The 57,671-nt window shown below is 35.4% G+C and carries 44 protein-coding genes and 1 pseudogene (1 of these 45 running past the window's edge); 12 read left to right on the forward strand and 33 right to left on the reverse strand.

What is annotated here, in order from left to right; all coding sequences use genetic code 11:
* Nucleotides 1-52 precede the first annotated feature (52 nt).
* Together ACHRWY_RS13340 and ACHRWY_RS13345 are read left to right on the forward strand one after the other, a co-directional pair.
* On the forward strand, nucleotides 53-1,297 hold the full coding sequence (locus ACHRWY_RS13340) for a glycoside hydrolase family 71/99-like protein (protein ID WP_395355245.1): 1,245 nt from the start codon (nucleotides 53-55) through the stop codon (nucleotides 1,295-1,297).
* 26 nt (nucleotides 1,298-1,323) lie between these two features.
* A complete protein-coding gene (locus tag ACHRWY_RS13345; protein WP_395355247.1) occupies nucleotides 1,324-3,342 on the forward strand; it encodes a glycoside hydrolase family 97 protein in 2,019 nt (672 codons plus the stop codon).
* Nucleotides 3,343-3,549: 207 nt separating this feature from the next.
* Here ACHRWY_RS13345 and ACHRWY_RS13350 read toward each other — a convergent pair whose 3' ends face one another.
* Entirely contained in the window at nucleotides 3,550-4,467 is a 918-nt protein-coding gene (locus ACHRWY_RS13350) for a hypothetical protein (protein WP_395355248.1), read from the reverse strand.
* Between the two features lie 159 nt (nucleotides 4,468-4,626).
* Here ACHRWY_RS13350 and ACHRWY_RS13355 point away from each other — a divergent pair, with 159 nt between their 5' ends.
* From ACHRWY_RS13355 to ACHRWY_RS13365, 3 genes are all read left to right on the forward strand, one after another.
* A complete protein-coding gene (locus tag ACHRWY_RS13355; protein WP_395355250.1) occupies nucleotides 4,627-5,091 on the forward strand; it encodes a MarR family winged helix-turn-helix transcriptional regulator in 465 nt (154 codons plus the stop codon).
* A 112-nt stretch (nucleotides 5,092-5,203) separates the two neighbouring features.
* On the forward strand, nucleotides 5,204-6,622 hold the full coding sequence (locus ACHRWY_RS13360) for an MATE family efflux transporter (protein WP_395355251.1): 1,419 nt from the start codon (nucleotides 5,204-5,206) through the stop codon (nucleotides 6,620-6,622).
* 457 nt (nucleotides 6,623-7,079) lie between these two features.
* Nucleotides 7,080-8,252, forward strand: a complete 1,173-nt coding sequence (locus ACHRWY_RS13365; protein WP_395355253.1) for a hypothetical protein — start codon at nucleotides 7,080-7,082, stop codon at nucleotides 8,250-8,252.
* A 20-nt stretch (nucleotides 8,253-8,272) separates the two neighbouring features.
* Here the strand turns inward: ACHRWY_RS13365 and ACHRWY_RS13370 are convergent, their stop codons facing one another.
* Nucleotides 8,273-8,707: a DUF6526 family protein gene (locus tag ACHRWY_RS13370; protein ID WP_395355254.1), complete on the reverse strand. Its 435-nt coding sequence runs from the start codon at nucleotides 8,705-8,707 to the stop codon at nucleotides 8,273-8,275.
* Between the two features lie 327 nt (nucleotides 8,708-9,034).
* Nucleotides 9,035-9,520, reverse strand: a complete 486-nt coding sequence (locus tag ACHRWY_RS13375; protein WP_395355255.1) for a DNA-deoxyinosine glycosylase — start codon at nucleotides 9,518-9,520, stop codon at nucleotides 9,035-9,037.
* Between the two features lie 218 nt (nucleotides 9,521-9,738).
* Between ACHRWY_RS13375 and ACHRWY_RS13380 the strand changes: the two genes are divergently transcribed.
* From ACHRWY_RS13380 to ACHRWY_RS13390, 3 genes are all read left to right on the forward strand, one after another.
* Nucleotides 9,739-10,758, forward strand: a complete 1,020-nt coding sequence (locus ACHRWY_RS13380; protein WP_395355256.1) for a helix-turn-helix domain-containing protein — start codon at nucleotides 9,739-9,741, stop codon at nucleotides 10,756-10,758.
* Nucleotides 10,759-11,047: 289 nt separating this feature from the next.
* The gene (locus ACHRWY_RS13385) at nucleotides 11,048-11,998 is read left to right on the forward strand and encodes a GNAT family N-acetyltransferase (protein WP_395355258.1); all 951 of its coding nucleotides are present in this window, start codon (nucleotides 11,048-11,050) and stop codon (nucleotides 11,996-11,998) included.
* Nucleotides 11,999-12,083: 85 nt separating this feature from the next.
* Nucleotides 12,084-12,407: a cupin domain-containing protein gene (locus ACHRWY_RS13390; protein ID WP_395355260.1), complete on the forward strand. Its 324-nt coding sequence runs from the start codon at nucleotides 12,084-12,086 to the stop codon at nucleotides 12,405-12,407.
* An 81-nt stretch (nucleotides 12,408-12,488) separates the two neighbouring features.
* Here ACHRWY_RS13390 and ACHRWY_RS13395 read toward each other — a convergent pair whose 3' ends face one another.
* The 7 genes from ACHRWY_RS13395 to ACHRWY_RS13425 all read right to left on the reverse strand — a co-directional run bounded on the left by ACHRWY_RS13395 (nucleotide 12,489) and on the right by ACHRWY_RS13425 (nucleotide 22,129).
* Nucleotides 12,489-13,688 (reverse strand): NAD(P)/FAD-dependent oxidoreductase, encoded by a 1,200-nt coding sequence (locus ACHRWY_RS13395; protein WP_395355261.1) that lies wholly within the window; start codon nucleotides 13,686-13,688, stop codon nucleotides 12,489-12,491.
* Complete coding sequence (locus ACHRWY_RS13400) at nucleotides 13,685-14,173, reverse strand: low affinity iron permease family protein (protein ID WP_395355263.1); 489 nt, start codon at nucleotides 14,171-14,173, stop codon at nucleotides 13,685-13,687. Before ACHRWY_RS13400 ends, ACHRWY_RS13395 begins: the two co-directional genes overlap by 4 nt.
* A 14-nt stretch (nucleotides 14,174-14,187) precedes the next feature.
* Complete coding sequence (locus ACHRWY_RS13405) at nucleotides 14,188-16,998, reverse strand: AsmA family protein (RefSeq protein ID WP_395355266.1); 2,811 nt, start codon at nucleotides 16,996-16,998, stop codon at nucleotides 14,188-14,190.
* A 167-nt stretch (nucleotides 16,999-17,165) separates the two neighbouring features.
* The gene (locus ACHRWY_RS13410) at nucleotides 17,166-18,017 is read right to left on the reverse strand and encodes an MlaD family protein (protein WP_395355268.1); all 852 of its coding nucleotides are present in this window, start codon (nucleotides 18,015-18,017) and stop codon (nucleotides 17,166-17,168) included.
* A 26-nt stretch (nucleotides 18,018-18,043) separates the two neighbouring features.
* Nucleotides 18,044-18,823 (reverse strand): ABC transporter ATP-binding protein, encoded by a 780-nt coding sequence (locus ACHRWY_RS13415; RefSeq protein ID WP_395355270.1) that lies wholly within the window; start codon nucleotides 18,821-18,823, stop codon nucleotides 18,044-18,046.
* A 1-nt stretch (nucleotide 18,824) separates the two neighbouring features.
* Complete coding sequence (locus ACHRWY_RS13420; RefSeq protein ID WP_395355271.1) at nucleotides 18,825-19,583, reverse strand: MlaE family ABC transporter permease; 759 nt, start codon at nucleotides 19,581-19,583, stop codon at nucleotides 18,825-18,827.
* A gap of 272 nt (nucleotides 19,584-19,855) precedes the next feature.
* Nucleotides 19,856-22,129, reverse strand: coding sequence for a glycosyltransferase (locus tag ACHRWY_RS13425; RefSeq protein WP_395355272.1), 2,274 nt, complete (start codon nucleotides 22,127-22,129; stop codon nucleotides 19,856-19,858).
* 352 nt (nucleotides 22,130-22,481) lie between these two features.
* On the opposite strand from ACHRWY_RS13425, the gene ACHRWY_RS13430 reads away from it, so the two are divergent.
* Nucleotides 22,482-22,643, forward strand: a complete 162-nt coding sequence (locus ACHRWY_RS13430; RefSeq protein WP_395355274.1) for a DUF1328 family protein — start codon at nucleotides 22,482-22,484, stop codon at nucleotides 22,641-22,643.
* Nucleotides 22,644-22,885: 242 nt separating this feature from the next.
* On the opposite strand, the gene ACHRWY_RS13435 is transcribed toward ACHRWY_RS13430, so the two are convergent.
* The 12 genes from ACHRWY_RS13435 to ACHRWY_RS13490 all read right to left on the reverse strand — a co-directional run bounded on the left by ACHRWY_RS13435 (nucleotide 22,886) and on the right by ACHRWY_RS13490 (nucleotide 35,838).
* Nucleotides 22,886-23,350: a DUF1440 domain-containing protein gene (locus tag ACHRWY_RS13435; RefSeq protein ID WP_395355276.1), complete on the reverse strand. Its 465-nt coding sequence runs from the start codon at nucleotides 23,348-23,350 to the stop codon at nucleotides 22,886-22,888.
* Nucleotides 23,351-23,354: 4 nt separating this feature from the next.
* Complete coding sequence (locus ACHRWY_RS13440) at nucleotides 23,355-23,861, reverse strand: DinB family protein (RefSeq protein ID WP_395355278.1); 507 nt, start codon at nucleotides 23,859-23,861, stop codon at nucleotides 23,355-23,357.
* Between the two features lie 23 nt (nucleotides 23,862-23,884).
* Complete coding sequence (locus tag ACHRWY_RS13445) at nucleotides 23,885-24,262, reverse strand: VOC family protein (RefSeq protein WP_395355279.1); 378 nt, start codon at nucleotides 24,260-24,262, stop codon at nucleotides 23,885-23,887.
* A 313-nt stretch (nucleotides 24,263-24,575) separates the two neighbouring features.
* Nucleotides 24,576-24,956 (reverse strand): DoxX family protein, encoded by a 381-nt coding sequence (locus tag ACHRWY_RS13450; protein WP_395355281.1) that lies wholly within the window; start codon nucleotides 24,954-24,956, stop codon nucleotides 24,576-24,578.
* A gap of 321 nt (nucleotides 24,957-25,277) precedes the next feature.
* Nucleotides 25,278-26,012 (reverse strand): GNAT family N-acetyltransferase, encoded by a 735-nt coding sequence (locus ACHRWY_RS13455; protein ID WP_395355282.1) that lies wholly within the window; start codon nucleotides 26,010-26,012, stop codon nucleotides 25,278-25,280.
* 71 nt (nucleotides 26,013-26,083) lie between these two features.
* Nucleotides 26,084-26,689, reverse strand: coding sequence for a Crp/Fnr family transcriptional regulator (locus tag ACHRWY_RS13460; RefSeq protein ID WP_395355284.1), 606 nt, complete (start codon nucleotides 26,687-26,689; stop codon nucleotides 26,084-26,086).
* A gap of 122 nt (nucleotides 26,690-26,811) precedes the next feature.
* Nucleotides 26,812-27,261: a hypothetical protein gene (locus ACHRWY_RS13465; RefSeq protein ID WP_395355285.1), complete on the reverse strand. Its 450-nt coding sequence runs from the start codon at nucleotides 27,259-27,261 to the stop codon at nucleotides 26,812-26,814.
* Nucleotides 27,262-27,431: 170 nt separating this feature from the next.
* Nucleotides 27,432-28,850 (reverse strand): TolC family protein, encoded by a 1,419-nt coding sequence (locus ACHRWY_RS13470; protein ID WP_395355287.1) that lies wholly within the window; start codon nucleotides 28,848-28,850, stop codon nucleotides 27,432-27,434.
* A gap of 130 nt (nucleotides 28,851-28,980) precedes the next feature.
* On the reverse strand, nucleotides 28,981-32,142 hold the full coding sequence (locus tag ACHRWY_RS13475; RefSeq protein WP_395355288.1) for an efflux RND transporter permease subunit: 3,162 nt from the start codon (nucleotides 32,140-32,142) through the stop codon (nucleotides 28,981-28,983).
* Nucleotides 32,143-32,153: 11 nt separating this feature from the next.
* Nucleotides 32,154-33,377, reverse strand: coding sequence for an efflux RND transporter periplasmic adaptor subunit (locus tag ACHRWY_RS13480; protein ID WP_395355290.1), 1,224 nt, complete (start codon nucleotides 33,375-33,377; stop codon nucleotides 32,154-32,156).
* Between the two features lie 241 nt (nucleotides 33,378-33,618).
* On the reverse strand, nucleotides 33,619-34,212 hold the full coding sequence (locus ACHRWY_RS13485) for a TetR/AcrR family transcriptional regulator (RefSeq protein ID WP_140508864.1): 594 nt from the start codon (nucleotides 34,210-34,212) through the stop codon (nucleotides 33,619-33,621).
* A gap of 696 nt (nucleotides 34,213-34,908) precedes the next feature.
* Nucleotides 34,909-35,838: a ketopantoate reductase family protein gene (locus ACHRWY_RS13490; RefSeq protein WP_395355293.1), complete on the reverse strand. Its 930-nt coding sequence runs from the start codon at nucleotides 35,836-35,838 to the stop codon at nucleotides 34,909-34,911.
* Nucleotides 35,839-35,938: 100 nt separating this feature from the next.
* On the opposite strand from ACHRWY_RS13490, the gene ACHRWY_RS13495 reads away from it, so the two are divergent.
* Nucleotides 35,939-36,781: a helix-turn-helix domain-containing protein gene (locus ACHRWY_RS13495; RefSeq protein ID WP_395355295.1), complete on the forward strand. Its 843-nt coding sequence runs from the start codon at nucleotides 35,939-35,941 to the stop codon at nucleotides 36,779-36,781.
* 233 nt (nucleotides 36,782-37,014) lie between these two features.
* On the opposite strand, the gene ACHRWY_RS13500 is transcribed toward ACHRWY_RS13495, so the two are convergent.
* The 6 genes from ACHRWY_RS13500 to ACHRWY_RS13525 form a co-directional block, all read right to left on the reverse strand.
* Nucleotides 37,015-37,443, reverse strand: coding sequence for a GNAT family N-acetyltransferase (locus ACHRWY_RS13500; protein ID WP_395355297.1), 429 nt, complete (start codon nucleotides 37,441-37,443; stop codon nucleotides 37,015-37,017).
* A gap of 392 nt (nucleotides 37,444-37,835) precedes the next feature.
* Nucleotides 37,836-40,934, reverse strand: coding sequence for an efflux RND transporter permease subunit (locus tag ACHRWY_RS13505; RefSeq protein ID WP_395355298.1), 3,099 nt, complete (start codon nucleotides 40,932-40,934; stop codon nucleotides 37,836-37,838).
* Between the two features lie 33 nt (nucleotides 40,935-40,967).
* Nucleotides 40,968-42,056 (reverse strand): efflux RND transporter periplasmic adaptor subunit, encoded by a 1,089-nt coding sequence (locus ACHRWY_RS13510; RefSeq protein WP_395355299.1) that lies wholly within the window; start codon nucleotides 42,054-42,056, stop codon nucleotides 40,968-40,970.
* 32 nt (nucleotides 42,057-42,088) lie between these two features.
* Nucleotides 42,089-43,375, reverse strand: coding sequence for a TolC family protein (locus ACHRWY_RS13515; RefSeq protein WP_395355302.1), 1,287 nt, complete (start codon nucleotides 43,373-43,375; stop codon nucleotides 42,089-42,091).
* Between the two features lie 97 nt (nucleotides 43,376-43,472).
* A complete protein-coding gene (locus ACHRWY_RS13520; RefSeq protein WP_395355304.1) occupies nucleotides 43,473-44,831 on the reverse strand; it encodes a sensor histidine kinase in 1,359 nt (452 codons plus the stop codon).
* Entirely contained in the window at nucleotides 44,828-45,505 is a 678-nt protein-coding gene (locus tag ACHRWY_RS13525; RefSeq protein WP_395355306.1) for a response regulator transcription factor, read from the reverse strand. Before ACHRWY_RS13525 ends, ACHRWY_RS13520 begins: the two co-directional genes overlap by 4 nt.
* A 761-nt stretch (nucleotides 45,506-46,266) precedes the next feature.
* On the opposite strand from ACHRWY_RS13525, the gene ACHRWY_RS13530 reads away from it, so the two are divergent.
* A complete protein-coding gene (locus tag ACHRWY_RS13530; RefSeq protein WP_395355307.1) occupies nucleotides 46,267-46,815 on the forward strand; it encodes a type 1 glutamine amidotransferase domain-containing protein in 549 nt (182 codons plus the stop codon).
* Nucleotides 46,816-47,079: 264 nt separating this feature from the next.
* Here ACHRWY_RS13530 and ACHRWY_RS13535 read toward each other — a convergent pair whose 3' ends face one another.
* A complete protein-coding gene (locus tag ACHRWY_RS13535) occupies nucleotides 47,080-47,712 on the reverse strand; it encodes a hypothetical protein (protein ID WP_395355308.1) in 633 nt (210 codons plus the stop codon).
* A 564-nt stretch (nucleotides 47,713-48,276) separates the two neighbouring features.
* Between ACHRWY_RS13535 and ACHRWY_RS13540 the strand changes: the two are divergent.
* Nucleotides 48,277-48,510 (forward strand): annotated as a pseudogene (locus ACHRWY_RS13540) (hypothetical protein).
* A 148-nt stretch (nucleotides 48,511-48,658) separates the two neighbouring features.
* On the opposite strand, the gene ACHRWY_RS13545 reads toward ACHRWY_RS13540, so the two are convergent.
* The 4 genes from ACHRWY_RS13545 to ACHRWY_RS13560 form a co-directional block, all read right to left on the reverse strand.
* Complete coding sequence (locus ACHRWY_RS13545; RefSeq protein WP_395355310.1) at nucleotides 48,659-51,652, reverse strand: ELWxxDGT repeat protein; 2,994 nt, start codon at nucleotides 51,650-51,652, stop codon at nucleotides 48,659-48,661.
* A gap of 639 nt (nucleotides 51,653-52,291) precedes the next feature.
* A complete protein-coding gene (locus ACHRWY_RS13550) occupies nucleotides 52,292-53,476 on the reverse strand; it encodes an efflux RND transporter periplasmic adaptor subunit (protein WP_395355311.1) in 1,185 nt (394 codons plus the stop codon).
* Complete coding sequence (locus ACHRWY_RS13555; RefSeq protein ID WP_395355312.1) at nucleotides 53,454-56,750, reverse strand: efflux RND transporter permease subunit; 3,297 nt, start codon at nucleotides 56,748-56,750, stop codon at nucleotides 53,454-53,456. Before ACHRWY_RS13555 ends, ACHRWY_RS13550 begins: the two co-directional genes overlap by 23 nt.
* Before the next feature lie 12 nt (nucleotides 56,751-56,762).
* Nucleotides 56,763-57,671, reverse strand: partial view of a TolC family protein gene (locus ACHRWY_RS13560; protein ID WP_395355313.1) — the 3' portion only. 477 nt of this gene lie beyond the right edge of the window; 909 of the gene's 1,386 nt are visible here — the last part of the coding sequence; the start codon falls outside the window, past its right edge; the stop codon is at nucleotides 56,763-56,765.

Genomic DNA, 57,671 nt, shown 5'->3' on the forward strand with positions numbered 1-57,671 from the left:
GTGTTAAAATGTTTAAAAGCAATTTTTATTATAAAAGCAAATATCAATTAATATGAAAAGATATATCACATCGCTGGTTTTCGGCTTAATGAATATTGTGTTGGTTGCTGGATGCAGTAGCGATGACAAAGGTTCAGATAAACCGGTAGAACCCGAAATAATTGCGCCTGTTGCGATTGAAAAAACAAACAGCACCAAAATTTATGTTCATTATATGCCCTGGTTTGAAACCAATGAAAGTAGTGCCGATAAAAAATGGGGATATCACTGGACCATGGCCAACAAAAATCCAAATACTATTGGCGTTAACAATCGCAGAGAAATTGCGTCGTATTATTATCCGCTAATTGGGCCGTATCATTCAGGCGATAAAAATGTGATCGAAAATCATTTATTATTGATGAAATATTCCGGAATCGATGGTGTCTTAATCGACTGGTATGGCACTTTTGATGTAAATGATTACCGAATGGTGAAAGAAAACACAGAACAGCTTATTGCCATGCTGGAGAAAGTGGGATTAGAATATGCGATTGTATATGAAGACAGAGTAACAAAAAATGCGGTTGATGCCGGAAAAGCCATTTCAGTAACCAGTGCTGCAAAAACCGATTTAGCGTACATGCAAACCAATTATTTTGGCGATAAAAATTACATCAAAATAAATGGAAAACCATTGTTGCTTAATTTTGGGCCAATTGTATTGCAAACCCCTGCCGAATGGACTAATGTTTTTAATACCCTGACCACAAAACCTACTTTTCTAACGCTTTGGGACCAATCTGCAGAAGCAGGCGATAATGCTGCCGGCGAATATGCGTGGGTATACAAAAACAGCACTTATCTGACTAATTTTTATACCAATACAAAGCCAAAACTGGCAGTTACAATGGGAAGCGCTTATCCCGGTTTTAAAGATTTTTATGCTGAGGGCGGTGGAGGAGCAGCAATTGGCTGGACCATAGACCATAATAACGGAGCGACTCTTGACGAAACACTTGCCCTGGCTAAAAATGCCAATGTAAATTACCTTCAACTGATTACCTGGAATGACTTTGGAGAAGGAACAATGTTTGAACCAACAGTAGAATTTGGTTACACCTATATCGAAAAAGTAAAAGCATTTGCCGGCGTAAAAAGTACCGAAGCTGTTTTTCCTGATATCAGTAAAATGTACAACCTGCGAATAGAAAAGAAAGGCAGTGCCGATGCCCAGAAAAAATTAGATCAGGCTTTTAATTATTTTGTTTCAATGCAACCTGCAAAAGCAAAACAATTACTAAACGAAATTAAATAAAGAGTTGTAATTAATACAATTAAATAATGAAAAACATAAAATATAGATACTGTCTAATGGCGCTTGCTTCGATAGTAGTATTTGCCTGCAGTACTAAAAAAACATACCAAATAAGTTCACCTGGAAAAAACACCAAATTGGTTTTTGAATTAACTCCGTCAGGTCAGCCACAATACAGTTTTACCGCCAACGGAAAATCAGTCATAGAACCTTCTTTATTAGGATTTGAATTTCAGGGAATCCAAAAAATGACCGATGGTTTTGAAGTGGTTTCCACCGAAGAAAAATCGGCTGATGACACCTGGGAACAGCCTTGGGGAGAATTCAAAAAAGTAAGAGATCATCACAATGAATTAATTGTTCATCTGAAAGAGTCAAAGGGAGAAGAACGCCTGGTAGATATTATTTTCAGGGTTTTTGATGATGGCGTTGGTTTTCGATATGAATTCCCCAAACAGCCCCATTTAGGTAAAGTCAAAATTTCGAATGAGATTACCCAATTTACTTTTAAGTCAGATAATGACGTGTGGTGGATTCCGGTGCATCGTGAAAACAGTTATTACGAAAGTACCTATCGCAAAACACCGGTTAGTAAAACGGATACCATCAATACGCCGGCAACTTTAGAAACCAAAGAAAAATTATTTGTGGCTATTCACGAAGCCAGCCTAACTGATTTTGCCTCAATGACGTTATTAAAAACAAATGATAAACAATACAAAAGCGAATTAGTGCCGTGGGCCGATGGCGTAAAAGTGTATGCCGAAACTCCATTTAAAACACCATGGAGAACTATCGTAGTGGGAAAAACTCCCGGCGATGTGGCAACTTCGACTATTATGCTGAATCTAAATGAGCCTTCAAAAATTGAAGACCTTTCCTGGATCAGACCTTCAAAATATATTGGAATCTGGTGGGGCATGCATTTAGAAAAGTACACCTGGGGGCAAGGACCAAAGCATGGTGCGACAACTAAGAATACGAAAGAATATATTGATTTTGCTGCGAAAAACAATTTTGACGGCGTTCTGGTAGAAGGCTGGAACGAGGGCTGGGATGGCGACTGGACTGCCGATGGATCTTCCTTTAGTTTTGTAAAAGCCTATACTGATTTTAATCTCGAAGAAATTACAAAATATGCGGCTATTAAAAATGTTCGTTTAATTGGCCATCACGAAACCGCAGGTGCAACCAAACATTACGAAAGCCAGTTAGAAGATGCTTTTAAATTGTATCAGAAAATGGGGGTAAATACGGTAAAAACAGGTTACGTAAATAAATATCTGGATAAAAAAGAATGGCACGATAGCCAATACGGAGCACGTCATTACAGAAAAGTAATGGAAACTGCCGCTAAATACCATATCATGATCGACAATCATGAACCTATAAAAGGAACCGGATTGCAGCGTACCTACCCAAACTTTATGTCACAGGAAGGCGGAAGAGGACAGGAATACAACGCCTGGTCTGTTGATGGCGGAAATACGCCGGAACATTTAACCACTTTACCTTTTACCAGAATGCTTTCAGGACCTTTTGATTACACCCCTGGAAATTTCAATTTTGATTATAAAACGCCTTCGGGAGCCAGAGTTCAAACGACTTTGGCAAATCAATTAGCGTTATATGTGATTATTTTCAGTCCGTTGCAAATGGCTTCAGATTTACCGGAGAATTATGTAGGTAAACCGGAATTTCAATTTATAAAGGATGTGCCTTGCAATTGGTCAGAGACTAAAGTTTTAGATTCTAAAATTGGAGCATACACTACAATTGTCCGCAAAGACTGGGAGGAAAAAAACTGGTATTTGGGCGCGATCACAAACAGCAAAGGGAGAGATCTTAAAGTAGAATTATCATTTTTAGATGCCGGAAAAGAATACGAAGCCGAAATTTATAGTGATGGAGCAGGAGCCAATTATAAAACAAATCCGTATCCGGTAACCATTTCAAAACAAAAAGTAAATAGTAAAACCATACTGGATCTAAAATTAGCAGCTGGAGGAGGAACAGCTATAAAATTCACTCTAATAGAAAAATAAGTTAGTTTAGTTTGAGTTAAGTTGAGTTTGAGCAATGAACCCGATGTCTTTTAAGATATCGGGTTTATTATTTTTTGTTTCAGGTTTCAGGGTTGAAGTTTCAGGTTTCAAGTTTCAGGTTTCAAGTTTCAGGTTTTACGTTTTACGTTTTAAAATTAAAAACTTAGAGCCTTAGCGTCTCAGTATCTTAGCACCTTAAAAAAAAAATCAATGTTTGTAAAGCTTTACATGATGACCAAAAGCATAAGCAGCTGTAATAGTTGGTCCGTTGTAGCCCCATTTCAGATCCCCGTTTAATCTTTCTTTTATAGCATCTACTTTAAAATTCAGGCCGGTATATCCTGCTGTAAGACTAAAGTTCTGATGCACATTATAGGAAATAGCTAAATTATAACTAACAATTCGTCCGTCGATATTGTCTATTTTTATGGCAAAATAATTTGCATTTGCGTACAATCCCCAGCGTTTTGCCAGAACAAATTCTCCCCAAACTCCCACATCTGGTAACGGAGCAGTAAAATTAAAACTATCTCTATATTCTAAACTGGCCTGATTTGCATCAACACGTAAGGCCAGATCAGCAAAAAGCACGTGGGTACCAATCAATAAACCGACTTCATATTTTGGTTTGGATAAAAAAGCATAACCATAAGCAATTCTTGCAATCTGAACATCAAACAAAGCGGTTACTCTGGTATTTATATTATAAGTATGCTCACCAAAATCAATTTCTTTTTCTAAGGTCTTAGTGGAACTTCTGTCAAGGGCAAAAAATTCAAAACCCAATCTTGATCTTCTGGAAATACGCCAGTCAAAAGTTCCCATAAAAGATGTGCTTGATTTTGAAAACCCTAAATCGTCTTCGAGATCTATTTCGGTACCGTGATTCCCGTTATTGCTGCCCACCTGGATCTGCGTGTTGTTAACAGGAAAAAATACTCCTGCCGTAACTTTAAAACGTCGTGCATGCCAAGGCAAATCATCATCATCCTGAGGGGAAGCTGGGGCATTTAAATCATTTTGTAAAACTGTTGCAGCATTTTCCAGAGGAATTTCGGCAGTGTTTTGAGCATGCATTGAAAAAGAAGAAAGCAGAACTATCAAAAAACAAAATAACTTTTTCATCTGATTTATTTTTAAATTTATTGATATATTTTAACATTTAAAGTTAACAAAAAAAATCATTCATTTTTGGTTTTTATGTATTTATTATTTTGGTTTTCAGTGCATTATGTGTTTTGTTAAAATTAGTTGACATGTCACTCTTTTTCGTAATTTTGTCTCATGGAAAAAAATAAAACAGATTTTGCTGCTTTTAAGGAAGAGATTTCAAATAGTTTTTTCTTTCAGATCCACAGAATGAAACGGACTATTTTTCGTCATACCAATGCTTTAATGACGGAATCGGGAATTAATTTACAGTTAGAACAGCTGCCTTTAATTATGATTTTGCAGCGTAAGAGTTTATCGCAACGGGAACTGTCGGATATGACCATGCGTGATAAATCTTCTATTTTAAGAAGTATAAATGCTTTAGAAAAAAAGGCTTTGGTAGAAGTTCAGAAAGATAAAAGTGATAAACGTAAAAACATTGTAAGCCTGACAGAAGAAGGAAGTAATCTGGCTAAAAGAATCCGTATTTTAATGAATCAGGCAGAAGATGAGGTTCTGGCCGTTTTTTCAGCAGATGAACGAAAAGAAGCACTTGAAACCATTAGAGGCTACGCTGATAAACTGGATACACTTTAGAATAACCCACAGGTTTTACAGATTGAACGGATCAACGCAGATGTTATTTTTAGAAGAATCTTTTTTAATCGCTGGCCAGAAAAGTAAACAACATTAAATTATAAAAAATAAAATGAATAAAAATGAATTGTTAGAAGGTCCTATACTTTCTTCTTTATTAAAACTGGCAGTGCCTATTATGATTGCCAATTTACTACAAGCCGCTTATCAGTTAGTTGATGCTTTTTGGGTTGGGCGTTTAGGTGGAGATGCCGTCGCAGCAGTTTCTGTAAGTACTCCCGTAATTTTCCTTACGATTGCATTGGGAACCGGACTTGCCATTGCCGGTTCGATTCTTATTGCACAATACTTTGGTGCAGGACAGCAGGAAATGGTCAATCATGTAGCGGCTCAAACGTTGTTAATGGTTATTTCGGCTTCGATTGTTTTATCAATTATTGGCTATTTTTTAAGCCCTTATTTTCTGCAAATTTTAAAAGTAACTCCCGAAGTGTATAAGGATGCCTTAGGTTTTATGCAAATTGCTTTTATCGGGCTGGTTTTTAGCTTCAGTTTTATGATTTTCCAATCGGTAATGCGTGGTGTTGGCCGTGTTACTTTGCCCGTTTATATTGTATTGGGAACGGTAATCCTGAATTTTGCCTTAGACCCTTTGTTTATTTTTGGATGGAACTTTATTCCGGCAATGGGTGTAAAAGGTGCCGCTTTGGCGACATTATCTACCCAGAGTTTAGCCATTATTATAGGGTTTGCTATTTTGTTCCGGGGCAAGCACGGAATTCATCTGCAACTTAAAGATTTTAAACCTGATTTCAAACATATTAAAAAAGCATTTAAAATTGGTTTTCCATCGTCAATAGAACAGTCAATGCGTGCGATTGGTTTAACGGCTATTACTTTTTTAATTGTACATTTTGGTACCACAACAGTAGCTTCTTACGGGGCAGGTTCAAACCTGATTCAGCTGATCATGATTCCGGCTTTGGGACTTTCAATGGCAATTGCCACTTTGGTAGGACAAAATATTGGTGCCGGAAACATGCTTCGTGCCGGAAAAATTGCCAAATTAGGCGCTTATTTAGGTTTTGGTTTATTAACCGGAATCGGATTGATTGCTTTTGCTTTAGCACCTCATTTAATTGCTTTTTTCGTGCCAAACGAACCATCTGTTATTGAGGGGGGAACTGTTTTTTTGAGGATAACTTGTCTTTCATGGGGGTTTTTAGGACTTCAGATGTGTTTGTTGGGCGTTTTTAGGGCGGTTGGAAATACTACGCTTCCAATGATTTTAACGCTGGTTTCACAATGGGTTTTACAATTTCCGCTAGCTTATATTTTATCACACAATACCTCTCTGGGGGCCATTGGAATTTGGTGGGCTTTCCCCGTTTCGACTGTGGTTACAGCTATAGTGACCATGCTCATTTATGCTAAAGGAGATTGGAAAAAAGAACGATTAACCGGAAAAACAAATAAACTGATTGATAAAGTCGAAAAAGAAATTGTCAATGAAGGTTTTGAGGTGAAGTAGGGGGGTATAGTGGTAAAGGTTCAAAGGTTCAGAGTGGCAGAGGTTCAAAGGTTCAAAGGTTCAAAGGGGCGAAGGTTCAAAGGGGCGAAGGTTTAAAGGTTCAGAGTGGCAGAGGTTCGGAGTGGCAGAGGTTCGGAGTGAAAAGGGGGTTAATGTAGAGACGTACCGTATTGTTTCTAAAAAACAGTCTTTTTGAATGTGAGTGCCGCGTGAGGGATAGGAGCAGGCTACCGAAGTAGCGCGGATAGCCCGACAGCATTACAAAAAGGGGCGAATAAACGATGCTGTTTTTGCCCCTTTTTATAATGGTGGCACGCCCAAAATCAGCTTATAATTACCATATCAAATTTTTTGCTTTAGCGTATATCTTACTTTGTAATTGCTATGTATATTGATTTTTGTTATGGATATTTAAATTTGATTGTCTATATTTGAGAGTAAATTCTCAAAATAAATTATGGACAAGAAATTAAAACAATTCTTTGTAAAGTCATTTGTTGTATTGCTGATAATTCATTTAGGCTATTTTTTATATGGCTATTTTAAGTTTGAAGGAATTGGAAAGGTAAATATCTATACCGAATTTTACAGGTTTAAGTTTTATGATGATGTTTCTATTTCACACTTTTTTATAAGTGGCTTGTTTTTACTTTTCTTCCTGATTTTTTTGATAAAAAACCATTCGAAAAAACAATATGCTTTTCCTAATTTGCTTAAAATAGGCGGTTTATTGCTGTTGGTTTCCTTTTTTACTTTTTCGTTTTTTGTAAGCTATAGTTTTGGTCTTAATGCCGGGTTAAGATCTGAACTGTCTGAAAAAGATTTTAATAAGGACAAAACGGTGCTGAATGTTCTGCGTCCGTTTTTGTATGGTTATACCTCTTACAGTTCAGAGAAATTATTTAATCCCGTTAATATTTTATATCCAAAACCTTATCCGGTTATTGAAGTTGTAGACAGTACTTTGATTTCGGGTCAATATTATAGTGTAGAATATAACTATTACAGTATTGATACCCTAAAGATGCTAACAACAGATTTAAATAAAGTTTCGGCTGCAACGAGCACGGTTCTGGATAGTATAGGTTTTGGTAAAAAAGAGCTTCTGGAAAGAATAATTAAAAAAAATAGTATAAAAGATAGTACCGAAATTATTTATAAAGGCCAAAGAGTTAATCCGGATTACGATCCGAATATTTGTATTTTTATTAAAAATAAAGCTTTATATAAACCTGTAAAGGGTATTCCGGTTGAAAAACAACAATACGATGCTGCGGTAAAACGCTATAAATTGCTTTATAAATCTAAAGAAGATTCTTTATTGTACAGTTTTCATCAATTGGATACATTACTGAAAAAGTACAAGATTGAAACCTATATTGTTCCTAAGGATCTGGTAAAAGATGTGGTTTATTTTAAGAATCACAATACCGAACTTTTGAATACCATTAGAAATGATTTTGACAGAAAGGCTTTAACCGATAAATTAGATACTTTAGAGCGATTGTTTTACCAGCCAAACTATCTTCATCCGTCAATTATGGCGATCTTTTTTGGTGTTATTGGATTGGTTTGGTTAATACTGTTTTTAATTTACATTTTGTTTAATTATAAAAGAAAACAAGTCTGACAGTATTTTTTAATTGCATTTTAAACCCTGTTATAATCGGCTCTCCAGTGAACGATTGCTTTTTTTATGGAATCGCCTGTGAGATTGTTTTTAAGGGCATCCTGAATTAGGGGCAATAATTCATCATCTGGTGCAAAACGTAAGGCAAATATCTGATCGTCGGTAAATTTGTATTCGAATTCCTCAAAACGTTTTCCAGTTAACGTAAAGTAGCGATAGCGAAGTTCCAATCGCACAATTCGGTTTTGAAGAATTAAAGCATAATGTTGTCTGAGCATATAAGCCAGCCAAAATAAAAAGATAAAACCGACACTTATAAAGGACCATATCTTAGTGTCGTTCGTTGTAAAGGCAAAGTAAACACTGAAACCTAAAAAAAGCGTTAAAAGAGGATAATAAATAAAATGGTGCGGTGTGTAAAACCGTATATGATTGTAATAAGTCTGGACTTTCATAATGATTTTGTTTTTGGTTTGGTACTAAAAAAACAAAGCTACCCTAAAAAAATAGAATAGCTTTCTTTTCCAAAAATAAACTAACATAACCAATGTTCTCTTTATAATTAAACTTAATTAAAAGTTTTCTCAGTAATATTTATATTTTAAAAAGCCTCAATTTCATTATCATTCTTTTGTTTGGCTTAAATTTCCTGAGGTAAAATTAGCTTCATTGTAAGAATCTTTTGTTATATTTTAAAACACAAATGTTACATGATTTCAACATTTGCTAAAAAAAGTAGCTTAAAACGAAGGTGTGGCTGATTTTTTTAAGCTGTACTATTTTTATTTTATTGTAGAGATAATCAGCCATTCATCGAGTTTCGATTGAAAAGTTTTACCGGCATTTGCAGGACTGGTTGAGGGTAAGGTAATAAGTTGGCAGGTATTTTTTAAATGAACATACTTTTTGAAAAATGCTGCTGCTTTTTGTCCATTAAAAAGAATGGTTTTAATATTGGGATGTTGTTCCAGGAACGTTTCAAAATCATTTGCAATTTCATTCTTTATTGCGCTGTCTAAACTTCCAACACGATCGCAAAATTGCAGAACATCCCAAAGTGCCACCTTATTTTTTTGTAATAGTGCTTTTCGGGTTTCATAATCATTCGAGAAATCTTCTTTAAAAATGAGGAACATAAATTTCCAGAAATTATTCTGGTTATGACCGTAATACTGATTCAGTTCTAATGATTTTGTACCAGGCATTGTACCTAAAATCAAAATGGTAGCATCGGCACTGGATATGGGAAAAAATGAAAAACTTTTCATGAATTAAAGCGTTTGTGTTGTAGTAAGATACAGTATTTAAAAGATAAAGGAACATCCATAAGTAATTATAAAACAATTAAGAAAAATTATATAACATTTTTGCTTTGCCATTGCCCGAACTTTGAATTCTGGATTTCTGGAAGTTCAATACTACAAAACGGACATGTTTTTTTTTAGAAATCTATATAAAAATAAGTAGAATTTTAAATCCTTGCAAAATGAAAATAGTTACTATTAATACAGAAAAAATCCAAAATATTTTTGAAGAGTTAAATACAAACTTCGGAGGTAAGGTAACTTTTGATTTAAACGAATATACGCTTGAAACGAATAATAGTTTTGCAAAAGGATTCATTACCGGAGCATCCTTTAATGATAACATTTCGTACGTTCAGTTTGATATGACTTTCTCGGTGGATGTCCGAATGGATATTACGAATGTCAAAGCGTCACCTATATTTTTTGCGTATTGCTCAAAAGGAAACCTTTCGCATAGTTTTGGGGCTACAGGACAGGAAAGAACATTTAAAACGTTCCAGACTGCTATTGTAACTTCAAAAACCAAACAAGATAATATGTTGTTTTTTGAAAAAGACCAGAAAACAAAATTCACTTTAATTATTGTGGGAACACAAACAGAAAATCAAATGCATTCTTTGAATCAGCAGGTGAAAGAAACCTTCTTTGAAAATAATGTAGCCCAGGATTTCTTTTATGTAGGGTCGTACAATCTTAAAATTGCCGAAAAAATAGAACAACTCAACGCTGTTACCCAAACCGGAATTGTTAGAAATCTTTTGAAAGAAGGAATTTTAAGAATTATTCTGGCCATGGAAATCCAGCAACATACAGACGATGTAAGCACTTTATCTAAAGATGCAAATTGTCTCACTTTAAGAGAAATGGAAGAAATAAAAGAATTATCAGAGGCTATAAAAGCAAATCCTGAAGAAGCTTTTACCATTAAATCATTAAGCAAAAAATCCGGATTATCACCAAATAAATTGCAGGAAGGTTTCAAGATGATCCACAACCGAACCGTAAACGACTACATTACGCACATGCGGGTTTTAAAAGCCGAAATCTTAATTCGGACTTCCGATTTAAATATTTCTGAAATTGTTTACTGTATAGGTTTTACAAGCAGAAGTTACTTCTCTAAAATCTTCAAAGAAAAATTCAATTGCAGCCCAAAAGAATATAAGTTTAATTTGAATCCGCTGGCTATTACAGCTTAGTTTTTAAGGTTTAAAGTTACAAAGGTTCAAAGTTACAAAGGTTCAAAGTTACAAAGGTTCAGAGCAACCAAGATATTGTAGGGACGAGCAGTGCGTCTTTTTTGTATGTAGCAATTTATTTATAAGGAATAATTATGCATCCGCCTGCTGCAGAAGAAAGAATAAAAAGGATACTCATAGGATCAAACCTCTGAACCTTTGCAGCTTTGTATCTTTGAACCTAAAATTTATTTGACTGCAAATGAATTTTTAATTACATTTGCATAACTAGTTATGTAATTAATTATATATGGAATTTTTTAATAAAGTAGGTAAGGTGGCTTTGGGAAGCCGTTTACGTTTAATGACAGCGATTATTACAGATGATGCTGCAAAAATATACGAATCCTATGGTATGAATTTTTTGCCAAAGTGGTTTCCGGTATTTTATACGCTTATGGAAGAAAAAGAGATGACGATTACGGAAATTGCCAATGAAATTGGTCATTCGCAGCCCTCTGTAAGCAAAATTGTTCAGGAGATGATCGCAGCCGGATTGGTGGAGGAAAGCCTGAAAAGCAATGATAAACGCAGAAATATTGTCGATTTATCGGTTAAGGGAAATGAATTCTCAAAAGAATTAAAACTACAATTAAAAGATGTTGAAGCTGCCGTTGATGGTTTAATAACAGAATCAAGTCATAACTTATGGGCAGCGCTCGAAGAGTGGGAATTTCTCTTAGAACAAAAGTCATTGTTTAAAAGAGTAAATGAACAAAAGAAAAAACGCGAAAGCCAAAACGTAAAAATTATACCGTTTGAACCTCAATATCTGGACGCTTTTAAGGCCCTGAATATAGAATGGATTTCAACCTATTTCGAAATGGAAGAAGCTGATTATAAAGCCTTAGACAACCCACAGGAATATATTTTGGACAAAGGCGGTAAAATTTTCGTGGCTTTATATCAAAATGAACCTGTTGGCGTGTGTGCGCTGATCAAAATGAAGGATTCCGATTATGATTTTGAAATGGCAAAAATGGCAGTTTCGCCTAAAGCACAAGGCAAAAATATTGGTTTTTTATTAGGGCAGGCTATTATAAACAGTGCAAAAGAAGAAGGTGCCCATAAAATATACCTGGAAAGTAATACGATCTTAAAGCCGGCCATTAACTTGTATCATAAACTAGGTTTCCAAAAAGTTTTTGGTTTGGCGACACCGTATAAGCGTTGTAATATTCAGATGGAGTTAAATATTTAATTAAAGTGGCTAAGTTGCTAAGATTCTGAGATGCTAAGTAAAACTCAGAATCTTAGCAACTCAGTAACTTAGAACCTCAAAAAAAATGAAAAACATTGTAAAAAAAGAAAATGCTGTTTCAAGACAGTTTTTAGGAGTTGATTTTGTTGTGCTTTCGATAGGGAAAGATTCGATGGTAACAAAAATGCTGTACAAATTGACAGATAACGTTCCGTTTCATCAGCATCCAAACGAGCAAAGTGGTTATGTAATATCAGGTAAATACAACTTAAAATTTGGAGGAGAAGAATATTTATTATCAGAAGGAGATACGTATTCGATTCCTGCCAATATTGAGCATTCTATCGAAATCATCGAAGCGGGAGAAGTTGTGGATGTGTTTACGCCTATACGACAGGATTATTTGTAGTCTTAGTGACTAAGGTTCTGAGTTGCTAAGCTGCTAAGAAAAAACTTAGAAACTTAGCAACTCAGCGACTTAGAAGTTTAGTTAACGCCCAAACCTATAGTACTCTAAATCCTGATTCTTTTTATTGTTAATAGAATCTAAAATAGAGTTCATTCCAATAACGCTGAAAGTGATCCCGTTTCCTCCGAAACCCAGTACATAATGCTCATTTTTTTCCGGATTTGGTTTTCCAAAATAAGGTAAGGCATCTTTTGTTTCTCCAAAAGTTCCTGCCCAGGAATAATCTGGTTTGAAATCAATTTTAGGAAATTTTTTGTGAAAGTGCCTTAGCAGAAATTGTTCTTTCTTAGGTAATAATTTATCGCGTTTTTTAGGATCTTTAAATTCTTCGTCTCCGCCCCCTGCAATAATACGATTATCTCCGGTTGCTCTAAAATACAGATACGGAGAGGAAGTATCCCAAAAAATGGCATTTTTAAAACCGGCCGGTAAATGGGGTAAACTTTCAGAAGTAATTACATAAGTACTTTTTAGATCCACCACTTTTTCGGCCAGTGTTTCAGTGCTTTCATAACCCGTGCAATGAATAACATGATCGGCTGTAATGGTAAACTTATTTTCGGTATGCGCAATGCATTTTCCTTTTTGATGCTGAATAGCCGTAATATTAGTGCGGTCCAGAATTTGCATTCCTTTTTTTTGACAATAAACCAGCAAATCATTAGCGAGCCTAAACGGATCCATAACGGCAGCTGTAGTAGATTCTATTGCTGCAACGGCATTTAAGCCCATTTTTTCGAGATCCCATCTTTCCAGCCAGTTGACATCAAATCCGTGTTCTTTCCTGCATTTAAATTCATTGCGCAAAAACGGGATGTCTTTTTTTACTGACGTAAAATAGATACTTTTTTTAAACTCAAACTGACAATCACTTTTTATGGTATCAATAATGGTGCGCAAATCAAAAATGGCTTTTTTTCCGTTTGTATAACTGTTAACGGCACATTCTTCTCCTCTTATTTTGATGAGTTCGTGGAGTGAAATATCAATTTCGTATTGAAGTAAGGCGGTACTGGCCGCAGTGCTTCCGTTGCAGACATCGCGACGATCCACGAGTATTATTTTTTTGCCTTCGGTAATTAATTTGTAAGCCATTAATGCGCCTGTTATGCCGCCGCCAATAATCAGAATAGCAGTTGTTAGATCTGAACTGATAGACGGATAACTGTTTTTCATGGCATTCTTTAATGGCCAGAAAGTTTCGGTAGAGCGTAGTTTCATTTTTTTGTGATATTTCTGGTACGGGATTTAGTTCTGTTTTTGTCTTTGCGTTCGTGTTGTTCGTCTGCTTCTGCGATAGAATGTGACGTTCTTATGCTTTCATCTTTTTTGGCCAGTTCACTAAGCCTGTGATAGTATTTTTGTACGATAATCATTTCCTCTTCGGTCATACTTTCAATGTCGACTAGACTATTGCTGGAGTATTCATTGGAAGCAACTAACTCATTTAATTTTAGCTGGATAGCTAATGAATCTTTATTTTGCGCTTTCTGAATCAAAAAAACCATCAGGAAAGTGATGATTGTAGTTCCGGTATTGATGACCAACTGCCATGTTTCGGAGTATTTAAAAATTGGACCTGAAACTGCCCAGGCCACAACAATTAAAAAAGCACCAATAAAAGCAGTTGTGCTTCCTGCAGCTTTAGAAACTTTAGTAGCAAATTTTTCAAAAGCACTACTTTTATTTTGATTTTTTGTTTTCATTTGAACTTCATTTATTATTTACTTACTTTTTCTTCACGAATGACCTTATTGTGAACTTCGTCGTAGATGGCGTCGTTTATTTTTTTACCTGTTTTACTAAATACTTTAATTTTTGGATCCTGATGGGTACCGGTTATCACAATTGGAATTCCAATCAGACCAAACGGCGGAAGCCCCAGTCGCATTCGTAAATCCAGCAATCCGTCAAAACTTGTTGTTCCTTTTACCGTTGGTCTAAAAGAGGCTACGCTAAAAGTAAAAGGCTCGATATGAATTAAATTATTATTGACATTCGACTTAATTTCAATTCCTTTCATATCAGGGTTATCGAGCCCTTTTTGTCCGGTTTTAGAACTGATTCCGTCAAATAATTTTAAACCTTTTATTTGTACATCACGTAAATTTAAAGTCCCGCCACCTTCAAGAGATTCATAAATAGGGCCCATATTTCCGTTTAGATCTCCTTTGATTTTATAGTCGACAGAGATAATTCCTTGTGCTTTTTCGGCTACAGTGACCATATCATGAAACATCGGAATTTCTTTGTAGGCTCTTTGTACACTAAAATCTTTAGCCGTAAAATGGGCATCAAAATGTGCAGAAGTTGGGTTTTCATCTTTGTATGAAGCATTAATTCCCAAAATGCAATCAATGATATTAAAAGTGGCATTTTCTAAATAAAAACCACTTTTGGCAATCCCTACTTTTCCGGAAAGTTTGTTTAAGACCAATCCGTTATATTCTACTTTATCTGCATTTGCATTAAGAGTAACATTTAAATTTTTGGGTACAATCACAACACCACTCATTTTAGGATGATCTTCTTTGGCATATTCTACTTCAATATTCCGATCTGTGTTTTCTCCTTTTTTAAGCGCCATAAATTCATCCACATTAATCAGTTTGGATTTCATGTTGAAGTTTCCGCTCAGTGTTCCGTGTGATTCCAGAAAATAATTAATCGTATTCAGCAAATAGCCATTAATATCAAAATCTGATTTTCCATAAGAAGCATTGAATTTTTCAAACCACATTTTTTCATTTTGAAATCGAAAATTTCCCTGTTTGATAAAAAAAGCTTTCGGAAATAACTCTGATGTGGCTTTGATGTTTTTCAATACAAGAGTACCCCGATTATCCAGTTTATTATATTGTCCGGTAGTGGCATAACTTTGTTTTCCTTTAAGCGAAAGATCTGCTTTGGCGTACCCTGTAACATCGAGCCCTTTTTTCGAGAAAACCTGATAAATTCGCCCAACATTAAGTTCGCCTTTAATTTTGGCATTATAAGCCAAATCGCCAAAGTCTGAAAGTGTAGCATTTACATACATTGGATTGCCTTCAAAAACAAAAGAGGCAGGAGCAACAGCAACAATTAAATCCTGATACGTTCCCGCTTTATTGAGTACATTCGCGATAAACGTAATATTAGTAATGGGGTTGGGATACGAGTCTGTTTTAAACCAGCCTTCCCGAAGTGAAATTCCGCCACTAGTTTTAGGAAACAATTTTTTAGAAGTACTAAAAATACCTTTTGCCTGAATGTTTGTTTTTAAAATTCCTTTTATATCAATGGTATTTAAGCCTAAAGCGGCGTCAACTGTTGCGAGATCTAATGCGCCTTTTACACTCGCATCGACCGTCATTTCGTTAAAGCCTTTACTGCGTAAATAAGCTGTGAAATAATCTTTTTCGCCTACTTTAAATTTAAAAGTTTCCAGGTTAATCAAAAGTTTTTCAACATCAAGTGAAGGCAAAACAGCACTCAGGTTCATTTGAAAATCGGTTAACGGAGCAGGGGCATTTTGATAATTTATGGCACCTTCCTTAATTTTTAGATTAAAAGCTAAATCCGGTTTTTGCTTTTTGGCAACATTATAATTTCCTCTAAAAGTAAAAAGTAAATCACTTTTGCCTGAAATTTCAGTTTCATCCATCCAGGTTAAATATTCCGGTGGCATCACTGAGAACAAGTCTTTTAAAGTAGTATTTGTTGATGCAGCCTTGATGTTGATCTTGTACCCATCTCTTAAAATCGTAAATAAACCGGTAAATTCCAGAGGTAATTTATTGATTTTTAATTCGTTTTTCTGAAGTATAAACGAAAGGGCATGTGTGTTGATTCTGGTAATTAAATCAGCACGCACTTCTTTTTTTCTAAGGTAAGCCGTTCTGTCGTAATAAAAATCGACATTATCAATTCGGGCGTCGGTATTTAAATCAAAAATATCTTCGCTTAAATTTCCTTTTCCAATATAATTAAAACCTTTTGCATCTACCAGAACCTTAGCGGAGCGGTCATTATATTTTACATGACAATCTTCCAGATCAATTCGTTCCAGTCTAATGGCAGTACCTTCATCAGGAGCATTCGGATCGTTTGGTTTTTCGTCACGATCTTCAGGAGCAATATAAATATTGTAGTTGGCCTGTCCTTGTTGGTTTACCATAATATTTATTAAGGCCTTGGAAACATACAGCTTATTGATTTTTACTTCATTATCAAAAATTAACCTCTTTAAGTTGATTCCAAACGCTACCTGATCTGCTTTTAGTAAAGTGTCGTTTCGGAAAGGTGCTGATCCCGTAAGGGAAATATCATCAAGAGAAACAGTTAAGGACGGAAAATGGGTAAAAAAGGACAATCTGGATTTCTTAAAGTCTAATTTTGTGTCTAAGCGCTCATTGGCAATTTTTTTAACTTCGGCTGCTACGGTTCCCGGAAAAAGCAACGGTATTAAAAACAATAATAGCAAGAGACTTGCTATTACTATTCCTGTGATTTTTAAAATTTTCAGGCTTATATTTTTATACGAAGTTTTCATAATTATCTTATTTAGTCCATGATATTCTGTTGTATTATGTTTTAATACGCACAATCATAGAATTTTAAATCCGAAAAAAAATGCTTACTTGATTCATACACAATATTGCTTTTATAATATACCCTGTATGTTGCTATGTATTGACATTATTTTTTCCGGCATTTTTATTATTGTTTTTTATCAGCGGCTTTTTTAGCATCTTCTTCTTTTTGTTTAGCCTGTTTTTCTTTTTCTTCTTTGGCTTTTTCAGCCTTTTCCTTTTCGGCTTTTTCTTTCTCTTCTTTGGCTTTTTCGGCTTTTTTCTGCTCTTCTTCCTTTTTTTCCTGTAATTCTTCTTTTTTCTTTTCTTTTTCTTTCGCTTTTTTCTTGTAATACCCTTTAAACAAAAAGTTGCTTTTTGCAGCTTCCATATTTTCACTAAAGCCTTTGGTACCGGATTCCAGATTCGAAAGTGTGTTCGAAACGCTATTGGCCATTTTATCATCCCGTACCAATCTGGCCAGGGCACCATTTCCATTATTCATGCTATGGCTAAATATGGCAAGTTCATCAGAGATTACACCCACATTATCAACGCTTTTTTTGACGCTTTTCATGATGTCATTCATTTCGATTCCGTTAACAGAAGCAATGACGCCATTATTTTCTACTACTTTTGTAGACTTGGCACCTGGAGAAATAGTCAGTACTTTGTCGCCCATTAATCCGTCAGAACCAATACTGGCACGCGCATCTGTTTTAATAAATTTGCGAACTTCATCTTTTATCACCATTGAAACCACTACAGAAGAATCATTTATAAGCCTGATTTCTTCTACTGTTCCGATATTAATTCCTGAAAAACGAACATTATTACCCACTTCTAAACCACTAACGGTTTTAAACTGCGATGTGATGTTGAATGTTGAACCAAAGAGGTTCTTTTGTTTTCCGATAAAGTAAATCGCCATTATAAAAAGCAATAAACCTATTGTTACAAACATTCCTAATTTCCAAGTATATCCAGATTGCTTATCCATGATTTCTAATTATTTATTTTTTAGTGTTATTGAAAAAAAGAGCGAACCCATTCGTCTTCATCTTTCTCCAGTTCTTCGTATGTTCCTTCTGCGTGTATTACTCCGTCTTTCAAAACCATAATGCGGTCGGCAGTTAGTTTTGCGCAAGCCATATCGTGTGTAATAATGATCGAAGTCGTTTTGCGTTTATGTTTGATATCGAGAATTAATTCGCTTATTTCCCTTGATGTTATCGTATCTAATCCTGTGGTGGGTTCATCATATAAAATAATCTCCGGTTTTAAGATTAAAGTTCTCGCGAGGCCAATTCTCTTTTGCATTCCGCCTGACAATTCAGAAGGCATTTTGTCAATAGCATCACTTAATCCTACATTGTCCAGTGCTTCCTTTACTTCGTTTTCTACTTCTTCAGCAGTTAGGTCTCTTTTGTGTTTTTTTAAGGTAAAAGCTAAATTCTCCCGCACCGACATTGAATCATATAAGGCTCCACTTTGGAATAAAAATCCAATTCTGACCCTGATTTCATTGAGTTCCGGTTTGGTGAGATTTAATACATTTTCATTAAAAACTTTTATTTCGCCCTTATCCGGTTCAATTAAGCCTACAATACATTTTATGGTAACTGATTTTCCGGATCCTGAACGTCCCAAAATCACTAAATCTTCTCCTTTGTTTACGGTTAGATTTACACCTTTCAGAATCTGATTGTCTTTACCAAAGGTTTTATGCAAATCTTTGATCTCGATAATGGGAGTTTTATCTGCCGCTTTTGGTTTAGTCTCTTTATGTTGTGTTTCTTTAATCATCTTAAAAAAATAAATCGGTTATCTGAACAGCGACCATATCAATGATAAAAATGCTTAGCGAAGCCGTTACAACAGCTGAATTTGCAGCTCTGCCCACACTTTCGGTTCCATTTGAGGCATTAAAACCTTTATAACATCCTATCATTCCGATAAAAAATCCGAAGAAGAAGGTTTTAACTGTTGCAGGAATTAAATCCAGGAATTCAAGTGATTGTAAAATCTGGGTGAGATAACGGTAAAAATTTACGTCACCGTGAATGTTAATACCAACATAGCCGCCAATGATGCCGATTGCATCTGCAAAAAATACTAAGATAGGCACCATTAAAGTACAGGCTAAAATTCGGGTTACCACCAGATAGTTATAAGGATTAATAGCCGAAACTTCCATGGCATCAATTTGTTCCGTTACTTTCATAGAACCTAATTCGGCACCAATTCCCGATGAAATTTTTCCGGCACAAATCAAAGCTGTAATAACCGGAGCAATTTCCCTTATTAAAGAAAGTGCCACCATTCCGGGTAACCACGATTCAGCTCCAAATTTTACCAAAGTTGGCCTTGACTGAAGCGTAAGGACCAATCCCATAATAAAACCGGTGATAGCCACCAGCGGTAATGATTTATAACCAATGATATAACATTGTTTCAAAAACTCTTTTGCTTCATAAGGCGGTACAAAAACCTCCTTAAAAAACTGTTTTGCAAACATTGTTGCATTTCCTATTTCGGTAAATGTATTTTTTAAAGTAAGAATCAAAATACTATGTTTTAAGTTATGTCGAAAGCTTCAAAACCAATTGTTTAATAAGCAGAAGTACCTGCTGTTTATCAAGTATTAAAATTAGTTGAGAACTCCACAAAAATTCTTACACAACTTTTTTTCAAGTTTATATAATTAACATAATCGAACACAATAATTAAAATAAAGTGACGTTATGCGAAAACTGTTAAAAACAAAAAATCCCTTCGTTAAAAAGGGATTTTCTGGGTTTAATAGCAATTTTGGTCAGTATTAAAAGGTATAATGTATTACGAATTTATCGCGACATCTGTTTGTGTTTTGATTAACGGAATCACTTTAGTTTCTGATAATTTCAGGTTTTCCATGATTAATCGGGCAGTTAAGTAGCATACTGTTGATTCAGCACCCTGGTTTAAGTTGACGTTTTCTTTTTCAAGTCCGTCATAACCGCCTCCGCTTACCGGATTGTACATAATTTGGTTCAAATGGTTTTTACCTAAGAACCAGTTAAAAGCAGTTTTCATTTTCTGTTTATATTCCGGAATATTAAAAGCTTTATAAAAAGAGTTTAAGGTCTGGATAGTATACGCCACATCAATAGGCTGTTCTCCGTATTCTTTTGGTTCAGAATCTCTGTGCAGCCAACCGTTATTAGAAATTACTTTGAAGCTGTTTTTATCGGTAAACATTTTTGACATTAAAAAGTCTAGTGAGTCCAACGCTACCTTTTTATAGATTGGTTTATTGGTAACCAGATAAGCGTAAAGCATAGATTCCGGTAAAACCCCATTTCCGTACGTCATATAATTTTCAAACCATTTCCAGTCGCTTGAAGCATGAATCTCATAATTCGAAAGCAATTTTGCATTCAGTTTATTGATAATTGCCGCCACGTATAAGTTAGGAATAGTCGTGTGATACAAATAAAGCCCTTTGGTTGCAAAACCGATAGAACGTGGAGACTGAATGTTTTCTGCCCATTTTAATGAGTTTAAAAAACATTTTGCCGCTTTTTTAGAAATGGCCTCAGGAAGAATATCTGAAATTGAAACAACTGTTCCCAAAGCCCAGATACCTCTGGCATTTGAATCTTCTAAGTTAACTTCGGCATTTTGCTCGATATGTTCTCTGTTTTCCTGATCGACATAATTGATGAAGTCCCCTTTTGGTTTTTGGCAACGCTCGATAAAATCCAGGTAAATTAAAATATAAGGCAAATCATCTTTGTCCTGAGTTAGTTTGTAATGCATACAAAAAGCAATCAGTGCGCGGGCATTATCATCTAAAGTATAACCCGAATCCAGATCCGGAATCGAAATTTTACTGAATTGGATAATTCCTAAATCGGTAGTTAGTTTTTTGATATGTCTCAATTGAATATCAGGATAACTGAATTTTATTTCAGCCGGATTATCAATTAGGTTTTTGTAGGTATTCATGTGCGTAATGGCTACATTTTCCCAGGAAGAAGCACGCGTTTTGGTAAAAGCGTTAATTCCCATTTCCTGTCTCAACTGATCATCAGATAGTAATCTGATAGTTTGTTCAGCAAACTGATCTACATCTCCAATGTCTACCAATACTCCGGCGTCTGAAGTTAGTACTTCAAGTGTATGCGGAATTTTTGATGCAACGATAGGGCAGGCACAACTCATTGCGTACGAAAAAGTGCCGCTTACTGCCTGGTTGGGATCTTTTGAGGTAAACAGGTAAATATCGGTAGCCTTTAAATAGTCTAAAAGCTCATCAGTATCCAGATATTGATTGATAAAACGTACATTGTTTTGCAGATTTAAATCTTCGACAATGCCTTCTAATTTATCGCGGTAAGCATCAACACCATCAATGATTAAATTAGGATGTGTTTTGCCAATGATCAAATACAGAATATTAGGATCTTTTTCAATAATTTTTGGCAAGGCCTGTAATCCTGTTTCAATATTTTTTCCTTCACCTAAAAGCCCAAAAGTCGAAAGGACCTTTCTGTCCTGAATATCGAACTTTTGTTTTGCCTGATCAGGAGTTTCGTAAATAACAATGTGAGTTCCGTGTGGTACGCAAGTAATAATATCTTCTTCAATATCATAATCTCTCATCAAAATTTCTTTTGACTGGTTCGTCATTACAAAAACAGAATTACTGTACGAAAGCAATAGTTTTACAAAGGTTTTCAGTTCTTTATTCGGATTTGGAATAACGCTGTGAAAAGTATAGGTCAATGGTTTTTTAACCGCATTTAAAAAGTCTAATAGGTAATCGCCATAATTACCTCCAAATAAACCAAATTCGTGCTGAATATGGATTAGTTTTACTGCTTTGTCCTTATTAATCTGCTCGGCAACTTTTGTATACTCCTCTTTATCTTTTGTATTTAAGGTAAAAGCCTGTGTCGGATTTTCTTTTGGTTTATCAACCAATTCACAAATTTCACAAGTAATTGATTTACCAAATACATTAGTAATTCCTTTTATGGTATCCTGGGTATAAGTTGCTATGCCGCATTGTGTCGGGGGGAAAGTAGATAGAAAAACTATTTTTGATTTATTTGATATCGTCTTCATGGGGATTCTGTTTTTAGTTCAGTTAATAAGTCGTTTTAGTTCAATGAGACTATTGTAATTTGCCATTATTATGCGTCATATTATATAGCTCTTAAAATTTTTATTAAAATTACTTTAAGGACAGAGGCAGTATTGATCCAATCGATCAAAAAATTGACTCAAAAGCATTTATGTGGGAATTTTGTAACAGAAATGAGGGAATTATAAAAGTAAGTCAAAAATCTGATTTATAGTCGATTGAGATAAAAAATTAACGTTTTGAGTTAAAGTGTTTTCTTTTGTTATTGGAACTTTGAGTAACAAACAAAGCAGACTTTGAAAAAGTCATATTATTAACTTAAATCTCAAGATTATGTTACGTTGGACAGTCACATTTATAATTCTGGCTATTATAGCGGGAATTTTTGGTTTTGGAGGTATTGCTGCCGGAGCCGCCAGTATTGCAAAAGTTTTATTCTTTATATTTATCGTACTATTTGTTATTTCATTAATAACCGGAAGAACAAAAGTTTAGCAAATTTTATTTAATAGGATACAGTCACAGTTTTTAGTTTTCAGTTTTTGCTGAGAATTAGGAACTGTGACTTTTTTTGTTTCAGGTTTGAAGTTTGAAGTTTCAGGTTTCAGGTTTGAAGTTTCAGGTTTCAGGTTTGAAGTTTCAGGTGTTGAAATATGGTTGAAAAACCAGGACTTTGTATGTTTGAGGTTGCAACTGCTTTGAAAACTATTACTGACTACTGGAAACGAAAATTTTTTTTAAATTCTGGAATAGTACTTTTTCGTAATAATGGCAATTGGAAGCCCAATACAAAACATCAAAATCAATATAGATAAGAGTAATGGAAAGTCTAAATGTTTTTCGGGCAGGACCGGAAATGCTATGGGCAATACAATTAAGTTCATGATAATCCATACAAAAATGCCATATAGAAACCCTGAAATAATAGTACTCTTTTTGAGAAAAGATAAATGTGGATAAATGATAAAATAGAACCAGGCAAAGCTAAGTGCTATTAAATAATGAAGTGCCAAACCGCACAAAGCCATTAACGAACCGCCACTATACGCCTCTTTTTTAAAAATCGCGCTTGCTATTGATTGCAAAATTTTTATTCCGCTCGTTTTTTCCAGAATAATAGCGTAAACAGTTATGGCGGCTACAATATCAAAAGTTCCGGCAATAAGTCCGGCAGATAAAATGGTTTTGGTTTTGGAATTCATGGGTTTAGTTTCTTAATGCTTTATAAATATTTTCTAGTTGATAAATATGTCTTTTTGTATGAACGACACAAAAACTAACCAGCTCGTAAATAGTTAAATGTCCAAAACCGGGCATTTCAAAATTCAGGCAGGTTAAGGTCAGATCGTAATTTTCTGCGATATCAAGCAGATCTTTTTCAATGTTTTGAATAGTAGCAAGAAGCAATTCTTTATCGTAATCTTTGACTTCCGGATAAATAAATTCAGGCGAATTCATCTTTGTACTTAAATCTAGAAAGATTTTATTCAATTCCGTAACTTTTGCTTCAGGGTTTTCAACCAATTTTTTGGTGTTACTGTCACATACTTGTTTGATACCGGAAGTGGCTTTAATTATATGTCTGGCGACTTGCCCTGATGTCCAGCTTCCTTCAAACGGAATTGCATTAATCTCGCTTTGTGTAAAAAGAGAAAGTGTTTGGTACAATTGTCTGAAAGTGCCCGCGATGGCTGTTTTAAGTTCGTTTCTCATAAGTACTCCATTTAAATTGTTCTTTATTTAGTTAAAGAAGTAATCCACCAGACATTTCCAAAAGAATCTGTTACACCGCAAACTCTGCCATAATCCTGATCATTTAATCCCATCAGGTTTGTCGCTCCATTTTCTAATGCTTTTTTGTAAGCTTCATCAGCATTAGGAACATAGACAAATAAATTGGCAGTTTGCTTAACCCAGTCTTTGGTTTCATCTGTCACCATAATAGTGCTTCCGTTCAGCAGGATTTCGGCATGCATAATGGTACCGTCTTTACGTAAAATAGGAGTATTGGAATCTTGGGCATCGAATACTTTTTTTGTGAAATCAATAAATTGTAATGCATCGTTCAAAATTAAATACGGCATTATCGTCTGATGTCCGGCTGGTAAATTCATTTTGTAAGATTTTAAGATTGATAGTCTTTCAAAATTACAATAATTTATTTTTAAAACTTTAAAAATCAGATATTTGTAAGCTAAATAAAAGGTTTAAAAAAGTACTTCGTAATGATAACCGTAGCATCAGTAAGTTCAATTGCCCTTTTGTTTGAAATAAAGGAGGCGTAAACCCGAAGAGTGTTGTCAGAATCCCTTAAATCAAAGTTGGTAATGCCAATAGGAAAATGCTCAGGAAGTTTTTCTACAATCTGTTTAGATGGCGGGACTTCCTGAACATTAGCTTTAAAAACTTATATCATTGTTAAAAAGTTTATAAGGCAATATTTTTATAACGTTCTATCTTATGGTAATAATGGTAAGAGATCGCCAGAATCACTAAAAAGATTAAAGGAAAAAAAGATTGAAAATGAACCCCGTCAACAGCAGAATGACTGATTGTGGCAAATATAAAATCGAAACCAAATCCGGCATAAGCCCATTCTTTTACATTCTTCGGAATCTGTGGAATCACCAATATCAAAACGCCCAGGATTTTAAAAACGACTAAGGCATTCCCAAAATATTCCGGATATCCCAAATGCCTGATTCCTTCTTTTGCCATTTCGGTTTGTGAAGTTAAGGCTGGCATAACGCCTTCAAATAAAAAAATAATAATGGTAGTAATCCAGAAAATAATTTTAGCTTTCTTCATAGGTTTGTTTTTAAAAGGTTATTGGTTAGTATATTACAAACTTACAAATGTTATTTTTTTATCTGATAGGTATTTACGACTATTTTAAGGTCATTTAGGACAAAGTGGGGATTTTAGGTTTTTAGATTTTTAGATTTTAAGATTTTAAGATTTTTTGAGTATAGAGTATAGAGTAGTATAGAGTATAGAGAAGCTTGGGTACAGTTTATCATCGACGCAGGAATGATCGCAGTGGAAATTCCGTATAGAAATTCACTATTATAAAAAATGCGTTTTTATTCGCGTTTTTGCGAAGCAAATCCGTGTCATGCGTGTGCCATACTACGTTTTCAAAATATAGTTCTTAATCACAAATAGGTCTTCAAAACCTAATCGGCTATAGATATCTTTTCCCATTGCGGAGGCTTGCAATAAGGCATATTCAGCCTTTAAATCTATAGCAAGATTAAGTGCAAATTTCATGATTTCTTCGGCGAAGCCTTTTTTGCGCATTTCAGGAATCACACCAACACCATGAATTCCGATAGTGTTACCGGTTTGAAAGAGCATAAATGTTCCGATGGGTTGATCTTCATGAGAAACCAAATAGAAGTGAACATTATTATGATTGTGAATCAGAATTTCTTTACTGATAACATAACCAAAAGCATTAGGATACAAATCTGACCAGGTTTTGGCATCTTGTTCGTTATCTGTTTTTTTAAAGCTAAGATGATGCTGTAATGTAAATTTTTGCTCTAATTTCAGTGCCATCGCAACTTGTTCGGTTTTTATCGCGAAATCATAAGCGTCGAGAATTTCATAAGATTGGGTTCCGAAGATATCCCAATACGGTAAAACCAAACCTGAATTAGATTGCATGGTTTTGATAATATCCGGTAAATCTTTTTTAGCAATATCGTTGCGAAGCCATAATTTATTGGGCCAGCCCGAATTTTCGATTTTGCAATATTCGAAAGTATTGTTTTTATGATAGGATAGGAATGGAGTTCCAACGGTTTTCCATAAACCGGTAAGATTGTTTATGTTTTCTTCGATTAAGTTTATATTTTTCATTTGATATTAATTATGAGAATATAAGGCAAAGTTAGCTTTAGCTTTTATAGGAAACCTTTACATAGGTTGATTTACAAATCTTTTTCAAGTGTTTTTCTAATGCGGCTTAGTTGGGTTGGTGTAATTCCTAAATGTGATGCAATATGAAGCAACGCAATTCTTTCAGAAATATCCGGATGTTTAGAAAGAAGATCAAGATATCTTTCAGTCGCATTTTCCATTATTATTGAGATTTCCCTTTGCTCTTTTTCGATGACCCAATTTCTCTCGAGATAAGCAATATAGAAGTTTTTTAAATCATCGTTTTGAAAAATCAATTCCCGGTACTTTTTATAACTGATAGTAATCAGAATAGAATCTTCGAGTCCTTCAATAGCAAAGTCAGAAGGGATTTGCTGTATTAAAGAAGCCGTTGAGCCTGCTAAATCTCCTTCGAGAAAAATATTTTTATTATAGCTATTTCCTTCGTTATCGGTTATAAAAGCCCGTAAAGCGCCTTTACAAATAAAGTAGATTTCTTTTGCAACCTGTCCGTTTCTTAAAAGTATTTCTGCTTTTTTGATCGATTGAAATGCAGCGATATTTTCGATTAATTGCCAGGAAGTTTCTGAAATAGGAGCGTAGCTTTCGAATTTTGATTTTAAGTCTTTAAGATATTGATCCTGGTCGATTGCCATTTTTGGGAATAATTAGATACCATCAAAAGTATTAATTATGATGGAATTGTCGTAAAAAAAACCGCTAAAACTTAAAAGCAGTTTAGCGGTTATAATTGGTATGATCTATTTCGTTTTAAAGTTTAGTCAGCATAATGATAAATACTTTTCTTAATTGTATTTTTTATTTTTTCAAGCGTTACTTCTGTCACACCGCCTTCATAATTCATAGTAATTGCTACTTTATCTTTAGTGATGTTATAATCAATTGAGATTAATCCGTTTTTATTTATTTCAACAGATTTATTCTCGCTTGGAATTGTAGCTAAATAAAACTCTGTTTCTTCTACTTCTTTATTTTTGATAATATTTTGATAGGTTTTCTCAAGATCTGTATTTCTTACGATACATTCTCTTCCGGCACCCATTTCTACTTCGATATCTTTACAATCTTCCTTTTCCTCTTTTTCTTTCTTTACAGTAAGACTGGTAGCTGCCGGTTTTTTTATTGGTTTTAATTCTTCCTCCGGATTGCTTTTTTTACAATTTGTAAATAGTAAAGCTAAAAGGGCAATGCATGCTGTTTTTTTCATGGTTTAAATGGATCGATTAAGGAGCTTAAAAATAATTTCAATCAAATGTAAAAAATAAATGCTAATAAATTGCTTGGGTGTGCCATGGTAATAGCATAAAAAAACGCTGCAAAACCTAAGTCTTGCAGCGTTTTCATCTCAAAAAATAAATAATTAACGGGTAACGGGTATTATTTCCAACCGCCGCCTAATGCACGATATAACTCGGTATTGGCAGAAAGTTGCTCTCTTTTTATATTGGCCAGTTCTAACTCGCTTTGCAATAAATTTGACTGTGCAGACAGCACCTCTAAATATTCAGCCATACCATTTTTGAATAATAAATTGGCATTTTTAATGGCTTGTTGTAACGTTTTTACGCGTTCTTTTAAAAATGATTCCTGTTGTTGTAGTTTTTCTACTTTTACCAAAGCATCAGATACTTCGCTAACCGCAACTAAAACCGATTGTCTGAAGCTTAAAACTGCTTTTTCTCTTTCGGCAACGGCAATATTATATTGCGTTCTTACCTTTTTATTGTTCAACAAAGGCTGAGTCAAACCTCCTGCAACAGTTCCGAATAACGAAGCCGGAATGTTGAACCAATTGCTGGTTTCGAATGAGTTTACTCCGCCCTGAGCGGTAATTTTGAGCGATGGATACAAGTCGGCTTTTGTGATTCCTACGTTTGCATTGGCCACTTTTAAAGCTAATTCAGCACTTTTTACGTCAGGTCTGCGGCTTACTAAAGAAGACGGAATTCCGATTGCATTGTTGTTCTTCACTTCAAGAACGCTTAAACGGGTAGTTCTGGTTTTTGAATTTGGAAAAGATCCTGTTAGAACACTTAAAGCATTTTCCTGAATGGCAATATTTTGTTCTAATTGCGGAATCAGTTGTGCCGAAACTAATTTCTGTGCTTCTGATTGCTGAATTGCTAAGGTAGTTACTTGTCCGGCATCGTATTTTAATTTGATAATATTGGTGGTACTATCGTTTAATTTTAGATTTTGTCTGGCAATTTCTAATTGCGCATCTAACATCAGAAGATTGTAATATCCTTTAGAAACATTGGCTACAATAGTAGTTTGCAATGCTTTTTTTACTTCTTCTGACTGAAGATATCCGGCATAAGCCCCTTTTTTCTGATTTTTAATTTTCCCCCAAATGTCTGCTTCCCATGAAAGTGTCGCTCCGGCAGAATAATCATCAATATGGTTTTGACCTAAAGCCTGGCTCAAATTCTTTCCTGTAAAACTATTGTCAGACGGATTGCTCGTACTGGCTGTCACATTCAGATTGACCTGAGGCACATTTCCCCATTTTGATTGTGTGAATCTGTATTGCGCAATTTCAATATTTTTAACAGCAATCTGTAAGTCATTATTTCGGGCTACAGCACTATCGATGAGCTGAATAATATCTTTTTCTGTGAAGAAATTTTTCCACTCCACATCAGCAATACTCGTAGTATCTTTTGAAACCGATGCATTCCTGAAATTTTCAGGAAATGCATCTTTTGGAGTTTCAATATCCTTCGAGACTTTACAGGATATTAAGGTCGTGATCAAAATGGCGACGATCACGATTTTGGTTATATGATTTTTCATTTTATAAGTTGTCATTAAATTTCTGTACAAGTATCTTTTCTGTTATCAAGATCTCTTGAGATTTTATAGGATATGTATCCAATGCCAATAATAATGGCTACGAGGATTGTCGTTATATAATTTTCCATATTTATTTTTCTTCGTTATGAATTACGGCTACTGGTTTTCCGGTAACTTTTTCTTGTAAATGTTGGAAGATGATGAATAAAACCGGGATGATAAACAACCCTAGTATTACTCCTGAAATCATACCTCCTGCGGCACCAATACTAATCGAGTGGTTACCTTGTGCTGACGGTCCTTTGGCGCTCATCATCGGGATTAATCCCACAACAAATGCTAATGACGTCATGATAATTGGTCGTAAACGCAGTTTCGCTGCATCGATTGACGCTTTGACTAAAGCCTGACCTGATTTTCGTTTCTGCACCGCAAATTCCACAATCAGAATGGCATTTTTGGCGAGCAGTCCGATAAGCATGACCAATGCAACCTGTACATAAATGTTGTTTTCGATTCCTGTTAATCCAATTGCTACGAATACTCCAAAAATACCTGCAGGGATTGATAAGATTACAGCCAATGGCAAAATGTAACTTTCATACTGTGCAGCAAGTAAGAAATAGATGAATATCAAACACAGTAAGAAAATCGTTGCTGACTGGCCTCCGGACGAAATCTCTTCACGAGTTTGCCCTGAAAATTCAAAACCATAACCCGCAGGCAATTGTTGTGCAGCTACTTCCTGAATGGCCTTAATGGCATCTCCGGAACTAAATCCTGGTTTTGGTATCGCATTAATCGAAATCGAATTAAACAAATTGTATCTCGAAGCGGTTTCTGAACCATAAATACGGGTTAGTTTTACTAAGGTATTTATAGGCACCATTTCGCCTGTTTTGTTTTTTACAAAAACTCTGTCAATTGATGACGGATCCGCTCTGTCGGCAATATCGGCCTGAACCACAACTCGGTAATATTTACCAAATCTGTTAAAGTCAGAGGCCTGCGCACTACCAAAATACGTTTGCATGGTTTGTAAAATGTCTTTTACATTCACGCCCAATTGGTTTGCTTTTTCATCGTTGATATCCAATTGCAATTGAGGATAATCGGCTTTGAAAGAGGTAAAGGCTACGGCAATTTCCGGACGTTTCATCAATTCTCCGATGAAGTTTTGAGAAATTCCGCTAAACTTATCCAGTTTTCCTCCGGTTTTATCCTGAAGTACCAAGTCTAAAGCTTCAACGTTACTGAAACCAGGAACGGTTGGGAAACTGAATACAAAGAAACTTCCGCCTGAAATAGCACCCAATTTACCACGAACCTGATTCATGATTTCATCAATATTCTTGATATCTCCACGATCTTCATTTGGTTTAAGCAATACAAAAACAACTGCTGAAGATGGACTTGTAGAATTCGTCAATAAGTTGAAACCTGAAATTGCAGTTACAAATCTTGAAGCGTCTAAACCTCTTAATGTATTTTCTGCTTCGGTCATTACTTTTTGAGTTCCGTCAAGAGATGTTCCTGATGGTGTATTTACTGCAATTGCAATAAATCCTTGGTCTTCAGTTGGGATAAATCCTGCAGGGGTTGTTTTTACCATGATTACAGTAGCTACCGTAATTAAAGCTAAACCTCCTAAACTTAACCATTTTCTGCGGATTAAAAATTTCAAACCTCCAACATAACGGTTGGTTAGGGAATCAAAACTTTTGTTGAATCCGTTAAAAAATTTCTCTTTAAATCCTTTTTTCTCATAAGCAGCATCTCCATGAGCCGAGTGATTGTCTTTTAAGAACAATGCAGCAAGTGCAGGACTTAAAGTTAAAGCGTTTACTGCTGAGATTACAATTGCAATCGCCATCGTAAAGGCAAACTGACGATAGAAAACTCCTGTAGAGCCTTCCATAAAACCAACCGGCAGGAATACAGCAGCCATTACCAGCGTAATCGAGATAATAGCACCCGTTATTTCGTGCATTGCTTCATGTGTGGCTACTTTTGGAGACAAATGTTTGTGCTCCATTTTCGCATGCACGGCTTCGACGACCACAATCGCATCATCTACCACAATACCAATCGCCAGAATTAAAGCGAAAAGCGTTAGAAGGTTGATCGAAAATCCGAATAACTGCATGAAGAAGAACGTTCCTAAAATTGCTACAGGTACAGCAATGGCCGGGATTAATGTTGATCTGAAATCCTGAAGGAATATAAATACTACGATAAATACCAATATAAAAGCTTCCAGTAAAGTGTGCTCAACCTGTTCGATCGATTGATCTAAGGCAACTTTTGTACTGTAGAAAATATTGTGTTTAATTCCTTTAGGAAAATCTTTTGAGGCTTTCACCATCAATTTATTTATAGCAACCTGAATATCATTGGAGTTAGAACCTGCTAGCTGAATGATACCAATTACAACTCCTTTTTTACCATTTAAACGCGTTAAACTGTTATAAGAATAAGCACCAAGTTCGACTCTGGCTACATCTTTGAGGCGAAGTACTGAACCATCAGGATTAGAGCGTATAGCAATATTTTCATATTCTTCGGGTTTGGTTAATTTACCTTTGTATTTAATAACGTATTCAAAAACTTCTTTACTTCTTTCTCCAAATTTACCCGGAGCAGCTTCCAAACTCTTGTCCTGAATTGCGCTCATGATTTCGTTTGGCGTCACTTTGTAAGTCGACATTTGTGTTGGATTCAGCCAAACACGCATCGAGTAATCTTTTACACCTCCAAAAATACTGGCCGAACCAACTCCCGGAATACGTTTAATCTCCGGAATAATATTGATCTGAGCATAATTGGCAACAAAAGTCTGATCGTATTTGGACTCATCTTCGGTATACATACCGATGGCCATGATAAAACTGTTTTGTTGTTTCGCAGTGGTTACACCTTGCTGAACAACCTCTGCAGGCAATTGACTTGTGGCCTGAGCAACCCTGTTTTGTACGTTTACCGCTGCCTGATCTGCATTTGTTCCTAATTTAAAGAACACTGTAATAGCAAGAGATCCGTCGTTACTGGCTGTAGAGCTCATGTAAGTCATGTTCTCAACACCATTGATAGACTCTTCAAGTGATGGTGCCACAGAACGTAAAACCGTTTCTGCATTCGCTCCCGGATAAACCGCCGTTACCAAAACCGATGGAGGCGCAATATCAGGAAACTGTTGTAAGGGCAATTTCGTAAGTCCAAGTACACCCAGGATCACCAGTAAAATGGAGATTACGGTTGCCAGTACAGGTCTTTGTATAAATATTTTGAACATTTTCGTAAAAATTATTTTTTATTAATTATTTGGGCAACTTTTGCAGGAGATGATTTCTCAGGCTGAATTACTTGCCCGTCCTGAAGTTTATCAATACCGCTTAATACGATTTGATCACCCGATTTTACACCATCTTTGATCAGATAATTAGTTCCGCTTTTACCTGAAACTGTGATCGGCATTTTGGTTACTTTATTTTCTTTGTTAACCGTGAAAACAAAAATTTTATCCTGCATTTCAACAGTGGCTGATTGTGGTACCAAAACCGCATCATCATGTTGCAGGCCTAAACGAATTTTTCCTGTGTTTCCTGAACGTAAAGTTCCTCCGGCATTAGGGAAAGTCGCTCTTAAAGTAATGGCCCCGGTAGTTTTATCAAACTGACCGTCGACCATGTCGATTTTTCCGGTTTGGGGATAAGCATTGTTATCTGCTAAAACCAAAGTAACAGGAGGTAATTTTTTTAGTTTATCACCTAAGCTGTTTCCGGCGTATTGTGCTTTAAAGTTGATGAAATCAGTTTCACCCAGAGAGAAATAAGCGAAAACTTCATGAACATCAGATAAATTAGTTAAAGGTTCAACATCACTTGCAGAAACTAAACTTCCTTGTTTTTTAGGTAATCTGCCAATATAACCACTAACCGGGGCTGTAACATTGGTATATCCTAAATTAATTTTGGCAGATCCTACCATTGCTCTTGCTTGTTCGATATTGGCAGCAGCAATTTTTTGAGAAGCCTTGGCTGTTTTTAACTGATAATCAGAAACTACTTTGTTTTGTACAAGAGGAGTTAATTTATCAACTTCTAACTGAGCATTAATTAAAGCTGCTTCATAAGCATGAAGACTTGCCAGAGCATTGTTTAATTGCTCACGGAACGGACGTTCGTTTATTTTGAACAAAGTCTGACCTTTATTTACATAAGCTCCTTCATCTACATACACTCTTTCAAGGTTTCCGCTTACCTGAGGGCGTATTTCAACATCAACTGTTCCTTGTATAGAAGCAGGGTATTCAGCATCTGTTGTAGTGTTTTCGCTTGTGATAGCTAAAACTGGTAATAATGGCGGGGCTGGTGCCGCTGGTGCTTGCGATTTATCGGCACAGCTGCTTAACACAAGCGCCAGAATAAAACTGGTTATAATTACATTTTTCATTTTCGTATTGGTTTTAATTTGTTGGACATTCTTATTGTTTAAATTTTGTGGTATTCGGATATTCTGGGCATTCATATTTAATTATATTAAATTATCTAACGTTGTTAAGTAGAAATGTGTAAAAAACCATACAATGATGCCTTCCGATTCTATTTGTAATCGGTATTAAATTATTTATCACTGTTAAGTAACAAGAGAAAAAAACGCTATATTACTCTATTAAATTTTCTAACACTGTTAAGTAAAGTAGTAAAAAAATAGTTGCTAAATTACTCTATTAAATCATTTATCACTGTTAAGTTAAAATGAAATTTTTTTATTGAATTGATTTTATAATTCCACCAATCGCATCTTTTAGGATTTGATTGTTGATGGTTTCCATTATTTCACTTTTGTTGATGATATTAATTGCAATCAAACCATGTATTACAGAGAAGAAAGTAAAATACTTTTGTTTGATTACTTCATCAGTAGGGTTGCTGTTTTTCATAATTTCAGCAATTACCGAAGTGAATAATTTATAGGGTCTTTCCTGAGCCGAACATTGTTGCTGACAACAGTTCATTTGCACTCCAAACATCACCTGATACATTTCGGTATCTGTAAAAGCGAAATCCCAATACGCCATCCACATGGCTTCTAATTGTTCTTCCGGTTTTTCAAATTTATCTCGGGCTTCCTGAAGTTCTTTCGCCAACTTGATAAAACCTTTTCCGGTTAGTTCATTAAGGATAGCTTCTTTATTCGAGAAGTATTCATAAATAATAGGAGCCGTATATTCAATCTTGTCAGCAATTTTTCGCATGCTCAGACCTTGCCATCCTTCTTCTTTAACGATAGCATAAGCAGCCTCAAGAATGTTACTTCTTGTCTCTTCTTTTTGTCTTAAAATACGATCTTTACTAGCCATTTTATTTAAGTATTAAATTGTTTAACACTGTTAGGCAAATGTATGGCGGTTTTTCTGATTATGAAATAAATTTGTCATAATATTTTCTTATTGTTGTATAGACAAGTGTCAAAAATCGCTGAAAGCCTTTAATAATAAGGATTTCTTTAGTTTTAGTTTTTTTAAGGAGCAGCTATTTTTTATGTTTAAAGACCATTTGTCCCGCTCTACACTATATCTTTTATGGTGAACACCGCTACAAAAGGATGCCGTTTCGATCGGGGCTAAGCGAGAAATTTATTTTTTCATTAATTATTTCTCCTTATTTTATTTGCGAAAAGTTTGTCAGGTACACAAAATATTAATCCTTCTTTTTTTTCCGCAAAGTCTGTCATCCTGACGAAGGAAGGATCACACAAAATCGATAATCTTTGTCGATATTGGAGTGTGATGGATCCTTCTTCAGGTACACAAAATATTAATCCTTCTTTTTTTTCGCAAAGTCTGTCATCCTGACGAAGGAAGGATCACACAAGGAACTCCGCAATCAAAATCGATAATCTTTGTCGATATTCGAGTGTGATCCTTCCTTCGTCAGGATGACAAAAATGAGAACAGAAAATTAGGTGGTAGGACTTACGAATCTTTTTTACATGTGTTTTAACTGGACTTCAGTCCAGTTAAAAATAAATAGTGTTCGTTTTTAAATAATTTTGATTACGAAATAGGATAAGAGGCTTCTATTTTTTGATTAACATCATTATAAAAAGGAGTTTCAATTCCGTATTTATGAGCATTTTTAATTACATAATCTATCAGGAATTGTTTCTCCGTCTGGTTATGGTTTTCAAAATCCAATTGCAAGGAAGATTTGGATTCAAACGGGAATTTAGTCAATAAATTTTTTGAAGTTTCAATGTCTTCTTTGGTCAAAGTAATATTGTTTTTCTTAGCAAGCGACTGAATTTCGATCATCATGTTTTCCAGAATATGCATCATATTTTGATCTTCTAAAAGCTGGCCAAATGTAACTTTATAAGCTGAAGTGATTCCTGCAACGGGCGCAACAAACAAATATTTTTTCCATAATATCTCGTTGATATTGGAAACATAAGTAATGTCTAAACCTCCGGCTACCAGTAAATCAAGTAACGGTTGATTTTCCTTTCCTCCAACGAAAATTTTTCCGGGTCCTCCAACATGCTGAACGTTTCCTGGTTGCTTAACATTTGAGGCCACATAAATACAGCCTTCCATAATTTGCCCGGCTTGCGGTAAAGTCTCACGAATTATTTCTTTGGCATTTACGACATTTTGCAACGTGATTATAATGGTTTCAGCGTTGATACAATCTTTATACGTATTCAATATCTGGCTGATAGAATAAGATTTAGAAGTAAGTATCAGCACATCCAGAATTCCGATTTCTGTTGGATTATCTGATACTAAATCCGGAAATATAGTTGCTGTTGTGCCTTTAGATTCAAATTGCAAACCTTCGTTTTGAATGGCGTTTTTGGTTTCTCCTCTGCAAATAAATATGATTTTGGTTGTAGTGCCTTTATATTTTTTGGCCAGGGGAGCACCAACAAATCCGCCGATGCCGCCAATTCCAAGAATTCCTATTTTTATTGTATCTGAGTCCATAGTGTAATATTTTGGGTTTTAATTCCTGATACAAAGTAAACAGGTTCTAAAGTATTAACTGATGTAAAAATATTGGTTATATTTGTAAAAATTAAGGATTATGAAAGACACCTTTTTTATATACAAAGATTTCGAAATTTATTCTGTCGAAGAATTAGAATGGAAGAAGGAAGTACACCGGCATAATTTTTTCGAATTATTATATATTGAATACGGAACCGGAAATCACATCTTAAACTCGATTCACCACCATTACAAAGAGCACGATATTTATCTGCTTACGCCAAAGGATTATCATTCTTTTAAAACATTGGAACCTACAAAGTTTCATTGTTTGCGTTTTTTACCCGGTTTTTTTTCGAACAAAAAAGAAATCGAAGAAATTGAGAAATTGTTTTATTACCACAATCAGACCAACGGCAATTTGATTTTTCTGGAAAATGATAAAGTCTTTTGTGAAATGGTTATTCTTAAAATACTAGACGAAGTAGCAAAACCAAAAGGACAAAACGAAATCATAATCAAAAGTTTGATGATGTCCTTAATTCAAATCATCCGAAGAAACGCCACTATCAACGAAAGCAATTTGAGTTTTCAAACGAATGAAGTTTTAAAGATTGATACTATTTTAAGTTACATTAGGTCGAATATTGCCAACCCGCATTTACTGAAGAAAAAAGAAATGGCGAATCATTTTAATGTTTCGATCCATTATATCGGGGAGTATTTTAAAACGCATCTTAATATTACTTTGCGGGATTATATCGAGCAGACAAAACTGAAAGTGGTTACAGAAAAATTGAGCAAAAGCAATCTGACTTTCTCAGAAATCAGTAATGATTTAGGTTTTATTGATAGTAGTCATTTTAATAAATTCATCATGCGAAGTACCGGAACCTCTCCATCCGAATTCAAAAAATCGTTGAGTATTTCAGCAACATAAGTTCGATTGTCTTTAATATTACAAGCTCCAGCGGAGCGAAATATTTATAGAATTATAACAGCTTGTTTTTCAGAACCCCATCGGGGTGATATATAAATTGTACGTTATATGTATCGCTCCGCTAGAGCTTTATTTGTAGGTTGCATTATTTGCTATAAATATTTCGCTCCTCTGGAGCTTAGATTATATTATTTGCTACAAATTTATTGCTAATCCGTAATTTGTAATAAAGATTATTTTATAAAATCCATTTCGACATGTTCAATTCCGGCGTCAAGGAAATAATTATCCGTTTGCCTGAATCCGTTTTTAATGTAAAATGGAGTGGCGATTACCTGAGCATATAAATAAACTTTCTCTTCGTTTTTTAAATCTTCTAATATTTTCAGCAGGATGGCTTCACCAATTCGCTGTCCTCTAAAGATATTTAAAACAGCAATTCTTTCAATTTTCGCTCCTTTTTCCATTTTTCGGTATCGTGCTGCTCCGGCTGGGAAACCATTTACAGTTGCCAGATAATGTACTGCTTCTTCATCATCCATTGATTCGCGTTCCGGAGATACATTTTGTTCTTCTACAAAAACTTTTTTTCTAATTAAGAAGGCGGCTTCTATTTGTTTTTGATCGTCGACTTTCCCGACTTTAATGCTATTATTGTTCATTTTGTTTCTGCGTTTGATATACTTGATGTAGTGTAAAAATAAATTTACGTGCAAATATACGTAGTTAACTACATATATTCAAAATAAAAAGAGATAATTAAGTTTTTTTTATAATGAATACAGGACTTAGGAGGAATATTAAACGGTGACAGGAGTACTGAATTTATAGAATAGCCCCGATGGAAACGGCATCCTTTTTCTGGCTCCTTTAGCCAGGAAAAGATATAGTGTACAGCGGGACTAAAGGTCTTTTTGAATGAAAATTTTCTGCTCCTAAATAGCAAGACAATTAACACTACTGGCAATTCGTCCAGTCCTATTTTAGTAAATAAAAAAACACCTCTAAACAAAACGTCTAAAGGTGCTTTTCAAATTAAAATATAGTAAGATGTTTATATTCTGCCGGTATCTTTTTTACGATACACCAGGTAAAATACCTGAGGTAATACCGTTAAAGATAAAATCATGCAGGTGATCAATCCGCCCACAATCATAATGGCCAGTGGTTTTTGAACTTCAGAACCCATTCCTGTTGATAGTGCAGCTGGTAGTAATCCTAAAGATCCCATAAGGGCAATCATGACAATAGGACGAATCCTGCTGTAAATTCCGTTTGAGATGGCGTCTCTTAAGTGCATTCCGGCCCGCATGTTTTCTTTGATCATTCCGATGAGGACAATGCTATCAATCGCGCTGACGCCAAACAAAATAATAAATCCAATTCCTGCTGAGATACCAAATACGGTTCCAGTGACCCAAAGCGATAAGAATCCACCAATAAAGGCGTAAGGCATCGCACTTACAGCAACCATGGTATCTTTGAAATTACCAAAATTAAAATACAAAAGGCATAAAATCAAAACTAGCACAACCGGAACGATCATAGCTAATTGTTTTGAAGCTCTTTCTTTGCTTTCGAATTCTCCTGCCCATTTCATTACATTTTCTTTAGGGAGTTTTACTTCTGCGGCTACTTTTTTCTGTGCCTCATCAATGGTACTTCCTAAATCCCGGCCTTCGATACTAAAACCTACGGCAATATAACGGCTGTTTCCCTCACGATAAATGAATGTTGGACCTGTTTTATATTCTACAGTAGCAATTTCTTTTAGCGGGACTTTCTTCCCATTCATCGTTGGGATAAGAATGTCTTCGATTTTTTCTTTTGAGTCACGATATTCTTTTTCGAAACGCAGGGTAATATCAAATATTTTTTCATCATCGTAAAACTTAGTTGCGGCCTGACCTCCAATGGTCATTCGGATTACGGCTTGCGCATCGGCAGTTGTTACGGCGTAACGCGCCATTTTTTCATCACTAAGCTGAATTCTTAATTCGGGTAAACCAATATTTTTATAGACATTGATATCTTCAATTCCTTTTACATCTTTGATCGATTTGGCGACTTTTGCTGCCATTGCTTCAAGTTGAAAAAGATCATTTCCGAATATCTTAATCACCAGCGGGCTTTTCACTCCGGCTACATATTCTTCGACATTATCCTGAATGGGCTGGCTAAACCCAAACCCGATTCCAGGATAGACATCAAGTTCTTTTTTGATCTCGGCAATCAGTTCTTCCTTGCTGATTTTACGTTTCCACTCGTCCTGATGTTTTAATTCGATGTGTAGTTCGATATTAAAAAATCCGGTTGGGTCTGTTCCGTCATTTGGTCTTCCGGTTTGGGTAAGAACAAATTTTACTTCTTCGAACTTCCTTATTTTGGCTTTCATTTCTTTGGTAAGCCTGACTGCTTCATCCAGATTGATACTGTTAGGCAAAGTCGCTCTTACGTAAATTGCTCCTTCATTCAATTTTGGGATAAATTCTGAACCGTAAAAAGCAAATTTCGCACAACAAACTGCCAGTAAAGCTAAGAATCCATATAGTGTGGCTTTACGATGTCTGGTACTCCATTTAAAAAGCTTGAAAAGATTTTCTCTAAAGAAACGCGAGATCCTGTTTTCTTTTTCGACAATATTTTTCGTCAGCATGACTTTGCACATTGCCGGAACATAGGTAAGGGACAAAATCAACGATCCTAATAGCGCATAACTTAAAGTAAAGGCCAGGGGAGAGAACATTTTTCCTTCTACTTTAGTAAAAGAGAAAATCGGCATTAAGGCTACAATTAAAATAATCAGGGCAAAGAAAATATAAGTGGCGACGCTGCCGACACTTTTCTTGATAAGCCCCATTTTGCTCATATTGTTAAAGCGTTCCATTCCTACTTTATGCGCTTTCTTCTCTAGCGATACAAAGACCTGCTCGACAATAACCAGCGTTCCTTCGAGCAGCAGTCCAAAATCCAGAGCTCCCATAGAAATCAGGTTCGCAGGCAATCCCTGAATTCGCAACATGATAATGGCAAACAAAAACGAAAGCGGAATAACAGAGGCTACAATCAATGAGGTCCTCCAGTTATAAAGGAAAATAAATACAATCAGCGAAACCAATAAAATTCCTTCGACAAGGTTTTTGGTAACTGTTTTTACGGTTGTATCTACCAATTTGGTACGATCGATAAACGGCACTATTTTTACATTATCCGGTAATACTCTCTCATTGAGTTCAGTCAAACGATCTTTAAGTCGCTTGATCACTTCGCCTGGGTTTTCGCCACGAAGCATAATTACAATTCCTTCTACGACATCGTTCTCCCCATCTAAGCCTACTTGTCCCAGTCTTGGTTTGGCTGAGATGGAAACTTCTGCAACATGTTTTACCAATATAGGTGACGATCCTTTGGTTTCAATTAGTATATTACCGATATCTTCGACTTTATTAATCAAACCAACTCCTCTTACAACATAAGCCTGATCACCACGCTGGATAACATCTCCACCAACATTTACGTTACTTTTCGAAACGGCTTCGTAAACATCTAAGGCAGACAGATTATAGTTTTCGAGTTGCGTAGGATTGATTTTAATTTCGAAGATTTTTTCTTCTCCGCCAAAACTCACCACATCGGCAACACCCGGAACCGAGATCAGTTCTCTTTCGATTACCCAATCCTGAATGGCCTTGATCTCCTTAATAGGCAGATCACTTTTGATGATGTATCTGAAGATCTCACCCGTTGCACCGGATGGAGGCTCAATATCAACATCGGCACCTTCCGGAAGATCCAGGCCGTTCAGGCGATTTGAGGCGTATTGCTGGGCGTAAAAATCCTCAACATCGTCATCAAATAATACGGTTACAACTGATAATCCGAAAAGTGAAATAGAACGTACTTCGGCTTTTTTCGGGATGGTGTTCATTTGTTTCGAAATAGGAAGTGTGATGAATTTCTCTACTTCTTCGGCACTTCTTCCGGGCCATTGTGTAATGATTCTTGCCCTGGTATTGGTTACATCAGGAAAAGCTTCTATGGGCGTATGGATATAGCTCACTATACCCGCAACTAGTAATATGGCAGTCAGGAAAAAAACGATGAGGGAGTTTTTTAGCGAGAAAGCCACCAGACCTTGTACAAATTTTTTCATGTCTTGTATGGTATTTATCCGTTTTAGGGATAATTAGTTTTTTAATCGTTCGTGAATCAGCAGTTGATTTTTGGTAATCACCATTTCACCTTTCTTAACCCCTTTATCAAAATAAATCCAGTTGTTGTTTTTTATGATTGGATTAATTTCTCTGGTTTCGATCGTACAATCATTTTTGTAGATCAAAATATGGTCACGATTGTTATCAAAAATGACTGCTTTTGCCGGAACAGCCACTAACATTTCGCCGCCTTTGCTTTTATCAATTACGATATCTGCCGTCATTCCGGGTTTTAGTTTGAGGTTTTTGTTTTCCATTACAATTCTGGCTTTCAAAACATGTTCATCGGCATCCAGAACTTTGGCAAGCATGGTAATTTTTCCTTTGAAGATTTCTCCCGGATAAGCCGGAGTGGTAACATCTACCAGCATATTCTCGCTTACGTTTTTTAGATTACTGGTATATACATTGACCAAAACCCAGATTTCTTTTAGATCCGAAATCGTAAAAAGCGGATCACTGCCCTCTGTGATTTGCATTCCCGGGCTAATGTTTTTGGCTACGATGTAACCTTCGGTTGGTGCTTTGATCTGAAAAACCGATCTTTCGCTGCTGGCGCTAAACATAGCCAGATTGGCTTTTACATTCTCGAGGGAAGATTTTAAAACATCCAGTTCGCTTTGCGCCTGCATCAAATCTTTTTGTGAAGCAATCCCATCCTCAAACATTGATTTTACAGATTGTAAATTTCGTTGTGCCACCGCTATTTGAGACTGAAACGATTTGCTTTCAGATTGCATGCTGTTGAGTTCTGTACTTTTTATCTCCGCCAGAATCTGTCCTTTTTTTACGTAATCGCCCAATGAAAAAGTAGTTTTGGTAATAATTCCTTCAACAAGGCTGTTAAACTGTACTACGTGATCGTTGTTGTACGTAATATTTCCGGTCAGATTTATAGATTCGCTAACGGCACGTTTTTGTACGGGCTCGATCGTAATTTTTTCTTTTAAGTCTTTATCGATACAAAATTTTTCGTCTTTGTTTTCTTTGATTTCTTCCTTTTTGCCACATCCGTAAACGAGCATTAACCCAAGGATCGGGAGTAAAATAAGTTTCTTCATTATGTTTGTTATTATTTTCAGATCATTAGATTTTAATTAATTTCCTCACCAGCGATATAGCGCAATTCTTCAAGGTTTTTATTAAGGTCTTTTTTAGAATTCAGCAGGATCGATTTGTTGTCTAAATAAGCGTCAACAAAATCCAGGTATTCCAGCATGCTGGTGTTTCGCTGCAGGAAATTCTTGCGATAGCTTTCCAGAAGTTTATCGAGATCTGATTCGTAATTAGTTTCTACGCTATCATACAATTTCTTCGTTACTACTAAATCTTCATAGGCCTGCAATACTTCAGATTGTACACTTATTGTTTTCTCTTCGGTAAGCAATTTCCCCTGGTCGATAGCTATTTTTGCCGCTTTTATATTCCCCTGATTTCTGCTAAAAAAGGGAAGATCCAGTGAGAAACCGATCCCAACAAAATCATTCATCAGACTGGCGCCGCGGTCATAGCTAACACCAAGGGTAACATCTGGTGTTCGCATTGCTTTTTCGTATTTGTATTTGTTGCTGTTGTATTCGTTTCCGAGTTTAATCACTTTCATATCAGGGCGATTTTCTATTGCCGAAGCCATAAGATTGCCCAAATTGATGTTATCGATATTTTTATAATCAGGAACAAAACCTTCATCAGTAAGTTTGATGAAACTTGCAGCGGGGAGATTCATAAGGACTTTTAATTCTTTTTGCAGTGAATTGTTCTCTTTACGCAAATCAGCTATTTCTTTTAAAAATTGCAATTCAGATGCTTTTAACCTGATGTATTCGCCTTTGCCTACATTTCCCTGCGTTACCTGATTGCTGTATGCTTTTAGCATGGCTTGCATCGACGAGAGCTGTTTTTTATAAATGGCTTCCTGTGCCTGGGTATATTGCAGTTCAGTAAGATTGCCTCTGAATTCAATTTTTAAATTGCGCAAAAAGGTTTTGAAGTATTCTTTGGCGATATCGACGCCCACTTTTTCCATGGCAATTAATTTTTTTCTTTTCCCGGCAGTCTGAATCAGTTGTTCCAGTTCTGCGGTAACCTGAGAGGTTGTTCCAAAATTGCCCCATAACGGAGGTAATTGCTGTGCTGTGGCATTGTTCCACAGGTTAATTTCGCCAATGGTGAGGGTAGGATTGGGCCATAATTTTGCCTGAATGACCTGTGCATCGGCAATGTCGATATTCAGTTTTTCAGAAATAAGAGCAATGTTCTTTTCCAGAAACAAAGCCTCGGCCTGTGTTCGGGACAGCACAATTGTATCGTTTATGGCAGCAGTTTGTGCCACACTTTTGTGCGATACAATAACGAGTAGGGTTAAGAGTATACGTTTCAAATTTAGTTTTTTTTAATATGTCGCAAAGTTATCTGCGACGTATTAACCCTTAATTTGATGTATGTTATAAAGCGGTTAGAGCTACATTAGAAAACGATTAGAGTGGCGGAAATAATAGTGTTACTGTTGTTCCTTCGTCTTTTTTAGATGTAATCGTAAAATGAATGTTGTTTTGTTTGAAGATGATATTAGCCAGTGAAAGTCCAACGCCGCTGCCTTTTATATCGTTTACGTTTTTGCCCCTGTAAAAGGTTTGTTTAATGAATTTTAAATCTTCTTCGCTAATGCCGGTTCCGTGATCTTCGATAACAATTTTAAGCTGATTGTCTTGTTGCAGCAGACTTATTTTGATAGGATTTCCGTTTGAATATTTTACGGCATTTTCTATAATATTGTATAAGGCAATCTTGATTTCGTTGCTGTTTCCTTTTATCGAAAGCAGTTTGTCGTTTATAATTTCAATCGCAATTTGTATCTGGGAACCTTTTAGCTGATATACATCCGGCAATTGATCGTTGATATCCCAAACGAGTTCATCGACCCTGAAAATTTCATTAAGTTCTGTATTGCCTCTCAATCCCGAAAGCATCATAAGCGTATTCATTGTGTCTTCGATCTGATACACGTTTTCTAATACTTTTTCAGACATTTCTTTGTATTCGGCACTGGTTCTGTCTTTTTGGGCAAATACTTCCAGGTTTCCTGAGATTGCGGTTAAAGGTGTTTTGAATTCATGCGAAACATAATTGATAAAGTTCTTCTGGATGATAAACGTATCCGAAAGCCGCTTAAACAAATTATTATAGGTTTCGATCAGTTCCTGAATATCATCTTTTGTGTTTGGCGAAAGAATATGACGATCGAGCGAAGAAGCTTCGATTTCGTTGACCTGATTGATAATGTTTTTTATCGGACTATAGGCCAGGTTCGAAAGCACGCGACTCACGATATAGATCGCAATTAGTCCGCTTAACAAAACCAAAATCATGATAATCTGCAGTCGATCTGTCATGGTTTGAAATTCGATGTCATTTTTTTTAACAAAAACGACAAAATCTCCCTGGTTGTCATGATAATAACTGCCAAAATAAAAATGATGTCTGGATTTAAAACTCAGTTTTCGGTTTTTTCTAATGTAATCCAGCCTGGCAGAATTGATATTGGCATCGATTGTTTTGTCGCCGTATACGATCTGATTTTTATTGTTGTAAACACGAGTGATGATTTCCAGTGAATTTTCCCTGAATTGCTGACCAATTATGAGATGCTGATTTTCCGGTAATTCGTCTTTTTCCAGATAGAAAATCCCCGTTAGCAAACATGTTTTTTGAAGTTCGTTGAAAATGATTTTTTCCGAATAACTGTAGAAAGAAAAGTACGTGATTACTGAGGCGATGACAAATACAACGCTAAAAGTAAGGGATGATATTAAGGTAAACCTGTTGCGTATTTTCATGATTCTTCTTTAAGCATATATCCGGTCCCTTTTATGGTATGGATGAATTTATGGTTCTGCTCAATTTTGTTTCTTAGATAAGAGATATACACATCGACAACATTCGTATTGTTGTCATAATTAATGCCCCAGACCGCGTTTAATATTTGTGTTCTGGACATGACCTTATTTCTGTTTTCTAATAAAAACAACAGCAATTTATATTCTCTTGGAGACAAATCGATCAGTGCATCATTTTCTGTAACCTTATGTTCTTCGGGGTTTATGGTTAAACTTCCTAATTTTTGCAAAGTTTCTACTTTATCATAATTGAATTTAGTCCTGCGGGTTAAGGCATTTACCCTTGAAATTAATTCTTTAAAGTGAAATGGTTTTACCAGATAATCATCGGCACCGGAATCTAAAGCATTTACTTTATCATCGGTATCGCTCAGCGCACTGAGCATTAAGATTGGCGTATGGATTTTCTTGAAACGCATTAGTTTCGTTAGCTGAATGCCGTCAATTCCCGGAAGCATAATATCCATCAGGATAATATCCCAGGTATCGTTTTGGATGAGGTCTCTGGCAATCTCGCCCGTTTCGGCCAGATGCACCGTAAAATTGTTTTCTTCCAAACCTTTTATAATAAATTCGCTAATGCGTTTATCATCCTCAATGAGTAAAACATTCATACTTTAAAATCTATAATTATTTGTTTTATCAGCAATTTGGAGAGTAATTTCACTACGTATTAATCATTTAAACACATAGAGACATAGTTTTGCATAGCGTAAAAAAAAGTCGTTTCACTCCAAATAAATCGCATAGTGCTATGAGATAAATACCGACGAATTATCAAAAATAACATTTAATTATCGCAATCGATGTTAAAATTCAATCTTGTAGGAAATGAACAACCCAATTATCGTCCGTAATAATCTTGATAGTCCTAAAACCTAAAAAGAGTAAGCTTTGGGGCAATGTCATTAAGTTAAGGGGAAATCTACAAAATTACTTAACAGTATAATCAAGAAAGTAATTAGAAAAATCCGTTTTTATCAGCGTTTTCGCTTTAGCGAATCAGTAAAAATCAGCGTCTAATTTTAACGCGGATAAAACAGATTTACTTCGTAAAAACGCAAATAAAAACAGATTTTATTTTCTAAAAGCTTAACTTAATGACATTGGGCGGGAGAAGGCTTTTGAAAACAAAACTCAATCCTTTTGGAATTTAAAATTTACAGAAATTGGAATTTGAGTTTTCATCCTATAAAATAGTAAACCAAATTGACATGAATTTTATATAATTTCAGTTTTGTTTTTAATAAAAACCTGAAATTCAATTAATTAACTTTTATTAAAGAAAGGTTTAACATGGTCTGTTTTAGCTGGTTGTCTGAAATAAGTAATTTTAACTAAATCAAAATTAATAACGTTTTAAATACTTAAAATTATGAAAAAGAATATAGCCATATTAGCCACAAACGGTTTTGAAGAATCAGAATTATCATCGCCGAAAGCCTATCTGGAAGAGCAAGGCTGGAATGCAGATATCATCAGTTTGAAATCTGGAACTATCAAATCCTGGAAAGACGGTAATTGGAGCAAGGAATATAATGTTGATGTAGTACTAGATCAGGCAAATGAAGCAGATTACGATGCTTTGGTGCTTCCGGGAGGAGTGATCAATCCTGATTTATTGAGAAGAGAAGAAGCCGCAGTAAATTTTGTACGTTCCTTTTTTGAAAGTAAAAAACCGGTAGCGGCTATTTGTCATGGTCCTCAGATTCTGGTAGATGCAGATGTTTTAAAAGGTCGAAAAGTAACTTCGTTCTTCTCTGTTAAAAACGATTTGAAAAATGCCGGAGCACAATGGGAAGACTCAGAAGTAGTCGTAGACAACGGATTGGTGACCAGCCGAAACCCGAATGATTTGCCCGCTTTTAATAAAAAAATGGTGGAAGAAATTAAAGAAGGAAAACACGAGCGCCAGACAGTATAAAAAGATATTTTTATTTATTAAGTTACAAAAAATGCAAGATCAATTTTGGTCTTGCATTTTTTTTGTGATAAATATTGTGGTGCTTTGACTTCGCTCTGCCAGACAAATGTTTACATGTGGTTTGTGATCCTGAGGGACGAAGGATCGCACCGCATATCGACAAGGATTGACGACTTAGCTTATTTTTTCTAACTACTGCATCAAAAACCTCGATCTTATGGATCAAGGATTTGTTTCAATGTTTTTGGTTTTTCAATGCGTTATCTATAATTCTAATGTAATCAAATAAAGAATGAAAGCAAGTATTATTGATCCAATTCCAACTATCAGTATAGGATCGACTATATCAAAAAGTTTAGGTTTTTTAGGAAGAGAATATACAATGGCTGTCAAAATAGAGATCGAAAACAAAATCAGAAAAATCCTTTTTCCTCCTCCAGTGTCTACTTCATTTCTGCATCTAAGATCGAGGTATTCTTTATCATTTTTTACCAACGAATGAATTTCACAAGAATTTTGCGTGTTGAAATCATTCAAATCATCTTTTAAAATAGCAACGGAGATGGTATCTCCAGTTTTTATTTCGTTTATAACTTCTTCATCATTAACACAACTATAGTCATAACCAGCAATCTCAAAAGCACTTTGATTATTAATGCAATTAAATTCTATCCATTTCCTGCTTCTTTTTCCTTTTCTTTCTTTGAATTTAGGAGCGTTCGAAATGATTAGGTTTTCATAAACTTCAAGGTCTGATTGTTCTATGGCATAACTTCCACTAATGACTTTGATAAAAAAATAAGTTCCAAAAATGAGACACAATACAGATACAACTAAATAACCTTTTTGTTTTTCTTCCCAATCACTAATACTGTTAATCATATTAAAGTTTGTCATATTTTGTTTTCAAAAATAGGAATATTTTTTAGAGATTTTGGCTTTGGAATTGTTTGTGTTTTTTACAATCTTGTTATTTTGACCTAAGTCATAGTGAATAGGCGAAGCAAATCTCCACAAGTGGCTCGACAAAGATTGGCGATTTAGATTGTGGGGCTTCGACTTCGCTCAGCCTGACAAATGTTTAATGTTCTTTTACGTACAGTTTGTCATTTCGAAGAATGAGAAATCTTCGCAAGTAGCTCGACAAAGATTGGCGAAATACTTTGCGTCCCGAAGCTTCGGGATCGCGAAGATTTCTCCTTACGTCGAAATGACAAAAATGCGATAAATGCCTGCTGAAATAAAGATTTCTTATATTTGATAAGAGTAATATATTGATTGAAAGAAAAATCTTTCTTTTAAAAAAGTTTTCTTATATTTGAAGTTCTTAAATCTTCACATTTAAAACGAAATAAAATTTACCCTTGTAGGTATTGTTGCACTATTGGAAACGCTATTAACGCTTTTGATGATGCAATTTGCCTAATTAACCCGGGTTTTATATTCACTAAAATGTAAGTTATGAGTACAAACAACCTTTCAAAAGAAGCCGAAATCAGGCTGATGAATTTTTTCAACAACACAATAGATCCGCAGGAAATGGCGAAGTCTATCAGGCAGGTAAATTATGTTCTTGCTTTAGGATCACTGAGGCAGCATTAAACGCTACACAACGAAATCATTAACCTGGAAAACAATTTTTATTGGCTGAATGAATTAGCTGAGGTTTTGAATCCTTATTTGGATTTGGAGTAGAGTTTTAAAGTATATATTTTATAAAAGAAAAACCTCGATTTTAAAGTCGAGGTTTTTTTGTTTTGATTATTTATCCTAATTTATCATCAAAGAGGTTCAAACAAATCAAGACAGTTTGAAAGCATAAAGATTCAATTTGTTAGAATTACTAATTAACAATTAGCTTTAAATCATTAATTCTACCAGTAGAAAGTGTTACTTTAATAAAATAGATTCCATTCGGTAATCTACTTACGTCATATTTAATTTCTTTTTTCTCATCTTTATTAAATTGTTCGTCAATTTTTTTTCCTGTTGAATCCCATAATTGAAATTTAACAATTTCAGAATCATTAGTAGCTTTAATATTTACATATTGATTTGCAGGATTGGGATAAGCATTTACTTGTTTTAGACTGCCATTCTGAGAATTATAATAATCTGGAGTTCCTAAGGAATGAATATTGATTTTTGTAACGTATAGCTCATTTCCGCTAATATCATTGCGCGCTCTAAAATATAATTTCTCATTACTTGCTCCTAATTCTTCTATTGCATCATATCCGTCAAATTTTTTGCCATTTATTATATTTATGTTTATATCTAAAGGCTTGTTCAAATTATTATTGATTAACCAAATTTTATGAGGAAACAATTCAGCTAAATATAGTAGATTATCATTATAGCAAGTAAGATTCCTAATAGATATAAAATCCTTTGTATCAGATCCTGCAACTTTTTCAGTGATCTTATTATTACATCTCCATAATTCTTTATCGGTTTTATAAAAGTCCTGAACAGAGAAGTAAACATAATTGCCGCACGTTAAAATATGATCGATATCAAGATTGGCGAGTGTTGGATGTGTCGCTCCATCAAATAATAAAATCGTACCTGCTGTAGTTCCATCTGTTTTATAAATTGCTTTGTTAAAGCTTTCGGGGCTTGTAGCAACAAAATATAATTCATTATTTAAAATTGTGCTATATCGAATATCACTATATACATTAACTGCAAAAGATTTGATATGATTTGTCCCAGCTGCTGTTCCATCTGAGATCCATAAATCATTTGGACCAGCATTAGTTACAGTTGTCGCAGCAAAAATCATTAATTTGTTATTTACCGTCTTTAAGGTTCTTATGTCGTTTAAATTTAGTATCTTAACTGTTCCGGATGCAGTACCATTTGTGCTCCACAAACCCGTACCGGTGATATCATTAGCAACAAAATAAATTATATTATTTAATTTAGTAAAGTATTTGGGATAGCTACCATCATTAAAAACACCTGTATCAGCTTTTATATCTTTTATCATATAAGTCCCAGACTCAGTTCCATCACTTCTCCATAATTCAAAGCCATGAACGCCATCATTTGCATAAAAATATAAAATATCGTCTATTACAGTAAATTCTTGTTTTTGATTGTAATTTATCATACTGCTATTGATACCTGGATTTATGTCTTTTATCATCACAGTACCACTTTCTGTTCCATCACTTTTCCATAATTCGTAACCATGACTATTATCAATTGCGCTAAAAAATAAAGTACTATTTATTACTTTTATTTCAGATGGATCATCAATAGCTTCATAACCAGGATTAATATCTTTAACTAATTTCGTACCAGTTATAGTTCCGTCGCTTTTAAATAACTGGCTTCCATATTCTTTTCCTCGTGCTTTAAAAAAGACATTACTATCGACAGTAGTAAATTTTGAAGAATTGCTGCTATTTGAATAATTTAGATCTGCAAATAGGGATGTTCCGGCAGCTGTTCCATCTGTACTCCATAGCTCAATTCCGTTTAATTCATTTTCACCAGCTAAAAAAGTAAGATTATGAATACTGATAAAGTTTTCTTTTAATCCTGAAATATTACTGGCTTTAACATTTGCTAATTCTAATGTGCCATTTAATGTCCCATCACTGACCCAAAGTTTTTTATCAGAGGAATTAGTACTGTTAGTATAAAATAGAAGTTTGTTATTTACTTTATCAACATGAAATTTTTCTATTGATATGGATGAAATTCCATCATTTATATCTTTTAATAAAACGGTACCATTTGATGTTCCATTAGTTTTCCATATTTCATTCCCATGTATATTATCGTTTGCAATAAAATAAACTTCATTATTAAATTCTATGAATTTATTACCATAGTTTAAGCTGCTATTATTTGTATTATTAATATTTAGTACCATTGAAGTTCCGGCTTCTGTTCCGTCACTTTTCCATAATTCGGTACCATTGATTCCATCATTAGCTTCAAAAATTATTATATTATTAAGTACGGCTCCATTTAATACTTGTGAACTTGAATTATTGCCAGTACGAATATCTTTTACTAATAAGGTTCCAGATCCTGTCCCATCACTCTTCCATAACTCGAAACCTTTTATTTCATCATTTGCGAAAAAATAAAAGTTATTATTCATAATCAGAAATTGATTTCCGTAATTTAACGCTGCAAAAATTGGATTGATATTCTTAAGCATTGAAGTTCCGGATTCTGTTCCATCGCTTTTCCATAATTCCATTCCATTTATACCATCGTTTGCGATAAAATATAAGCCATTATTAAAAACAAATAATCCATTTGGATTACTATCTCCATTAGTATTTATATCTTTTACCATATTGGTCCCAGATTCAGTTCCGTCACTTTCCCACAACTCAATTCCATTAATATCGTTGGTTGCAGTAAAATATAATTTTCCATTAAAAGATAATAAATTCGAAGGACCATTAAAATCATCATTATTGTTAGGTCTTATATCTTTAATCATTAGTGTTCCGAATTCAGTTCCGTCACTTTTCCACAGTTCCGTTCCGTGAACACCATCATTTGCTGTGAAATAGAGTATATCGTTTACTAAAACTAAATTACTTGGGTTAGAAGAATTCTGTCCGGGTCTAATATCCTTAATCATAACCGTTCCATTTACTTTACCATTAGAATACCATAATTCTCTACCATATTTTTTAAAGTATCCATCTGTTGCAGTAAAATAAAATCCTGATGATGATAAAGTGAGATCCTGTGGAGTACTATCTTCATGAAAATTTAATTCGATTAAAGTTGCGTCTATTGTTTGAGCAGTTGAAAAAGTAAAAAAGGCGATTATAAAAAGAAGAGTATAGTTAAATTTCATCTATTTTTATGTTTTATGAAGATCTTAATTTTTTGTAAAATTTTTTAAACAAATGTATTTATTTTTTCTTACAAATTATCACAGGATTTTTTTATTTAGTAGATATTTATTACTAAATTTTTGAAATATGCAACATTGAGTTTAAGTCAAAGTTTATCTCTTTACAGAGCATTCATTTTTTGATAAAGACTAGTTTTTTAGCCCCGATAGAATTGGAAATCCTTTTGTGTCCGTCCCGATAGCTATCGGGAGGCACAAAAGATTGGAACGGATAGAGGGATTAGCTCCTAATTAAATTAAAATCCAATATATAAATTCCAAATTCCAACTTTTTTCGAGTTTTGTTACTGTTCGAATTTAGTTTTCAAAAGCCTTCTCCCGAAGCCTTGGGACGCTCAGGATTACAATTGGGTAATTACAAAACTTTGCGCCTTAGCGTCTTTGCGAGATTAAAAAAAACGCTGCGAATCTCCGCGCCATTTTGCGAATCTCTGCGAAACTATACAATAAAAAAGGGCGATACTATATCAAGTATCGCCCTTTAAGGTAAATTGTAATCTACATTCTAAAATCAGATTCTAAAATGCCGCATTAAGCGTACAGTTTTTGGTAATCACTAAAATGAAGACTAAACGCAGGTTATTCGTTTATAATATCGCCTTCCTTAGTTTCTTCGCTGGCAATTTTTACCAGTTTATCTTTCGGGTTTAAATCACCAAAGATTTCTATTTTATCATCGATTTCTCTTCCTCTTTTTACATCAACTCGTGTGGCTTTGTGGTTGACTACTTTAATGACAAAAGTACCCTCAGCGGAATTCACTAAAGCCGATTTTGGAATTACAAACGTACTGTCTTTTGCGTTAAGCGGTAACAAAACTTCGGCAACCATTCCGGGTAATAAATCTCCTTTTGTATTGTGTACGTCCATTTCTACGCGTTCAGAACGAAGTTTCATGTCTAAAGCTCCGGACATTCTGGTAATTTTTGCCTTGAAAGTTTCCGGTAATGATTTTACATTAAAACTCATTTCATCGCCATTGTGTAAATATCCGGTGTACAATTCCGGAATAGAAACCGCTAAACGCAATTTGCTTTGCTCCTGAATCGTCAATAAAGGCAAATCTGACCCTTTTCCTGCCGGACCAACAAAGGTTCCTAAATTCACGTTTCTTGCTGCTACAACGCCGTCAAAAGGAGCGCGAATTTCAAGATAGCCTCTCATAATCGACACTTCTTTGTGGGCTGCAACGGCTGCCTGGTATTGTGCGTAATCTGAGTTTTTCTTTCCGTTGGCCATTTCCAGATCATTTTTAGAAATCGTTCCTTCGACTTTACTCGTTTCGTACAAACGGTTGTAGGTACTTTTGGTAGTAGCATAAATAGCTTCCATCGATTTCAGTCTTGATTCGGCTGCGGCCAGTTGAGAACTGATTTCCGGTGCTTCCAAAACGATCAAAAGCTGTCCTTTTTTTACTTTGCTACCAATATCCACTTTTAGCAATTTTACAAAACTGCTTACTTTGGCGTACAAATCTACTTGTTGAAAACCGGTTAATTCGGCCGGTAAACGCAATTCTGTTGTTAGCTTTTCTTTTTCTAAAGAAAACGTTTCGGTTTTAGGTTCAATTTCTGCAGCAGGAGCTTCTTCTTTTTTAGAATTACAGCTAGTTAGAAAAAATACGGCTACAAAAAATAATGCGGTCGATTGTATAATGTTATTTTTCATAAATGTAAAAGTTATTTTATAAAGGTCATTTATGGTATCACCTTTTAATTTATTGGTACTTGTTTTCAACAAATTAGTTTTTAGTGGTGATTTCATTTTTAGGTTTTAATGATGAGATATAATGGATGCTTTCTTCGTCCTCAGGATCTAAAGAAACAGATTGTGTTGTTGTTTTTTCTTGTGCCCATGCAAAAATCAATGGCAAGATAAGCAATACGGCAAAAGTCGAGAATAATAATCCACCAATTACCGCTCTTCCTAACGGAGAAACCTGATCGCCACCTTCGCCATGACCAATAGCCATTGGCAGCATTCCCGCAATCATCGCAACTGATGTCATGATAATCGGACGAAGACGCAGCGCCGCAGCTTCACGAGCCGATTCTAAGGCATTTCCATTTCGTTTTCGAAGCTGTTCGGCATTCGTCACCAGTAAAACGGCATTTGCGATCGAAACCCCAACCGACATAATGATTCCCATATACGATTGTAAGTTTAGTGTCGAACCTGTAATGGTAAGCATTAATAAAGCTCCTAAAACTACCGCAGGAACCGTGGTTAAAATTACAAGTGAAACCTTGAACGACTGGAAATTAGCGGCTAACATTAAGAAGATTACAAATATGGCAACCAATAATCCGACTTGTAAACTGCTTAATGTTTCGACCAATACTTTACTCATTCCGATTGGAGTGATGAATAGCCCTCGAGGTAATTCTCCCAACGAACTGATGGTTGCATCTACATCTTTTACTGCCGTACCTAAATCGGTCTGGCTAATGTTGGCTGTAACGGTAATGTATGGCATAGCCCCTAAATTGTCATTTTCACCGCTGACAAATCCCGGTGTAATTTTGGCAACGTCGCTTAAAACAGGACGTAATGAATTTTTTAATACCGGAATTTCTCCAATATCTGTTTTGCTTTTCATTTTGTTCAATGGTACCTGAACCTGAACGTTGTAGGACAATCCGGCTCTTTCATCAACCCACATATTTTTGTCTGTGTATCGTGATGAAGAGGTCGAAGCTACAAGTGATTTCGAAATATCATTCATATCCACACCCAATTCTGCAGCACGGGTTCTGTCAATATCAATATTCATGGCAGGATAATGAATGGGCTGACCAATTTGTACATCCCTGAAATAAGCAATCTTTTTCAGTTTCTCCACAATCTGGTTGGCGTATAACTCATTTCGTTTTTTGTCTTTTCCGGCAATACGAACTTCGATTGGAGTAGGGGAACCCTGGCTCAACACTTTATCGGTCAGTTCTATTGGCTCAAAAGAAAGTTTTACATCCGGAAGTACTTTTTTAATTCGGGCCCTGAAGTCATCCTTAAAGTCGTCCATATCTACGTGATATTCTTTTAAACTCACCTGAAATACGGCTTCATGCGAACCTGCCATGAACAAATAAATCGGGTTGATCGAGAATAAAGACGGGTGTTGTCCCACATAAACAGATGAAATTCCGATATGTTCTTTACCCACCATTTTTTGTAATTCTTTCAGAACAACGATTGCTTTTTCTTCGGTACGTTCTAAACGTGTTCCGTCAGGAGCGCGCATTCTCAGCTGGAACTGACTTGAATTTACTTTCGGGAAAACATCTTTTCCGATAAACGAAATAAACAATACGGCAAGAGCTGTAACCCCTAAAAGATAGACTAAAGCCGTAATTTTTTTATAAGGGAACAATCGATCCAGTGTTTTCATAAAACGGATTCTGAAACGCTCAAAAGCACCAATTTTTCCGTTATTATTTGTGTCCTCTCTTTCAACGTAACCTTTTTTCTGTGTGATCAGATCTCTTTCGGATTCCGGAGTTATGCCGCTGTCGTTAAATTCAGCTTCGTCATCTGTAATACCAGGTGCATGTTCGTGTTTTTCGTGTCCTTTCATTAACCAGTTGGCCATTACGGGCACAAAAGTCTGAGACAGTAAAAACGAAATTACCATTGAGAAACCAATTGCCAAAGCCAATGGCAGGAACAAAGCTCCCGGGATTCCGACCATCGTAAATGCCGGAGCAAATACGGCCAAAATACAAAGTAAGATCAATAATTTAGGCAAGGCAATTTCCTGACACGCATCCCAAATGGCGAGTGCCTTGGGTTTGCCCATATCGAGATGCTGGTGAATATTTTCGATGGTTACCGTACTTTCATCCACTAGAATACCAATCGCCAGAGCCAATCCGCTTAAAGACATTAAGTTGATCGTTTGTCCGAATAATTTCAGGAATAAAACCCCTGATATAATCGAAATAGGGATGGTTAAGATTACGATTAAAGCCGCACGTCTGTCCCCTAAGAAAAGTAAAACCATTAATCCGGTTAAAACGGCTCCGATGATCCCTTCTGTAATCAAACTTTTTACGGAGTTGATTACATAAACCGACTGGTCAAATTCATATGATAATTTTACGTCCTCCGGTAATGTGCTTTGAATTTTTGGCAATTCAGCTTTTAATTTCTGAACCACATCCCAGGTCGAGGCGTCACCCGCTTTTGCGATACTGATATAAACCGAACGTTTTCCGTTTACCAAAGCATAACCTGCCGTAATATCGGCACCGTCTTTTACGGTGGCCACATCGCCTAAGGTTAAGTTTTGAACACTTCCTTTAAACAACGGGATTTTTTCAAAATCCTTAACTTCTTTAATTGTATTGTTGGTTGGAGTAATGTAGTTTTTATCACCCATTCTCACGTTTCCGGAAGGAGCCGTCTGGTTGTTTACACGAATCGCTTCAACCACCTGATCCGGTGTCATATTGTGCGAACGCAATAAATCAGGATCTACGTTAACCTCGATAGTTCTTGGGCTTCCGCCAAAGGGTGCCGGAGATAATAAACCGGGAATAGAAGTAAACGAAGCACGAACGTAAACGTTGGCTAAATCCTGTAATTCGTTATTGGATCTTATTTTACTGCTCAAAACCAATTGACCAATTGGCAGCGAAGAAGCATCAAAACGAATGATAAACGGCGGTTGGGTTCCCGGAGGAAATGCCGCCTGGATTCTGTTCGAAAGCGAGCTTAGTTCGGCAGCAGCCTGCGCCATATTTGTGTTTTCATAATAGGTTAATTTCATAATCATTAACCCCTGAATATTCTTGGTTTCTACCGATTTTACACCATTGGCAAACGGTAAAATGTTGACATAAGTCTTAGCAAAATAAGCTTCCATCTGGTCCGGGGTATACCCTCCAAAAGGATGCGCAATATAGATAACCGGCAAGTTCATTTTAGGCAGGATATCTACCTTAATGTCCTTGATGGCACCAATTCCGAAGAAAAATAGACCCGCAACCAATACTAATATGGAGATGGGTTTGCGGAGTGCAAAACGTATTAAATTCATTAGGATCTAGAATTAAAATTCATTTATAAATAAGTCAAAATTGCCAGTGGCAGCTACTTTAAGCAAAAACGACTGCCATACATTATTGTTGACGATATCACGGTCGATTTCGGCACGATTTAGCGTATATAAGGTTTGGGTAATATCCGTTAAATCGGTTAGGCCGTTTTTATATAAAGTTGATTTTTGCAAATATGCTTTTTTGGCTGCATCGACCTGAATAGGTGCTTCTGCAAAATTGTCCAGCGTAATTTGTATTTTGTCGTCGGCTAATTTTAATTGCGACTTTAGTTCTCTGTCGGCCTGGTTGTATTCTTCCTGCAATCCTTGCGAAACATATTTTTGAGCACTTACTTGTTTGCTTGCCCTAAACGGGGTTGTCAGATTCCAGCTAATTCCAATTCCCACCAGATAATTGGTACGGTCCGGATTTACACCATCCCAATAATTTCTGCTAAAAGAATTTTGATCGGTAACGTAGTCACTGTTAAACCCTGAAGCACGTGTTTGCAAAACACCAAACGCACTCATGGTTGGATAATAAAAACGCTTGTATAATTTAGCTTGTTGATTACTGTAATCAATTTTGGTTTTATAGTATTGTAATAAAGGATGCAAACTGTCTGAAGTGGCTGTTCCTCGCAGAATTTCTTTAGGGATATCATTTACAAATAAAGTATCCGTTACAAAATCCTGAGGTGCAACACCCATTAAATCAACTAATTTATTGTTTTGTTCCTTGACGAAATTCTTAGCCAGGTTCAAAGAAATCTTAGCTTTCGAAACTTCGGCAGTTGCCAGGGTAGAATCGACTCCGGCCAGTAATCCGTTTTTAACTCGTGCAACAGCTGTCTTTTTGAAAACTTCTGCGCGACTTAAATTCTTTTGCTGTGAAATCAATAATCGTTGGCTTGCCAGTAA

It is taken from the genome of Flavobacterium sp. FlaQc-48, from assembly GCF_044007335.1.
Classification (GTDB): domain Bacteria; phylum Bacteroidota; class Bacteroidia; order Flavobacteriales; family Flavobacteriaceae; genus Flavobacterium.

Excerpts from the sequence above, each read along its gene's own strand:
- ACHRWY_RS13370 (WP_395355254.1), bottom strand. The coding sequence starts at position 8,707 with ATGAAAGTCCAGACTTATTACAATCATATACGGTTTTACACACCGCAC.
- ACHRWY_RS13440 (WP_395355278.1), bottom strand. The coding sequence starts at position 23,861 with ATGAGAAACGAACTTAAAACAGCCATCGCGGGCACTTTCAGACAATTG.
- ACHRWY_RS13415 (WP_395355270.1), bottom strand. The coding sequence starts at position 18,823 with ATGATTAAAGAAACACAACATAAAGAGACTAAACCAAAAGCGGCAGAT.
- ACHRWY_RS13400 (WP_395355263.1), bottom strand. The coding sequence starts at position 14,173 with ATGAAAACAAAAAATCAAAATAAAAGTAGTGCTTTTGAAAAATTTGCT.
- ACHRWY_RS13475 (WP_395355288.1), bottom strand. The coding sequence starts at position 32,142 with ATGTTCAAAATATTTATACAAAGACCTGTACTGGCAACCGTAATCTCC.
- ACHRWY_RS13465 (WP_395355285.1), bottom strand. The coding sequence starts at position 27,261 with ATGAAAAAAACAGCATGCATTGCCCTTTTAGCTTTACTATTTACAAAT.
- ACHRWY_RS13455 (WP_395355282.1), bottom strand. The coding sequence starts at position 26,012 with ATGAAAAATATAAACTTAATCGAAGAAAACATAAACAATCTTACCGGT.
- ACHRWY_RS13530 (WP_395355307.1), top strand. The coding sequence starts at position 46,267 with ATGAAAAAGAATATAGCCATATTAGCCACAAACGGTTTTGAAGAATCA.
- ACHRWY_RS13535 (WP_395355308.1), bottom strand. The coding sequence starts at position 47,712 with ATGACAAACTTTAATATGATTAACAGTATTAGTGATTGGGAAGAAAAA.
- ACHRWY_RS13485 (WP_140508864.1), bottom strand. The coding sequence starts at position 34,212 with ATGGCTAGTAAAGATCGTATTTTAAGACAAAAAGAAGAGACAAGAAGT.
- ACHRWY_RS13445 (WP_395355279.1), bottom strand. The coding sequence starts at position 24,262 with ATGAATTTACCAGCCGGACATCAGACGATAATGCCGTATTTAATTTTG.
- ACHRWY_RS13390 (WP_395355260.1), top strand. The coding sequence starts at position 12,084 with ATGAAAAACATTGTAAAAAAAGAAAATGCTGTTTCAAGACAGTTTTTA.
- ACHRWY_RS13355 (WP_395355250.1), top strand. The coding sequence starts at position 4,627 with ATGGAAAAAAATAAAACAGATTTTGCTGCTTTTAAGGAAGAGATTTCA.
- ACHRWY_RS13435 (WP_395355276.1), bottom strand. The coding sequence starts at position 23,350 with ATGAATTCCAAAACCAAAACCATTTTATCTGCCGGACTTATTGCCGGA.
- ACHRWY_RS13450 (WP_395355281.1), bottom strand. The coding sequence starts at position 24,956 with ATGAAGAAAGCTAAAATTATTTTCTGGATTACTACCATTATTATTTTT.
- ACHRWY_RS13555 (WP_395355312.1), bottom strand. The coding sequence starts at position 56,750 with ATGAATTTAATACGTTTTGCACTCCGCAAACCCATCTCCATATTAGTA.
- ACHRWY_RS13340 (WP_395355245.1), top strand. The coding sequence starts at position 53 with ATGAAAAGATATATCACATCGCTGGTTTTCGGCTTAATGAATATTGTG.
- ACHRWY_RS13425 (WP_395355272.1), bottom strand. The coding sequence starts at position 22,129 with ATGAAGACGATATCAAATAAATCAAAAATAGTTTTTCTATCTACTTTC.
- ACHRWY_RS13380 (WP_395355256.1), top strand. The coding sequence starts at position 9,739 with ATGAAAATAGTTACTATTAATACAGAAAAAATCCAAAATATTTTTGAA.
- ACHRWY_RS13405 (WP_395355266.1), bottom strand. The coding sequence starts at position 16,998 with ATGAAAACTTCGTATAAAAATATAAGCCTGAAAATTTTAAAAATCACA.
- ACHRWY_RS13495 (WP_395355295.1), top strand. The coding sequence starts at position 35,939 with ATGAAAGACACCTTTTTTATATACAAAGATTTCGAAATTTATTCTGTC.
- ACHRWY_RS13375 (WP_395355255.1), bottom strand. The coding sequence starts at position 9,520 with ATGAAAAGTTTTTCATTTTTTCCCATATCCAGTGCCGATGCTACCATT.
- ACHRWY_RS13360 (WP_395355251.1), top strand. The coding sequence starts at position 5,204 with ATGAATAAAAATGAATTGTTAGAAGGTCCTATACTTTCTTCTTTATTA.
- ACHRWY_RS13410 (WP_395355268.1), bottom strand. The coding sequence starts at position 18,017 with ATGGATAAGCAATCTGGATATACTTGGAAATTAGGAATGTTTGTAACA.
- ACHRWY_RS13385 (WP_395355258.1), top strand. The coding sequence starts at position 11,048 with ATGGAATTTTTTAATAAAGTAGGTAAGGTGGCTTTGGGAAGCCGTTTA.
- ACHRWY_RS13470 (WP_395355287.1), bottom strand. The coding sequence starts at position 28,850 with ATGAAAAATCATATAACCAAAATCGTGATCGTCGCCATTTTGATCACG.
- ACHRWY_RS13520 (WP_395355304.1), bottom strand. The coding sequence starts at position 44,831 with ATGAAAATACGCAACAGGTTTACCTTAATATCATCCCTTACTTTTAGC.
- ACHRWY_RS13365 (WP_395355253.1), top strand. The coding sequence starts at position 7,080 with ATGGACAAGAAATTAAAACAATTCTTTGTAAAGTCATTTGTTGTATTG.
- ACHRWY_RS13460 (WP_395355284.1), bottom strand. The coding sequence starts at position 26,689 with ATGGCAATCGACCAGGATCAATATCTTAAAGACTTAAAATCAAAATTC.
- ACHRWY_RS13480 (WP_395355290.1), bottom strand. The coding sequence starts at position 33,377 with ATGAATGCCCAGAATATCCGAATACCACAAAATTTAAACAATAAGAAT.
- ACHRWY_RS13505 (WP_395355298.1), bottom strand. The coding sequence starts at position 40,934 with ATGAAAAAATTTGTACAAGGTCTGGTGGCTTTCTCGCTAAAAAACTCC.
- ACHRWY_RS13350 (WP_395355248.1), bottom strand. The coding sequence starts at position 4,467 with ATGAAAAAGTTATTTTGTTTTTTGATAGTTCTGCTTTCTTCTTTTTCA.
- ACHRWY_RS13545 (WP_395355310.1), bottom strand. The coding sequence starts at position 51,652 with ATGAAATTTAACTATACTCTTCTTTTTATAATCGCCTTTTTTACTTTT.
- ACHRWY_RS13345 (WP_395355247.1), top strand. The coding sequence starts at position 1,324 with ATGAAAAACATAAAATATAGATACTGTCTAATGGCGCTTGCTTCGATA.
- ACHRWY_RS13500 (WP_395355297.1), bottom strand. The coding sequence starts at position 37,443 with ATGAACAATAATAGCATTAAAGTCGGGAAAGTCGACGATCAAAAACAA.
- ACHRWY_RS13525 (WP_395355306.1), bottom strand. The coding sequence starts at position 45,505 with ATGAATGTTTTACTCATTGAGGATGATAAACGCATTAGCGAATTTATT.
- ACHRWY_RS13430 (WP_395355274.1), top strand. The coding sequence starts at position 22,482 with ATGTTACGTTGGACAGTCACATTTATAATTCTGGCTATTATAGCGGGA.
- ACHRWY_RS13550 (WP_395355311.1), bottom strand. The coding sequence starts at position 53,476 with ATGAAATCACCACTAAAAACTAATTTGTTGAAAACAAGTACCAATAAA.
- ACHRWY_RS13395 (WP_395355261.1), bottom strand. The coding sequence starts at position 13,688 with ATGAAACTACGCTCTACCGAAACTTTCTGGCCATTAAAGAATGCCATG.
- ACHRWY_RS13510 (WP_395355299.1), bottom strand. The coding sequence starts at position 42,056 with ATGAAGAAACTTATTTTACTCCCGATCCTTGGGTTAATGCTCGTTTAC.
- ACHRWY_RS13490 (WP_395355293.1), bottom strand. The coding sequence starts at position 35,838 with ATGGACTCAGATACAATAAAAATAGGAATTCTTGGAATTGGCGGCATC.